The 46469-nt window shown below is 31.1% G+C and carries 45 protein-coding genes and 1 pseudogene; 38 read left to right on the top strand and 8 right to left on the bottom strand.

Annotated elements, in window-relative coordinates; translation table 11 throughout:
* The first annotated feature begins 80 nt into the window (after positions 1 to 80).
* Entirely contained in the window at positions 81 to 737 is a 657-nt protein-coding gene (locus ACFCYN_RS19835; protein WP_375951230.1) for a reverse transcriptase-like protein, read from the top strand.
* A gap of 14 nt (positions 738 to 751) precedes the next feature.
* A complete protein-coding gene (locus ACFCYN_RS19830; RefSeq protein WP_172444211.1) occupies positions 752 to 940 on the top strand; it encodes a zinc-finger domain-containing protein in 189 nt (62 codons plus the stop codon).
* A 326-nt stretch (positions 941 to 1266) separates the two neighbouring features.
* Here ACFCYN_RS19830 and ACFCYN_RS19825 read toward each other — a convergent pair whose 3' ends face one another.
* Positions 1267 to 1512 carry a DUF2564 family protein gene (locus ACFCYN_RS19825; RefSeq protein ID WP_172444212.1) on the bottom strand — a complete coding sequence of 82 codons (246 nt, stop codon included), beginning with the start codon at positions 1510 to 1512 and terminating at the stop codon, positions 1267 to 1269.
* 166 nt (positions 1513 to 1678) lie between these two features.
* Positions 1679 to 1876: a cold-shock protein CspD gene (gene cspD, locus ACFCYN_RS19820; protein ID WP_098121101.1), complete on the bottom strand. Its 198-nt coding sequence runs from the start codon at positions 1874 to 1876 to the stop codon at positions 1679 to 1681.
* Positions 1877 to 2179: 303 nt separating this feature from the next.
* Here cspD and ACFCYN_RS19815 point away from each other — a divergent pair, with 303 nt between their 5' ends.
* The 4 genes from ACFCYN_RS19815 to ACFCYN_RS19800 all read left to right on the top strand — a co-directional run bounded on the left by ACFCYN_RS19815 (position 2180) and on the right by ACFCYN_RS19800 (position 5852).
* Positions 2180 to 2404, top strand: a complete 225-nt coding sequence (locus ACFCYN_RS19815; protein WP_098121102.1) for a hypothetical protein — start codon at positions 2180 to 2182, stop codon at positions 2402 to 2404.
* Between the two features lie 331 nt (positions 2405 to 2735).
* Positions 2736 to 4901 carry a DNA topoisomerase III gene (locus tag ACFCYN_RS19810; RefSeq protein ID WP_172444213.1) on the top strand — a complete coding sequence of 722 codons (2166 nt, stop codon included), beginning with the start codon at positions 2736 to 2738 and terminating at the stop codon, positions 4899 to 4901.
* 81 nt (positions 4902 to 4982) lie between these two features.
* Positions 4983 to 5360, top strand: a complete 378-nt coding sequence (locus tag ACFCYN_RS19805; RefSeq protein WP_172444214.1) for a hypothetical protein — start codon at positions 4983 to 4985, stop codon at positions 5358 to 5360.
* A 123-nt stretch (positions 5361 to 5483) separates the two neighbouring features.
* A complete protein-coding gene (locus ACFCYN_RS19800; RefSeq protein ID WP_172444215.1) occupies positions 5484 to 5852 on the top strand; it encodes a DUF3979 family protein in 369 nt (122 codons plus the stop codon).
* Here ACFCYN_RS19800 and ACFCYN_RS19795 read toward each other — a convergent pair.
* Positions 5849 to 6898 carry a YkvI family membrane protein gene (locus tag ACFCYN_RS19795; protein WP_172444216.1) on the bottom strand — a complete coding sequence of 350 codons (1050 nt, stop codon included), beginning with the start codon at positions 6896 to 6898 and terminating at the stop codon, positions 5849 to 5851. The two genes, ACFCYN_RS19800 and ACFCYN_RS19795, sit on opposite strands and share 4 nt — an antisense overlap.
* A gap of 201 nt (positions 6899 to 7099) precedes the next feature.
* Between ACFCYN_RS19795 and ACFCYN_RS19790 the strand changes: the two genes are divergently transcribed.
* Positions 7100 to 8383, top strand: a complete 1284-nt coding sequence (locus ACFCYN_RS19790) for an MDR family MFS transporter (RefSeq protein ID WP_172444217.1) — start codon at positions 7100 to 7102, stop codon at positions 8381 to 8383.
* Positions 8384 to 8417: 34 nt separating this feature from the next.
* Here the strand turns inward: ACFCYN_RS19790 and ACFCYN_RS19785 are convergent, their stop codons facing one another.
* Positions 8418 to 9353: a metal ABC transporter substrate-binding protein gene (locus ACFCYN_RS19785; RefSeq protein ID WP_375951226.1), complete on the bottom strand. Its 936-nt coding sequence runs from the start codon at positions 9351 to 9353 to the stop codon at positions 8418 to 8420.
* Positions 9354 to 9666: 313 nt separating this feature from the next.
* Complete coding sequence (gene pssA, locus ACFCYN_RS19780; RefSeq protein WP_172444219.1) at positions 9667 to 10401, bottom strand: CDP-diacylglycerol--serine O-phosphatidyltransferase; 735 nt, start codon at positions 10399 to 10401, stop codon at positions 9667 to 9669.
* 374 nt (positions 10402 to 10775) lie between these two features.
* On the opposite strand from pssA, the gene ACFCYN_RS19775 reads away from it, so the two are divergent.
* From ACFCYN_RS19775 to ACFCYN_RS19720, 12 genes are all read left to right on the top strand, one after another.
* Positions 10776 to 12407, top strand: a complete 1632-nt coding sequence (locus ACFCYN_RS19775; RefSeq protein WP_375951223.1) for a peptide ABC transporter substrate-binding protein — start codon at positions 10776 to 10778, stop codon at positions 12405 to 12407.
* Between the two features lie 1303 nt (positions 12408 to 13710).
* A complete protein-coding gene (locus ACFCYN_RS19770) occupies positions 13711 to 15345 on the top strand; it encodes a peptide ABC transporter substrate-binding protein (protein WP_375951221.1) in 1635 nt (544 codons plus the stop codon).
* 261 nt (positions 15346 to 15606) lie between these two features.
* Positions 15607 to 16203: an undecaprenyl phosphate transporter UptA gene (uptA, locus tag ACFCYN_RS19765; RefSeq protein WP_216854235.1), complete on the top strand. Its 597-nt coding sequence runs from the start codon at positions 15607 to 15609 to the stop codon at positions 16201 to 16203.
* 77 nt (positions 16204 to 16280) lie between these two features.
* Positions 16281 to 16466 (top strand): hypothetical protein, encoded by a 186-nt coding sequence (locus tag ACFCYN_RS19760; protein ID WP_098121659.1) that lies wholly within the window; start codon positions 16281 to 16283, stop codon positions 16464 to 16466.
* Between the two features lie 186 nt (positions 16467 to 16652).
* Entirely contained in the window at positions 16653 to 17594 is a 942-nt protein-coding gene (locus ACFCYN_RS19755; RefSeq protein WP_172444222.1) for a magnesium transporter CorA family protein, read from the top strand.
* Positions 17595 to 17676: 82 nt separating this feature from the next.
* A complete protein-coding gene (locus ACFCYN_RS19750) occupies positions 17677 to 18552 on the top strand; it encodes a permease (RefSeq protein ID WP_098121667.1) in 876 nt (291 codons plus the stop codon).
* A gap of 13 nt (positions 18553 to 18565) precedes the next feature.
* Positions 18566 to 19456, top strand: a complete 891-nt coding sequence (locus ACFCYN_RS19745; protein WP_375951218.1) for a TIGR03943 family putative permease subunit — start codon at positions 18566 to 18568, stop codon at positions 19454 to 19456.
* 206 nt (positions 19457 to 19662) lie between these two features.
* Positions 19663 to 19953, top strand: a complete 291-nt coding sequence (locus tag ACFCYN_RS19740) for a hypothetical protein (RefSeq protein WP_172444224.1) — start codon at positions 19663 to 19665, stop codon at positions 19951 to 19953.
* Positions 19954 to 20148: 195 nt separating this feature from the next.
* The gene (spoIIP, locus tag ACFCYN_RS19735) at positions 20149 to 21276 is read left to right on the top strand and encodes a stage II sporulation protein P (protein WP_172444225.1); all 1128 of its coding nucleotides are present in this window, start codon (positions 20149 to 20151) and stop codon (positions 21274 to 21276) included.
* A gap of 79 nt (positions 21277 to 21355) precedes the next feature.
* Positions 21356 to 21511, top strand: a complete 156-nt coding sequence (locus tag ACFCYN_RS19730; protein WP_375951216.1) for a hypothetical protein — start codon at positions 21356 to 21358, stop codon at positions 21509 to 21511.
* 356 nt (positions 21512 to 21867) lie between these two features.
* On the top strand, positions 21868 to 22251 hold the full coding sequence (locus ACFCYN_RS19725; RefSeq protein WP_172444227.1) for a DUF3888 domain-containing protein: 384 nt from the start codon (positions 21868 to 21870) through the stop codon (positions 22249 to 22251).
* 144 nt (positions 22252 to 22395) lie between these two features.
* Positions 22396 to 23166: a hypothetical protein gene (locus ACFCYN_RS19720; protein WP_216854091.1), complete on the top strand. Its 771-nt coding sequence runs from the start codon at positions 22396 to 22398 to the stop codon at positions 23164 to 23166.
* Positions 23167 to 23342: 176 nt separating this feature from the next.
* Here the strand turns inward: ACFCYN_RS19720 and ACFCYN_RS19715 are convergent, their stop codons facing one another.
* Positions 23343 to 23705, bottom strand: coding sequence for a permease (locus ACFCYN_RS19715; protein WP_172444228.1), 363 nt, complete (start codon positions 23703 to 23705; stop codon positions 23343 to 23345).
* Between the two features lie 183 nt (positions 23706 to 23888).
* Between ACFCYN_RS19715 and ACFCYN_RS19710 the strand changes: the two genes are divergently transcribed.
* From ACFCYN_RS19710 to ACFCYN_RS19690, 5 genes are all read left to right on the top strand, one after another.
* Entirely contained in the window at positions 23889 to 25568 is a 1680-nt protein-coding gene (locus ACFCYN_RS19710) for a formate--tetrahydrofolate ligase (RefSeq protein WP_375951213.1), read from the top strand.
* Positions 25569 to 25696: 128 nt separating this feature from the next.
* A complete protein-coding gene (locus ACFCYN_RS19705; protein ID WP_375951211.1) occupies positions 25697 to 27931 on the top strand; it encodes an ABC transporter ATP-binding protein in 2235 nt (744 codons plus the stop codon).
* The gene (locus ACFCYN_RS19700; RefSeq protein WP_375951209.1) at positions 27928 to 29799 is read left to right on the top strand and encodes an ABC transporter ATP-binding protein; all 1872 of its coding nucleotides are present in this window, start codon (positions 27928 to 27930) and stop codon (positions 29797 to 29799) included. The genes ACFCYN_RS19705 and ACFCYN_RS19700 overlap by 4 nt, the downstream gene beginning before the upstream one ends.
* An 86-nt stretch (positions 29800 to 29885) precedes the next feature.
* Positions 29886 to 30413 carry a hypothetical protein gene (locus ACFCYN_RS19695; RefSeq protein ID WP_375951207.1) on the top strand — a complete coding sequence of 176 codons (528 nt, stop codon included), beginning with the start codon at positions 29886 to 29888 and terminating at the stop codon, positions 30411 to 30413.
* Positions 30414 to 31631: a DEAD/DEAH box helicase gene (locus ACFCYN_RS19690; RefSeq protein ID WP_375951205.1), complete on the top strand. Its 1218-nt coding sequence runs from the start codon at positions 30414 to 30416 to the stop codon at positions 31629 to 31631. It begins immediately after the preceding gene.
* Positions 31632 to 32161: 530 nt separating this feature from the next.
* Here ACFCYN_RS19690 and ACFCYN_RS19685 read toward each other — a convergent pair.
* Positions 32162 to 33109, bottom strand: coding sequence for an MBL fold metallo-hydrolase (locus ACFCYN_RS19685; protein WP_375951203.1), 948 nt, complete (start codon positions 33107 to 33109; stop codon positions 32162 to 32164).
* A 171-nt stretch (positions 33110 to 33280) separates the two neighbouring features.
* Between ACFCYN_RS19685 and ACFCYN_RS19680 the strand changes: the two genes are divergently transcribed.
* From ACFCYN_RS19680 to ACFCYN_RS19625, 12 genes and pseudogenes are all read left to right on the top strand, one after another.
* Complete coding sequence (locus tag ACFCYN_RS19680) at positions 33281 to 33763, top strand: glutathione peroxidase (RefSeq protein ID WP_375951201.1); 483 nt, start codon at positions 33281 to 33283, stop codon at positions 33761 to 33763.
* 391 nt (positions 33764 to 34154) lie between these two features.
* The gene (locus tag ACFCYN_RS19675; RefSeq protein ID WP_375951199.1) at positions 34155 to 34799 is read left to right on the top strand and encodes an HD domain-containing protein; all 645 of its coding nucleotides are present in this window, start codon (positions 34155 to 34157) and stop codon (positions 34797 to 34799) included.
* Positions 34796 to 36685 carry an ABC-F family ATP-binding cassette domain-containing protein gene (locus ACFCYN_RS19670; protein ID WP_172444237.1) on the top strand — a complete coding sequence of 630 codons (1890 nt, stop codon included), beginning with the start codon at positions 34796 to 34798 and terminating at the stop codon, positions 36683 to 36685. Before ACFCYN_RS19675 ends, ACFCYN_RS19670 begins: the two co-directional genes overlap by 4 nt.
* Before the next feature lie 165 nt (positions 36686 to 36850).
* Entirely contained in the window at positions 36851 to 37240 is a 390-nt protein-coding gene (locus ACFCYN_RS19665) for a single-stranded DNA-binding protein (RefSeq protein WP_172444238.1), read from the top strand.
* Between the two features lie 55 nt (positions 37241 to 37295).
* Positions 37296 to 38453, top strand: a complete 1158-nt coding sequence (locus ACFCYN_RS19660; RefSeq protein WP_375951197.1) for a conserved virulence factor C family protein — start codon at positions 37296 to 37298, stop codon at positions 38451 to 38453.
* Complete coding sequence (locus tag ACFCYN_RS19655) at positions 38450 to 38878, top strand: BrxA/BrxB family bacilliredoxin (RefSeq protein ID WP_375951195.1); 429 nt, start codon at positions 38450 to 38452, stop codon at positions 38876 to 38878. The genes ACFCYN_RS19660 and ACFCYN_RS19655 overlap by 4 nt, the downstream gene beginning before the upstream one ends.
* Positions 38879 to 38919: 41 nt before the next feature.
* The gene (locus ACFCYN_RS19650; RefSeq protein WP_375951193.1) at positions 38920 to 39708 is read left to right on the top strand and encodes a class I SAM-dependent methyltransferase; all 789 of its coding nucleotides are present in this window, start codon (positions 38920 to 38922) and stop codon (positions 39706 to 39708) included.
* A 24-nt stretch (positions 39709 to 39732) separates the two neighbouring features.
* A pseudogene (gene thyA, locus ACFCYN_RS19645) lies at positions 39733 to 40230 on the top strand (thymidylate synthase); the annotation flags it as partial.
* A gap of 278 nt (positions 40231 to 40508) precedes the next feature.
* Positions 40509 to 40808 carry a thymidylate synthase gene (gene thyA, locus ACFCYN_RS19640; RefSeq protein ID WP_373604998.1) on the top strand — a complete coding sequence of 100 codons (300 nt, stop codon included), beginning with the start codon at positions 40509 to 40511 and terminating at the stop codon, positions 40806 to 40808.
* Positions 40805 to 41287: a dihydrofolate reductase gene (locus ACFCYN_RS19635; protein WP_375951191.1), complete on the top strand. Its 483-nt coding sequence runs from the start codon at positions 40805 to 40807 to the stop codon at positions 41285 to 41287. The genes thyA (ACFCYN_RS19640) and ACFCYN_RS19635 overlap by 4 nt, the downstream gene beginning before the upstream one ends.
* Positions 41288 to 41397: 110 nt before the next feature.
* Positions 41398 to 42054, top strand: a complete 657-nt coding sequence (locus ACFCYN_RS19630) for an FMN-dependent NADH-azoreductase (RefSeq protein WP_375951189.1) — start codon at positions 41398 to 41400, stop codon at positions 42052 to 42054.
* 373 nt (positions 42055 to 42427) lie between these two features.
* The gene (locus ACFCYN_RS19625; RefSeq protein ID WP_375951188.1) at positions 42428 to 43132 is read left to right on the top strand and encodes a lysophospholipid acyltransferase family protein; all 705 of its coding nucleotides are present in this window, start codon (positions 42428 to 42430) and stop codon (positions 43130 to 43132) included.
* Between the two features lie 63 nt (positions 43133 to 43195).
* Here the strand turns inward: ACFCYN_RS19625 and trhA are convergent, their stop codons facing one another.
* The gene (gene trhA, locus ACFCYN_RS19620; RefSeq protein WP_375951186.1) at positions 43196 to 43822 is read right to left on the bottom strand and encodes a PAQR family membrane homeostasis protein TrhA; all 627 of its coding nucleotides are present in this window, start codon (positions 43820 to 43822) and stop codon (positions 43196 to 43198) included.
* 208 nt (positions 43823 to 44030) lie between these two features.
* Between trhA and iadA the strand changes: the two genes are divergently transcribed.
* Both iadA and ACFCYN_RS19610 read left to right on the top strand, forming a co-directional pair.
* Positions 44031 to 45197, top strand: coding sequence for a beta-aspartyl-peptidase (gene iadA / locus ACFCYN_RS19615; RefSeq protein ID WP_375951184.1), 1167 nt, complete (start codon positions 44031 to 44033; stop codon positions 45195 to 45197).
* Positions 45198 to 45391: 194 nt separating this feature from the next.
* Positions 45392 to 46438: a BMP family lipoprotein gene (locus ACFCYN_RS19610; RefSeq protein ID WP_375951182.1), complete on the top strand. Its 1047-nt coding sequence runs from the start codon at positions 45392 to 45394 to the stop codon at positions 46436 to 46438.
* The last annotated feature ends 31 nt before the right edge of the window (positions 46439 to 46469 follow it).

Genomic DNA, 46469 nt, shown 5'->3' with positions numbered 1-46469 from the left:
TTAAAATATTGAATTATTTTATAAACTATAAATTAGAAGTTGACAACCTTTTATAAATAAAAATGGAAAAGGTGTGACGTATGAAGCTAAAAATAATATGGAAGTATCAAACTAAAAAGAAATACCAAATTACACTTGATACAGATTGGCTAGAGATAAAAGAAGCTTTACTTTTAGCGGAAGACTTTGAAAGTACTGGTCGGACAAAAGAAATCATTTTTCTAGATCAATTTGATTCTAGTTGGACAAAAAAACAAGTAATAAAATATTTAAAAGAACTTGAAGAAGAGCCACACAATATAACTGTATTTTTTGATGGTGGATTTGATCAGTCTACAAATCGTTCTGGAATAGGCGTGTGTATATACTTTAGTCAAAACGGTAAAGAATATCGAAAACGATTTAATGAAAAATTAGATGGACTTTTAACAAATAATGAGGCAGAATTTGCAGCATTAGAAAATGCAATCTTACTATTAGAAGAAATGAATATTAGCGGACAAACAATTATAATAAAAGGTGATTCACAAGTAGTTTTAAATCAAATAAGTGGAGACTGGCCATGTTTTGAAGAGCAACATGAAAGATTTATTAATCGAATTGAAACAAAATGTAAAAACTTAAAAATAACCTTACAATTAGATCTAATTAAACGAAATGATAATAAAGAAGCTCATAGTCTAGCAACGCAAGCACTTAAAGGGAATAAGATAATGAGTACGATTGAAGTTACATGAAGAGGTGAAAACAGATGGAACGCAAAGAAATTTTAGAAGAAATAGATACATTATTAAAAACTTATTGCGATGGTTGTTTTGTTTATAAGCATTTTAGAAAAGACCATAGTCAGAAATTCGCTCAATCTTTTTGTATAAACAAATGTACGATTGGAGAAAAAATTAAAACGATTGGTCAGCAATTACATCAGACTGCTGAATAACAGAGGAGGTACTAATTATGTACCTTTTTTTGTTGAGAAATAACTTGTCAATTAATCAGCAATCTTTTCAATGTAAAGGAAGCATTATGATGTTGATTTCCACTATAGGATTCTCGCTTTCCATGAGGCGAGACCTGAGCCTCCTCGGCGCGCCTGCGGGGTCTTTAGCCTTCCCGCTATTCCCATAGGAGTCGAGTATCCTTCCGTTCCAATCATCTTCTTTAAATTAAAAAAGTATGCAATAAAAAAACTTATTAATCTCATAAAGGAAGTAGACAAAATAAAAAGGCCGTCGATTGTTCCGACAGCCTGAGGTAGGTAATTAATTATATTTGAGCTTCTCGTAATTGTTGCTCAACTTGCATTAAATCTTCTTCTTGTTTCACTAAAAACTCTTCATCCAAATCAGTAGCAAGGCCTTTCATTTTTTCTAGCTGTTCTCTTGCTTGAGTGATTGCAGTTGTTGCATCAGTTAATTGTTGCTCGTCCATGCTCATTGTTGCATAACCTACAAGCTTTTGTGCAGCTTGAACTTTCATTTCTACATCTTCAAAATTATTAAAGTTTGACATATTCACCCTCCTTATTTCACTTCGTAGTATTCCCAAATAAATAGGAAAAATGAAGAAGAGCTGTTTTTTTATTAAGTTTTTTTGAAATTTTTTCATAGTAAGAAAATAAAAAAGGGTAAAATAAAAAGGACTGAATAAGTCAGTCCTCTATGTAGTCAAGTATTATTTATATCTTTACTACGTTAGCAGCTTGAGGTCCACGGTTACCTTCAACAATGTCAAAAGAAACTTCTGCACCTTCTTCTAATGATTTGAATCCTTCAGTTTGAATAGCTGAGAAATGTACGAATACGTCTTCTCCGCCTTCAACTTCGATGAATCCGAAACCTTTTTCATTGTTGAACCATTTTACTTTTCCTTGCATATTTCTTTTCCTCCTAAAACATTGCACATAAAGCGCGAAAGAATTTCCATTTATTAATACTAAAATAATAAATGTTGAAATTAATATACAACTATTAGGATTATAAGTCAAGTAAGCGCTTAATCACGAAATATACAATCAATTGACATAAATAATTCATAAATAAAAAAAAGCTTAAAATAAATTTGTGAAATAAATCACAAACATAAAAACTCATGCTATACTTCAACTGTAGTAAGCAATACAAAATAATTTTAAAGCTAAAAACATGTTTTCACTTTATAAAGAGATGGAGAGATGGAAATGATACATTGCGAATGGATTGAATTTCAAATTGAACATGATTTAATAACAGAAGAAAAATTTGAAGAAATGATGAATGATACATTTCAGGCTATGATGGTCGATGAAAATAACTTTCCTCAATATATATGGACAGCAAATTATGTTGTAATCGTAACAAAGCGAATTAGAATTTTAGAAGAAGTAGAGTTTATACAAATTCCTCGTAACCCCGCGTGTGAGTAGTAGCTAAATGAAGAAACGGTAAAAGGGGCTGTCTCATATTGAACTGACATATGGGACCCTCTTTTTAACTTGCTTATTGAATCTAGAATGGACAGTTTCTTCAAGTATAAAGTTGATCAATCTATTTTGCGATTTTAATTCAATTTGCAAAATATTGAAACTTCCCCTACCCAAATCACCATTAGAATTACCTATTATTAAATAATCCTTCTTAATACCCTAAGTCGAGCATTTCCTTCCTTTAAATCTTTTCCTGTTTTTACATTAGTTATATAATAACTGTATGTACTTAAAGAGTTATATAAAAATCAGTTAAATTGTGAGGAATAAAATGAAATTAATAATTGCTGAGAAGCCTGATCAAGGGTTGAAGCTTGCTGCTCCTTTTAATTTTCAGAAGAAAAAGGGGTTTTTAATCATTCAACCAAATGAGTTTTTTCCAAAAGGCGCTTATTTAACTTGGGCTATTGGGCATTTATGTGAGTTGTTATCACCTGAAGAATATGATGAGAAGTGGAAAAAATGGTCTTTAAATACTTTACCTATTGTACCTGAGCGTTTTAAGCATAAAGTATCAAAGGGAAAATGGGATCAATTTTCGATTATAAAGAATTTAGTCCATTTAGATGAAGTGAATGAAATTATACTCGCAGGAGACTGTGAGAGAGAAGGAGAACATATTGTTCGCCTTATATTAAATTTAGCTGGAAATCGAAAACCGATGAAAAGGCTTTGGATTTCTTCTTTAACTGAAAATGCGGTTAGAAAAGGGTTTAGCCAATTATTGGATGAAAATGAAACAAAAAGCTTATTTTTTGAGGCGTATAGTAGAGCTTGTGCCGATTGGTTAGTAGGGATGAATGCATCGAGAGTGTATTCACTACATTTACAAAAAAAGGGAATTCAAGATGTATTTTCTTTAGGGAGAGTTCAAACACCTACTCTCGCACTTATAGTGAAAAGAGAGCTTGAAATTGAAAAGTTTAAATCTGAACCTTACTGGGAGGTATATGCTACATTTCAGTTTGATAAGAAAAAGTTTTTTGGAAAGTGGCATAAAGAATCAGATTCTAAAATCTCATCTAGTGAATTAGCTACTAAAATTGCTAGTTTTTGTGAAAATAAAATGGCAAAGATTACTGATATTGAACAAGAAAGAAAGGAATATCAGCCTCCTTTTCTTTATAATTTATCAACGCTACAAGCTGATGCAAATGCTAAATATAAGTTTTCTCCACAAAAAACTTTAGAAATTGCTCAAAAGCTTTATGTTAAAGGGAATATATCATATCCGCGTTCCGATTCAAGCTTTATTACAAAGGAAGAGGCGATGATGATCCCCGAGATATTAAAAAAACTCGAAAACATTGAGCAATTTTCACAATTTTTCCCTCTTCCAAACGAGTCTATTTTAAATAATAGTCGTTTTGTTAACGAGAAAAAGGTTACCGATCACTATGCAATTATTCCAACTGAACAAGTGCCAGCTATTCATAAATTGAATGATGAAGAATTGAAAATATATGAATTAATTGTAAATAGATTAATAAGTGCACATTATCCTAGTTCAATTTTTGACTATACAACAATTCATACGATAGTAGACGATCGAGCGACTTTTATTTCAAAAGGGAAAATAATGGTTCAAGAAGGCTGGCGTAAAGTTATTTTTGAAAAAGCAAAAGAAAAAAATAATGAAGAACAAAATTTGCCAATTGTTGAAATTGGACAAGAAGGAATCGTTAAAAAGGCTGAAGTAAAAGAAAAGAAAACACAAGCTCCTAAAAGATATACAGAGGGACAATTAATAACATTAATGAAATCAGCTGGGAAACATATCGATAATCCTGAATTAACGAAAATCTTAAATAAAACTGAAGGACTTGGTACAGAAGCAACTAGGGCTGGAATTATCGGTACGTTAAAAAATAGAAAATATATTGAAGTTAAGAAAAATCAGGTTTTCGCAACTGATAAAGGAAAACTTATTATTTATGCTCTTGGAGAAAATATTTTAACTTCACCTGAAATGACAGCTAAATGGGAGCAACGATTAAGTGAAATTGGGGACGGGAAAGCAAGTAGTCTTGATTTTATGGAGCAAACAAAAAAATTAACAGAGAAAATAATATTGGATGCATATGAAAATGAGAAAATATGGAATTTTTCAGAGTTTCGAATTGAAGATATGCAGAATACAAAGTTTGGTCCAAAGAAAAAATCAGCTAGTATTGGAAAATGTTTTAAATGTGAAGGGAAAATGGTTGATAAAGGGTCTTTTTATGGCTGTGATCAATTCCAAAAGACAAAATGTGATGTGACGATTTCAAAAAAAATATTAGGAAAGTCAATTACAAAATCAGCCATGAAACAATTGCTTAGTGGAGAAACTACTGAAACTATAAAAGGTTTTTCAAAAGATGGTAAAGAATTTGAGGCATCATTAAAATTTAATGAAGCAGGTAAAATCATGTTTATTCAAAATTCTATAAAATAAAATGAACGATAATATAAATTAACTAGTCAATTCTATTTTATATTGCATATACTTATATACAATATAAATAGGAGGATTAGAGTGAAGGAATTCTATAGCAATGAACAAGTTTTTTTAACTGGTGGAATTGTTCCTTCCGTTTATTCGTTATGCATAGATTGTAATCGGAAAATTGTACATGTCCTTGATTTAGATCGAGTAGGCACAAGACCGGTATTTGTATCGTTTTCCGACAGTTTTGCCAAAAAAATTTTTGAGCAAATAAGCTTATCGTCACTTGGAAGTTACTTAGAATACCAATATTTGATTTATACAACTGAAGGTATAGTAACGAAATGGAAAAATAACGAACTTGTTGCTTTAACTAATTTAGACGATTGTAAACCAGAATTTCTTAGCTTGATGAAAGAAAGAAGGACTGCATGGTCTAAATACAAAGCTTTATATAATCGAAAATAAAAGAAGGATTACTCTTGAATAAAATCAAAGAGTAATCCTTTTTCTATTGCCTCTGCATATTCCTGTCTTTTCATGTTTTAATTTGTTAAACTATCATCATATCTTAAAATAGAAGGTGACAAAATGATTTGCTTTTTAGAAAATACCTTTCAAATAAAATTAGAAAAAAATGAAAAAGGTGATTTTCCAATTATTGTGACGGACGATGGCATTTTTAGTGAAATTAATCTTAAGGAGAAACCAAGTACATACGTTAAGTTTATCATTAATGAGTATGATGAATTAACGATTGATTGGTATGTTGAAAATGAAAATCGATTCTCCGTAAAGAGTTTACAAGTTCATCAAATGATTTTAATTAATGATCATGAGGAAAATTCAATTCAATTTGTTTTAGAACGTTGGCAATCAAGAATGTTTAAGATTCAATGGAAACCTAAGTTGCACATCGAATTTGGATTGTATTATGAAGTATGTGATGATTGTGATTAAGATGATTTTTTTGGTTTAAGTAAAGTAAGAATGACAAGAAAGCTAATCCATCCGATTAATGGATAAAGAAATGTTAAAAGTGGGCCATAACCAATTATGCTAATAAATAGACAGCATATTAATAATAAAATAACGAGTACATTTGCATTTATTGGGATGTATGAATTAATTTGTCTAGACATCCCATATATATTACCAACTAAAGTAGTGAAAATTTCAGCTAATATAACCATTAAGAAAAAATAATAGAAAATTGGATGGATTTTTTTGATTACTTCAACCATAGGTATTTCATATTGTTGAAAATTAGGCACTCCAGAAACGTTAAGGTGAATTAGTAATAAAATTGCGCCTAATATAAGCCCTCCTAAAATCCCACCGTGTATAATAGAAGATTTTTCTTTACACTCTGATCCGATTGGAACTAAGACTGCTTGTGCTAGAGCCATATTTAAACAAACATAAGTGATTGGTTTCGTAAATACTGAAATATTAAGCGTATTGATGGAAGGTAATAGATTATCTAAATTAATTTCGCGCATTGTAAATGGTAAGTGTGAATTAATGAAAACTGCAGCAATAAAAGCACACATAATTGGGACTACCGTATTATTTAAGCTGAATAAACCACTTGTCCCTTTTCTTAAAACGATAAAAGTTAAGATAATAAAAATAAACGAACCGATCAATGAATTAAAATGTAAGTAATTTTTAAATACAGCACCAGCACCTGACAGCATAACACTTGTAACGCCAATTAGTACAAAGAAAAGAAGCGCATTAATGATATTTCCTCCGAGTTCTCCAAATAAAAGTACATTAAATTCTTGTGCTGACTTCAATTTATATGTATGTGCAATGGTCATAATTTTACTTCCAAACCAACAAAATAAAATGGTCGCAAATAAAATCCCCAAAGCACCATATACTCCGTTTATAGAGAAGAACTCTACGATTTCCTTACCCGTGGCGAATCCTGCCCCAATTACAGTTCCAACATATGTAAATGCTATATTTCGAACTTCTTTACTAAAGTTTAATTTCATAGGAAGTCCTCCTAAATGTAGTACTAAATTGTATGATACATTTTAGGAAATTAGACATGCTCTAAAGGAAAAGTTTATAAACATTTCAATTGAAAAAATTTTATTGGTCGAAAATTTTAAAAGAAAGAAGGATAAATTAAAATTTAAATTTACGCTCATTTTTAATTATGTTACAGTGAGTAGGTTAGGGAGGCGGACAACATGAATATACTTAAGTGGAATTTTAATATGAAAGTAAGGCTTGTAGCTGAGTTTTTCTTCGGCTTATTTTTTTGGATGTATTTACCTTTTCTAGCGATTTACTTTGCTGAAGAATTAGGTAAAGTTACTTCGGGGATTTTACTAATGTGCTCACAGGCTGTTGGGGTATTTGCAAATTTAATCGGCGGATATTTAGCTGATACGTATGGTCGAAAGAAAATGATGGTCATTTCGGCTTTTATTCAAGCTGGTGGTATGATCTTATTAACGATTGCAAATTCACCAATTTTAACTTCTCCTTGGTTAACTTTTGTAGGATTTGCGATTATTAGTGTTACTGGAATGCTTTATAATCCAGCTAGTTCTGCAATGGTAGCAGATACAGTTGAGGACAAAGATGAGCGAAACTTGGTATTTGCAGTATTCTATACGATGATAAATATAAATGTAGTAATTGGACCAATAATTGGAGGAATCTTATTTTTTAAAGCAAGGTTTTTATTATTTGCAACATCTTCAATTATATTTTTAATAGTTTCAATTATGATTGCTTTATTAATTAAGGAGTCCTTGCCAGATTCAATAAAGCAAGAAAAAGAAGCTTCAATTTCTAAAGTCTTTATTCAACAAGTGAAGAATTATCGCATTATATTTACTGATAAAGTATTTTTCTTATTTGTTGCTGCCGGAATATTAATCTCTCAAACTTTTACTCAATTAGATTTATTGTTAGCAGTATTTATAAAAGAGAAAATACCTGTTCAAACATTAATTAGCTTCGGCGATTTTACTTTAAAAACAAAGAGTGAAACATTATTTAGCTGGACAATTGCAGAAAACGGTTTAATAGTAGCTTTATTAACTGTTTTAATCACGAAGTTCGCGAATAAATTTAATGAAAGATTTTTATTTTTTGCATCTTCCGTTTGTTATGCTTTCTCTATGTTACTGTTCGGATTTACACTTTCAGCCTACGTAATTTTTATTGCTATGGCAATTTTTACTTTAGGAGAAATATTAGTTGTAGGGAATCAGAACTCATTTATTGCAAAAATCGCTCCAGAAAGTCAACGAGGGCAGTATTTCGCTGCTTCAGGTTTAAGATGGTCATTAGGACGAACAATCGCACCATTAACCATTCCACTCGCAGGTATAATTGGATATAAATGGACTTTTATTTTAATCGCATTATTAGCATTATGTGGAGCGTATTTATATGAAATTATGTTTAAAGAGATGAAGAAAAAATCAATAGAAATACGTAATGACATGAAAGTAGTATAATGATATAAAAAAAGGACCCTTTTGGGGTCCTTTTTTAGCGGTTATTTAAAGCTTTATCGAGTGTGTCGACATTTTCTTGCATTAAATCAAAATAATCCTTATGCTTTTTTACATCATCTTCGGAAATAGTGGCTAAGTGATTAAGTCTCAAAATTTCAGCATGAGTTTCATCTTTTACGACTGAAGCAACTTTAGGTGTTGCAAACGTTTCAAATAAAATATATTTAACATTATGTTTATTCACAAAGTCTACAACATTTTTTAATTCCTTTTGAGAAGGTTCTTGAGAAGGAGATAGCCCTGTAATTGGAATTTGTTTAATTCCATAATGTTGTTCTAAATAACCATAAGCTGCATGAGAAACAACGATATCTTTGCGCTTGGAATGTAAAACTAAATTTCGTAACTCACTATCAAGTTCATCAAATTGACCGTCGATTTTATCATAATTCGCTTCGAAGTATTCTTTATTTTTTGGCATTAATTTGATTAATTCATCTTTAATATTTTCTGCCTCAATTTTTGCTCTAGAAGGATCTAACCAAACATGTGGATCAACATCATGTTGATCTTCTTCGTGAACTTCTTCTTCATTGGATTTAATCAATTCAATATTTTTTGAAGCTTCTAATGATGCAACATTATTGTTTTTTAGTGCATCCTTAATTTTATCAGCAAAAGGTTCCATACCTGCACCATTATAAACAAATAAATCAGAGTTTGCGATTTTAACAATTTGTTTGGATGTCGGCTCAAAATCGTGAGTATCGACTCCAGTAGGGTAAATCGAATGTACATCAACATATTTACCGCCAATTTTTTCAGCAAAATCTTGTAATGGATAGATTGTAGTATAGATCGTAAGCTTATTTTTATCTTTTGTACTTTGTTGCTTCGTATCCTTATTACAAGCTGATAGAATTGTTCCTGCTAATAGCAAAGTTGTGATTGCTAATTTTCTAAATTTCATATTCATGCTCTCCCTATCATTTTAATCGTCTTAGTATTTTGTATTGAGGCTATTAATAAACGAAAATGATTAAATTTTTTAATTAATTCGTAATCATTCCTTTTTATATTTTAAAAAAAATGTAAGATAAATTTTTTATCATACAAAAGGTAAACTTAAATAAAAGCCTCAAAATCGTACTTATTACGATTTAACACTTAGTCATTATAAATCAGTAATTTTTATTGTGCAAGAAAAATGATAACTAAAAGGAATTAATATGCAAAAAAAGTATGTTTTGATGTAGAGCTAATCGATCAAAACATACTTTTTATTAAGATTTTCGCTTTAAGCGGAATTTCCGAGGTTTTTGACTTTCATTATTACTTTGTTTCTTTTTACTTTTGAAAAATTGAAAGAAAATAAAGAAGATGTATAGTGGGATCGCAATATAAATAAAAAATGGCCACTGTTCTTTTTTGGCATGCCATACAAGGTATAAAGCGTATCCTAAAAAGATCGTAATAATCGTTGCATATTTAGGAATCGGAATATCTTTAAAGCTTGGAATTTTTATTCTACTTACCATTAAAAAAGCTAATGCAACGAATACAGTGATAATGACTATTTGTGGTATGCGACTACCGAATAAAGTTAAAAAGGCGACGAAACCACCTGCAGCGGTAATTGGTACACCAGTAAAATATTTTAATGATGTCGAAATGGGTGTTACATTAAATCGAGCTAATCTGTAAGCCCCAAATAAAGGGAATAAACCAGCGATTCCTAAACCCAAGATACCTTCAGTTGAGAATTGTGTACAAAATACTAAATAAGAAGGTGCTACTCCAAATGTGACGATATCAGCTAATGAGTCTAATTCCTTTCCTAATTGAGATTGTACTCCTAAAACTCGGGCAACACGACCGTCCATACTATCTAGCATCATTCCTATTAAAATAAGAATTGCTGCATTTCTGAATTCGCCTTTAGCAGCGAAGCCAATCGATAGAAATCCACAATATAAGTTACCTAGAGTAAATAGGTTTGGGATACTTCTTCTTATCATACATTCACTTCCTAATATTGATATAAAAATATATATATGTTCAAATTCATAAGATATATTATAACCCAAAAATTAGCAAGAATGGAAATTAATAATGAAGTTCGAGAAATGTTTGAAGATTCGACATATATTCATAGAAATTTGTCTTATTTTGCGCCGAAAAACTATGTGAATAGGATTACAATTGTATAAAACTTATAGAAAAATATGAAATTCGAACTAAATTTTAAAGAAATTTTAATAAAAAATAAATTAAATATTAAAAAAATACTTTTTTTTCTGAAAAATATGTAGTATATTGAAAAAGTAATAAGTGATTTTTCAGAAAAATAAGTAAATTAACTGATGAATCACTAATATCCGGAGGTGCTCTTATGAAGCGTAGATTAGCAACAACAGTTTCAAGTTTATTAGTACTTAGTACGGTACTAGCGGCTTGTGGCAAAGACACAGAAACGACGGCAACTAATACACAGAAAGATAAAAAGCAAACGTTAAGATTAACTACCACCACTGAGATTCCTTCTATGGATTCAGCAAAAACTACTGATTCAATGTCATTCGAAGTTTTAGACAATGTAAATGAAGGTTTACTTCGTTTAGGACAAGGTGACGAAGTAGTAGATGGCGTTGCTAAGAAAGACTCAATCGAAGTTAGTAAAGATGGACTTACTTATACTTTCCATTTACGTGATACAAAATGGTCTAATGGTGAGCCAGTAACAGCTAAAGACTTCGTTTACGGTTGGCAACGTGCTGTAGATCCTAAAACTGCATCTGAATATTCATTCATTTTATACTATGTGAAAAATGCTGAGGCTATTTTCAATGGTAAAATGCCATTAGATCAATTAGGTGTTAAAGCAATTGACGATAAAACTTTACAGGTAACTTTAGAACAACCTACACCGTATTTCTTACAATTAACAACTTTTGGAACATACTTACCTGAAAACCAAAAGTGGGTTGAGTCTAAAGGAGATAAATATGGTTTAGAAGCAAATACTCAATTATATAATGGTCCGTTTGTTTTAAGCGACTGGAAACATGAGCAAAGTTTTACATTAGAGAAAAACGAAAAGTATTGGGACAAAGACGCTGTTAAGTTAGATGAAATTAAATACAATGTAGTTAAAGATACTTCATCAGCTGTTAACTTATATCAAAACGGTGATCTTGACAAAGTAATGTTAGATTCTGAGTTCGTTGATAAATATAAAAACGATCCAGATTACAAAACTCAATTAGATGCTCGTTTAGTATTCTTCCGTTTCAATGAAAAACTACCACTTTTCAAAAATGCTAAGGTTCGTCAAGCGTTTGACTTAGCTTATGATAAAGAAGCTATTACTTCTTCTATTTTAAATGACGGTTCAAAACCTGCATATTGGTTAGTACCATCTGAGTGGGTAAAAGGTCCAGATCAAAAAGACTTCCGTGATCATAATGGAGACTTCAATAAATATAATGTGAAGGAAGCTCAAAAATTATGGTCTGAAGCTAAGAAAGAACTAGGCAAAAATAAAATTGAGTTAAAAATGCTTTCATATGATGACACAACTCGTAAAAAAGCAGCTGAGTATGTCGCTGGTGAGCTTATGAAGAACTTACCTGGCTTAACAATTACAGTAGCTCCACAACCTTTTGAAATCAAACTTGATTCAGAGAAAAAATTAGACTATGACTTCTCATTCTCAGGTTGGGGACCAGATTATCCAGATCCAATGACATTCATTGATATGTTCTTATCAAACAGCCCATTCAATGAGATGGCATACAATAATCCAAAATATGATGAATTAGTAAATGCTGCGAAAAAAGAAGCAGATCCACAAAAACGTTGGGACGATATGGTACAAGCTGAGAAAGTTATCATGGATGAAGCTGGTATTTCTCCAATTTACCAACGCGGACGCGCTTATTTAGAAAAGAAATCAGTTAAAGGTATTATTGCGCACAAATTTGGAGGAGATTTCTCTTACAAATGGGCGTCTAACGAAAAATAATATTATTGGGGCCAGCCTAAAAGTCAGTGTAGCTGACGCTTAGGCGGCCCTTATTTAATTTTTCCATGTGTCTAGAAGAAAAATGGGGGATCTAAATGACGTTTTTCAATATATATAGGAAGAATAAAAATAATGAACTCCACAAAATAACAAATTAAATCAATTTCTTAAACAAAGGTTGTCTAAAAAGACAACCTTTGTTTTTTCGTTAAAAACTAAAATTTTAATTTAATAGAGTAAGAACATCATAATTATTTAGTCCTAAAAATGGCTGGAATTATCTAATTCATAAACGCTCGATAAGTAACAAAAAAGGCAATTGGGGGGTATTTATTTAACTCATAACGGGTTCATGAGTAAGAAAAAAGTGAAAAAAGGTGATTTTTTTAACTCATAAAAGGTTCATGAGTAACTAAAAATGGAAAATAGAGAATTTATCTAACTCATGAAAGATTCATGTGTAACAAAAAAGGTGAACTCTTAGTAGTTAAGCCTGTAATTAAAATTATGTTATCTTCTATTCAAATATACATTTGACGGATTCTCCATGTACTAAACAATTGAAAAATGGAAGTATATTTGCTGGTTTTTATGCTAGTGCTTATTGATTAATTACCTCATTTTTCCGATTTATTTGAGTAAATTACTTTCGAATTACGAAAAAAAATTAATTGGCTCAAAGACGTTCCATAGATTTCCAAACATATTAAAGCGAGGGAGAATAATTAGAAAAACGAAAAAAGTCGTTCAAAAAAAATTGGTTTTATCGGTAACAACTTCAAAAGAAATGAATCAGGATCACGTGAAAATCTTAATATTTTCTCATTTTTTTTAGAATTATTTTCTCCAATTTAATATTAAATTTAGGTAATTTGTGTATAACAAATTACCCAAAAGTGAATGTTAAAGTGGTGTCCAGTTGGTAACTGTTTTTAAAAAGATGGACTAGATCATGATATTTTCTGCAGTTCTCAAATATAAATAGTCTATTTTTAGACTTTTTAAAAAAAATATACATATTTGTCCCACTTAAAACATTTATTGAAATTGGGGCAATTATTAAAAGTTTTCGTTGAATCTGCAAAAATTAATACAAAAATGTAATGTTAATTACAAAAAAGTGAACTTTTATTCAGATTTATTAATATTTTTTGAAAAAAATGTCGAATTAGTGTTGATATTTTCTAAAAAGTATGTAAAATGAAAGTAAGTTAAATATTATTAACTGTTCGAACAGTGAAAATTGTTTGAATATTTTAATAGTTTTTAAGTCTAATTGTTTAATTTTGGGGAGGCAATTCTAATGAAAAAGAAGGTATCGTATTTTCTATCTTTATCAGTTGCTGTGAGCATGCTTTTATCTGCATGTAACTCAGACAACTCAAATGATGGTAAAAAAGAAACAGCAAAAGCAAAACCACAAGTATTGAACTTACTAGGCGGAGCTGAATTACCAGGTCTTGATTCTAGTACTTCTACTGATGCAGAATCTTTCAACGTATTAGGTAACATTATGGAAGGATTAAATGTATTAGGTGAAGGTGACGTAGTAAAACCTGGTATCGCAGAAACTACTGATAAGTCAGCTGATGGTTTAACTTATACATTCCACTTACGTGATGCTAAATGGTCTAATGGTGACGCTGTAACTGCAGCAGACTTCGTTTACGCTTGGAAACGCGCTGCAGATCCAAAAGTTGCTTCTGAGTATGCATTCATGATGAATGTATTACAAAACGGTGAAGATGTTACTACTGGTAAAAAACCAGTTGACCAATTAGGAGTTAAAGCAATCGATGATAAAACTTTAGAAGTTAAATTAGCGAAAGCTATTCCATATTTCGATTCTTTAGTAACATTCCCAACATTCTTACCATTAAATCAAAAGTATGTTGAATCTCAAGGTAAAAATTATGCTTTAGAAGCTGGAAACATGATCTTTGACGGTCCTTTCCAAATGAAAGAATGGAAGCATGATGAAAGCTATAAATTAGTTAAAAACCCTGAGTACTATGATGCTACTAGCGTAAAATTAAAAGAAGTAAACTTTAAAATTGTAAAAGACCCAGGAACTGGTGTTAACCTTTATGAAACAGGTGCAGTTGACCGTGCAGGTTTAACAGCAGAGTATGTTGATAAATATAAAAACAACCCTGATTACGGAACTACTAAAGAGCCAACAGTATTCTTCTTACGTGTAAACGAAGATAAAAATCCAGCTCTTAAAAATGTAAACATCCGTAAAGCATTAAACGAAGCATTTAACCGTGAAGATATTACTGGAACTATTTTAAATAATGGTTCAGTACCATTATATGGTTTAGCTCCAAGTAACTTCTTAGATGCAAACGGTAAAGATTTCCGTGAAGCTTCTGGCGATTTAGTTAAATACGATCCAACTGATGCTAAAACATTATGGGAACAAGGCTTAAAAGAAATTGGTAAGAAAGATGTAACAATCGAATTATTAGGATCAGATACTGATACTAACAAAAAAATTAGTGAATACCTACAAGGTGAATTAACTAAAAACTTACCAGGATTAAAAATTAACATTAAATCAGTTCCATTTGCACAACAATTAGATTTAAACTCAAAGAAAGATTATGAAGTATCATTCGGCGGATGGGGTCCAGACTATAAAGATCCAATGACATTCTTCGATATGTGGACTTCTAAGAGCCCATTCAACCAAATGGGATTCTCAAATGCTGAGTATGATAACTTAATCACTCAAGCTGGTGGAGCATTATTATTAGATCCAGCTAAACGTACTGACGCATTCTTAAAAGCAGAAAAAATCTTAGTACAAGACAATGCTGCAATTCTTCCGATTTACCAACGTGCTCTTGCATACGTTATGAAACCAAAAGTACATGGCTTAATTGAGCATTCATTTGGTTCAGACTTCACTTACAAATACGTTGAAATTAAATAATTAAGAAATGATAAAAGGCTGCTCCATTGTCAGGTCACTGACTTGGACAGCCTTTTTTTTATGAATGAGTATAGAGCCTTCTACACGGCTCGTAGCTTCAGCAAAATCAAATACGTAAAATAAGAAGGAACATCAAAATTATAGATGATTATTGGAATTTGGCACTGTAAAATCAAATAAATCCAAAATTACTTAATTTTGACATATTTTAACTTCCTTTGTATTATCATTGTAGTACAAGTTGTTTTTTTAGGGAGGAGGATCCTATTGACAAATATCATACATCAGATATTAGATTTTTTTGCATCATTAGGATATTTAGGGGTTGCATTAGGATTAATGATTGAAGTTATTCCGAGTGAAATCGTTTTAGCCTATGCTGGCTATCTTGTAGCTGGAGGGCATATAAATTTTGTTGGAGCAGTGGTAGCAGGAGTAATAGGGGGAACTATTGCACAATTATTTTTATATTGGTTAGGTTATTTTGGTGGTCGACCAATTATTGAAAAATATGGTAAATATATTTTAATTAATAAGCATCACCTTGATTTAGCTGAAAAATGGTTTTCAAAATATGGTGTAGGAGTCGTATTTACGGCACGTTTTATTCCGATTGTAAGACATGCTATATCGATTCCAGCAGGACTTGCAAAGATGCCAATAGGTAAATTTAGTCTTTATACAGTAATTGCGATCATTCCATGGTCAATCCTTTTTGTATTAATAGGTGAGAAACTAGGTAAAAACTGGGAAACTGCTAAGGAAGTATTGACTCCATATACTCCAATGATTGCAGTAATAGCAGCTGCGTTATTAGTTGTGTACTTTTTAATAAAAAAGTTAGTTTCGAAAAAATAGAAATTTAAAATAAAAATGATTTGTTTTGCGTGATATTACATATAATATGTTAAATTTCAATTGGAAGGATGATTTTTATGTATTCTATGTCGTATGATGTATTAAAATCTGATATTTTAAATACTCTTACAAATGTTCAAAATCAATTAAATTCGGAAGATTATTCTGTACATACAAAAGAACAGCTTCAGAGCCAATTGGAAGTTTATCAATATGTTGATGAATTAAGTGATATGCATTATTTTTATAAAAGTGGATATTAAAAACTGGGTCACTATAAGTGGCCTTTTTCTTTATTTATGAATAGTATAAATGCTTACTAAAATAGTAGCTTAAAGCGCTTGTTTATTAGAATTTAGACTTTCTTTTTAATAAAGGTTGAAACATATAAAAATGTTTCGTATGCTATTATTGTGTAGGTTTTGTTTTAGAATTAGAGGTGAATTAAAATGCTAAATTTTTATGTTTCAGATGCACAAGGGAAACTAAATCAAGTCGACGTAATCGAAAAAGGTTGCTGGATTAATGCAATCAATCCAACAGAGCAAGAAATTCAATATCTAGTTCAAAAGCTTGACTTAGATTTAGATTTTATTAAAGACCCACTTGATGATGAAGAGCGTTCAAGGATAGAGGTCGAAGGGGAGCACACTCTAATTATTGTTGATATTCCAATTGTAGCTCATGATGATAATGGGCATACGATTTTTGACACAATACCGATCGGGATGATTATTTCGTCTAATACGTTTGTTACAATCTGTTTAAGTGAAAATCCAATTTTTGAAAGATTTATTTACCAAAAAGTAAAAGGCTTTTTTACTTTTAAAAAGACGAGATTTGCACTTCAACTGTTGCATACAACTTCAACCTATTATTTACGTTATCTTAAACAAATTAATCGCAAAACTAATGAAATTGAAGCTGAATTACATCAATCAACACGAAATCAAGAATTATTCACGATGCTGAACCTTGAAAAAAGTTTAGTTTATTTTACTACTTCACTGAAATCGAATAAAATCGTCATGCAAAAGATTCTTAAAGGCAATATTTTAAAAATGTATGAAGATGATGAAGATTTATTAGAAGATGTTATTATTGAAAATAAACAGGCAATAGAAATGGCAGAGGTTTATAGTAATATCCTAAGTGGGATGATGAACACATTTGCTTCAGTTATTTCAAATAATTTAAATATTGTAATGAAATTTTTAACTTCTATTACAATTATTTTATCCATTCCAACAATGGTTTCAAGTTTTTATGGAATGAACGTTGATAACATACCATTAGCAAAAATACCACATGCATTTCCAATCGTAATTGGTATTTCAGCGATATTGTCAACAACAATTGCATTAATATTTTGGAAAAAAAGGTACTTTTAACTCACAAAGCCGCCGGTCATTCGGAGGTTTTGTGAGTTTTCATTTTTAAAAGTACAATGGGAGAGAGAATATGATTACAAACATGAATTTTTACCATTCATTCTTACAAATGAATACTATATTTATTTCGATTGTAGTCGAAGCACTACCATTCATTTTAATCGGAGTATTTATTTCTGGGATTATTCAAATTTTTATTACTGAAGAAATGTTATATAAAATAATACCGAAGAATAGATATTTAGCAGTTTTAGTTGCTATTTTACTAGGATTTATTTTCCCAGGTTGTGAGTGTGGAATCGTACCAATCGTAAGTAGATTAATTAAAAAAGGCGTACCTCACTATGTAGCCGTAGCATTTATGTTAACAGGTCCGATTATTAATCCAATTGTACTTTTTGCTACATTTATTGCTTTTGGTAATAGTATTCAAATGGTTATTTATCGCGCTGGGGCTGCAATGATTGTTGCTTATATTATTGGGATCGTATTATCATATTTGAAAATTGATAATCCATTAAAAAATAATTTAGTGACAATTCCTGTAGACAATTCAGTACCGGTTAAAAAGAAATTATGGAGCGTTTGTGTACATGCTATTGAAGAATTTTTCTCGATGGGTAAATTCTTAATTTTAGGTGCTTTTATTGCCGCTTTTGTACAAACATTTATACCTACTGCTACTTTAATGCATATTGGTAATGGACAAGTAGCTAGTATTCTAGTAATGATGGCATTAGCGTTTATCTTATCACTATGCTCTGAAGCTGATGCATTTGTTGCATCTTCATTTCTAAGTACGTTTTCGTTAAACTCCATCGTCGCATTTATGGTTGTTGGTCCAATGATCGATATAAAAAATACATTAATGTTATTCCAACATTTCAAAAGTCGTTATGTATTAATTATTATTGGATTAGTAATTTCTTTAACATTTATCACTACACTATTAATTTAAAGGGAGAATCGATATGGCAAGAGCATATGTACTTTTAGGATTTACCTTCTTTTTAATGCAATTGCATATTAAGGGTACGATCTCAAAATATATTAATATGAAATACTCTTATTTATCTCTGACAGCTGGGATATTATTTGCTTTTTTAACGATAATACAAGTTATTCATGTTTTAAGGACTAGTCGTGATGAAGGTGAAAACCATGACCACGACCACGCTCATAGCCACTCTCATGATCATCAATGTGATCATACTTGTGTGCATGGGCATGTTCATAAAGAAGCAAAAGGCTTTAAAAAGATGTTAAATGGATTAGTCTTTATTTTCCCATTATTTACAGGTATTTTCTTACCTGTTGCCACTTTAGATTCTACAATTGTTCATGCAAAAGGCTTCCATTTTCCTGTTTCTGAACCAGGAAATAATGATCCATTTATGGAAAGACAATATTTAAAACCTGATTTAAGTATTTATTATGGACAAGAAGGCTATCAACAATTAATTAAACAAGAATCAAAAGAATATATTAATAAACAAAGTATCGTTTTGAATGATTATGACTTTCTTAAAGGAATGGAAGTTTTATATGATGAGCCTGGAAAGTATTTAGGAAAACAACTAACTTATAAAGGTTTTATTTATCATGAAAAAAGCTTAAATAAAAATCAAGTTTTCTTATTCAGGTTTGGAATCATTCACTGTGTCGCTGATTCAGGTGTATATGGATTGCTTATTAACTTACCTGATAATCAAAAGTTTAAAAATGATCAGTGGATTGAGGTTACAGGTAATATACAACAAATGTACTATCAACCATTTAAAGTTAATATTCCTTATGTAGAAGCGACCAAAATTAAGGAGATTCAACCACCAAAAGATGAATATGTTTATCGTAATAAATAAAATGAGCCCAAGTGGCTCATTTTTTTTACATTTTTGGTTAAATAACTAAACAATTCATTCAAAAACAAAGATTTTAAAAATTTCACTTACCGGAATTAGAAAAATAATTAAAAAAACTTGTTTATATCTAGACATGTACACATTCAATATCTAAATTTTTACGTATGTTATAAATGTACAATAAATAATTATAGAGGTGTTTTTAAATGTGGGGATTTTGTGGTTGCAATCGTAGAGAAGAGAGAGAAGAAGTATCTCCAGCAAGAGATATGAGAGAGTTTGTTGAAGTTCGTAGACCATGTTGTGAATGCAAAGAAGAACGAGTTATGGCTGAAAACACGGAAAACAATCGACGCAGAGGATGCGGATGCAAAAGAAACAGAAGAAACAATATGGTTTCACCTGCTGAAAGCTCATTCTGCCAAACACAATTAGAAGCTGCAAGAAACGGATGCGTAGTTAATCCGTTAACTAACTTCAGCCGTTGCAATATGTAATTTAAAACTTAGAAAACAATATACGAACAATGATTTAGGAGGTGCTATTTTGGCATCTCTTTTTTTATTTTTCATTTAAAATGGATCGTCTAGAAAATAATTTTTTAAAGAGTTTAGTCGAATATTAAAATGAATTAATAAATTTTCAATTCTATTTCATAGAGCTTGTACATACGTTTTATTAGAGGTGATTCAATGAGACAATCAATTTATATTAAATCTATAAATCTTAAACGTGTGACGGCAAGTGTCTTCGTAGGCATTGTCTTATTATTTTTGTTGGCAAGTTTATTTGTAACATCAATGAAAAATACAAAATCATACTATATTCATCAATGGTTCGAAAAAATGAGTTATGAAGGATTTATTAAAGCATTTGAGTACGAAAACGGTCACTTTAAGTTAGGTAACGAATCGAAAAAAGATGGACAACCTATCACGAATATACTTTTTTCGTTTATTACAAATATTAGACTGTATGACCCAAAAAGTTTATTAGTTCATGAAATATCTAGCATGACAAAATTTGAAAATAATATTTTAGTTGCCGGTGAAGGGATTGATTTTACAAATCTACCAATCGAATCGAGTTTAACATTGGCAGAAATTAACCAAAATCCAAATGTTAAAGATCCAGTAAATGAGCCAATTAAAAATCCAGCTAATCCACCATCAAAAACGACAAATGGAAAAGATGTATTTTTTATTTACCACACGCATAGTTGGGAATCTTTTCTACCTTTAATTCCTGGTGCAAAGGAACCTAATCAAGCATCATCTCCGAAAGTAAATGTAAGTTTATTAGGTGAACGGTTGAAAAATAATTTAGAAGCAAATGGAATTGGTGCAATTGATGATAAAACGAATATTGGAGCTGAATTAACGAAAAGACATTGGGATTGGGGAAAATCATATAAAATGTCTAGACTGGTTGTACAAAATGCCCTTTCACAAGATAAGGATTTAAATTATCTAATTGACATTCATCGTGATGATCAAAGGGGTAAAGTGACAACTACCGAGATAAATGGTCAAAAATATGCAAAACTATACTTTATTGTTGGTGTAGAAAACAAAAATTATCAAAAGAATTTAGCTTTAGCAAAAGATTTAAATAGTGAAATAATGAAATTTAACAAAGGATTAACACGCGGAATTTATAGTAAAAACTATAAACAAGGGAATGGAGTATACAACCAAGACTTATCTCCTAACTCGATTTTAATAGAAGTCGGTGGGGTTGATAATACATTACCTGAACTATACCGAACAATTGACTTGCTTTCAGATATTTTAAGCAAATACTATTGGGATCATCAGTAAAAATAAGGGAACGACTAATAGAGGGTGTCCTAAGGGGCATCCTCATTTTTCTATTTAAAGAGTAGTTACAAAAATCGAAGTGCAAATAAGAAGTCTTGGCTATGCAAATAAAACAGTGAAATATGCAAATAAAGATTTAAGTACAATTAAAAATAGTGAAACTGCAATTAAAATTAACGAAGCTTCAAATAAAAGGAGAAAAACTGCAATTAATTTCCCAGAAAACCCAAATTAAATCGGCTAATACCTATACTGGTTATGGTAACTCGCAATTAATAATAGCTATATTAAAATGGAAAATTCATAAGTTTGCTCTAAATCTTTCTAAACTCTCTAAAAAAGTGTTGGAATCTACCGAAAAACAAGAAATAGATATCATAAAATCAATCATCCTTGAAAAACACCACTAAAATCCCATCCAATTTAAGCTCAACAATGTTTCTTGAATTCAAATTGGGGGCGACTACTTGTCAGTTACGTTGACTGTTAGTTACCTCACTTTTTTTATCTTATCCCATCGCTAACATATCCTTCATTAAATTGTAAAGAATAGATAGTAAATAGATTTTAATCGTAGATGGAGGGGTCAATATGAAGAGAGGGTTTATTGTCATTTTATTAACGTGTTTAATTGTAGCCTCGAAACCGGCTAGTTCGTTTGCAGTTCAGAATGAAGTGTTAGAGGATGCGGTATTATCAATCTTATTTCCTAGTATAAATAGTCGTTTATATAAAATTTTTGGTCCAGGTGAACAATATAATTGTGCGGCAATCACGAATATAAAAAAGAAATATAATGGTACATACGTATTTGAAGCAACTATTCAACTTGTAGCATATAAACAAAATCAACAGCCACCTTACACTCTAGTTAAATTTAATTTTACAAATGATAATGGTGAGTGGAATATTCGTTCTGTTACGCAAGAACCAATTCAAACAAAAACAACTTCTACATGTAGACCACCTGTTTAACGAATTTAAAAGGATGAAAAAGTGATATTTTGGTAAAAAATGTAAAACTATATAGGTAAAAAAAAATGAAATTTATCATTTTAGATGATAAAATTAGTATAAAATATGATATGATAAAGAAAAAATTTAAAGGTGGCAATATCGTTGGCGGGAATTGATTCAATAAAGGAGATTATCTATATATATGGTGATAAGCATAATCATTGCTTTATAACATCTGGAATAAATTATAAAGAGTTTGTTCAAGGACTTCCTTTTCCACTTCAAAACATTCTTTTGCTAAAACACGATATTCAATGGTCTGATTTTAATTTAAATTCCTCTTTTTATTATGTAGAAAGAGAGGATATTAATAAATTTATAATGGAACATGACGAGCATGAAGATCTTTGTTGGATTGATTTTGAAGAATTAGCAGATTTGGACGAATTAGAGCCTAAAGAAATAGCAGAATTACTTTATCTTGCTCACAAAAAAGAACCATTACAAAAACCATTTATACCTAGACTAAATAATTCTTTTGCATACATGAATATAAGTGACGGAATGTACCAAAAGGTCTATTATAAACGAATTAATGATTTTATCTTTATGCTTTGTAATGTTATTTCTTATAAAATTACTCAACTTCAGAGACGAAGTATAAATATATTTAATCGTTCAAAACAAGTTAATCCAATCAATATTAAATTAATGTTGACTTTATATCCGTTAATGGAAGATGGATTAATTATTGATTTGAGTGAGCGTGTTGAAAATAGAAAAGTGATAGAAATCCCAATTTTCCGTGTGGATTTTTATTCTGGTGTAGATGAAGTTTTAGAAAATGTAGAAGATTATCGTGAACTGACAAATCATATAGCAAATTTAAGTTATTCGAAGAAAGATGATGAATGGACAGTAGTTGAAGTTTAAAGGATTTTATTCTGTAAACAATGTTGATAATCGTGGGATTGTAAAAACGAAAATCATTCATTTATCGCAAGAATTCTTTAAGGGGAATTCTTTAAGGCCCTTTCAATTTACTCTTGAAATTCCAAAAGTTTGAAAGGACCTTAAAGGTCTTTTTTTTTGCTTTTTTAAATCTATTGTTAAAGAATCGCACTTAAGACGATTAATAAATTATAAAAAATAGTGACGATTACCGAAAATAATCCAAAACCAATTGCTGTATAACCTAAAGTGGAGTGACCTTTTGTTACACTGTAAATACCAATAGCAATTCCAATGATCCCAAACAGTACAGGCATTAAAAATAACGAAAATAGTGAAAAAAATAAAGCTACGTATCCAATTACAATTCCAGTTGCATGAGATTTATCTGAAGTCGTGTCTGTATAAAAAACATCCCTCGTCGGATAAAACTCTGCACTATATTCTTCGTTGTGATCATTGTTATCATTTGGTAAATTGTGATTATGTTTTTGTTCATTATGCTTTCTATGACGATACATAAATTAACACTCCTTTCTTTTAATGCCTTACCTCTAGTATGTGACTAAGAATTACGATGATAAGTAGTAAGTATTAGTAATTTTTGAAAGAAATGAATAAAGAATTTCGAATATTAGAAAATGAATTTAAAGTAAAATTATGCTATAATTTTTGTTATAAAGAATGTAATTGGAGATGAGTGAATGAGTGAAGTGAAGTCAGATTTAGAAATTGCTTTTGAATCAAAAATGAAAAAAATTACAGAAATCGCAGATGATTTGAACTTATTTGAAGAAGATATAGAAAATTATGGTCATTATAAAGCAAAATTATCATTATCAGTACTTGACCGATTAAATAAAAGTGAAGATGGAAAATTAATTTTAGTCACTTCAATAAATCCTACTCCTGCTGGTGAAGGGAAATCTACAGTGACTGTTGGACTTGCTCAAGCGTTTCACCAAATTGGCAAAAATGCAATTGTTGCATTGCGCGAACCTTCTTTAGGTCCAACAATGGGAGTTAAAGGTGGAGCAACTGGAGGAGGCTATTCTCAAGTATTACCTATGGATGATATTAATTTGCATTTTAACGGTGATATCCATGCGATTACAACTGCCAATAATGCATTAGCAGCATTTATTGATAATCATATCCATCAAGGAAATGATTTGGAAATTGATGTGCGCAGAATCACATGGAAGCGTGTAGTTGATTTAAATGATCGTGCTTTAAGAAATGTCATTGTAGGTTTAGGTGGACCTTCTGGTGGTGTACCTCGAGAAGATGGATTTGATATTACAGTTGCTTCAGAAATCATGGCAGTACTTTGTCTAGCGTCATCAATTCAAGATTTAAAAGAAAGACTTAAACGAATTGTAGTGGCCTATTCTATACATAAAACACCGGTAACTGTAGGAGACTTAAAAGTAGAAGGTGCTCTTACATTATTGCTTAAAGATGCAATTAAGCCGAATCTTGTTCAAACGATTGAACACACTCCAGCAATTATACATGGTGGACCATTTGCAAATATTGCTCATGGATGCAACAGTGTAATCGCCACTAAAATGGCGATGAAATTAGGAGATTTTGTTGTAACAGAAGCTGGTTTTGGTGCAGATTTAGGTGCAGAAAAGTTCTTAAATATTAAAACTAGGGCATTAGGAGTTACACCAGATGCGGTTGTTATTGTTGCTACAATTAGAGCATTAAAAATGCACGGTGGAGTAAATAAAAATGAATTAGCGAATGAAAATTCATTAGCCGTTAAGGATGGTATTAAAAACCTTGAGAAGCATGTAGAAACAGTTTCTAAATTTAACGTACCTGTTGTAGTTGCAATTAATAAATTTATTACCGATTCTGAAGACGAAATAAGTGTATTAAAACAATGGGGACAAGATAATGGTATTAGAATCGTCTTAACTGAAGTTTGGGAACATGGGGGTAAAGGTGGCGTAGAGCTAGCTGAATCTCTTGTTAATATATTAAAAAATCCTAAAGCAAAGTTTAACTATTTATATGAATTAACAGACAGCATTGAAAATAAAATAGAAAAAATTGCAAAAGAAGTTTATGGTGCTGATGGAGTGAATTTTTCACCTAAAGCAAAAAAACAGATTATAGAATTTAATGAAAATGGTTGGGATCAACTACCAATTTGTATGGCTAAAACTCAATATTCCCTATCAGACCAACCAAGTTTAGTAGGTCGTCCTACTGGATTCAAAGTAGAAATTAGAGAGCTTAAAGCATCAATCGGTGCTGGATTTATTGTTGCGCTTACAGGAAACGTAATGACAATGCCTGGGCTACCTAAAAAACCAGCAGCATTAAATATGGATGTAGATCAACAAGGGCGTCCAAAAGGTTTATTCTAATAATTATTTTTTGAAAAATATACTCGCATTCAATGCGAGTTTTTTCAGTATGAGTGAGATAAAATATAGTATTAAATTATAACAATGAGTAATTTTGTAAAGTAAATAATTGGGGGGGAGATGCTAAATTGATAAAATTAGCTAAATATTTAAAATCATTTAGTACAAGTTTAATATTAGCCATTTTATTTTTATTTGGTCAGGCTATGTGTGATTTGAACTTACCTAACTATATGTCTGATATCGTAAACAATGGAATACAGCAAAATGGAATATTACATGTTGCTCCAGATGCAATAAGTCAAAAAGGTTTAAAACTAATGACAACCTTTATGACAGTAAATGAAAAAGAAATGGTATATAAAAATTATAGTTTGAAATCTGCAACAGATAAAAACTCCGATGGTAAAACCTATAAAAGTATTTACAAAAATGCAGAAAAAAACTTATATATCAAAAACGAAACGAATGAAAACATTGATAAAAAACTCGATCGTACATTTGGAGCATCTACGTGGACACTTTTTAATATCATACAAGAAGGATCGAGTGGGAAAGTCAAACATACAAAAAACAGTTCATCTGGGAAAACAACTAAAATTGACTTGACGAAACTATATCAATTACAGCCAATGTTTGATAAGTTAAATCAAAATACAATAATAAATGCTCATAATAAGGCGGTATCATCTGATAAAAGCTTACTAACCCAAAGTGGAATCATGTTGACAAAAGCATTTTATACTGAACTAGGTGTGAATTTACATAAAATTGGAAGCTTATACATAATTAAAATTGGTTTGATCATGATTGCAATTGCTTTACTTGGTGGATTAGCTACAGTTTTAGTAAGCTTTCTATCTTCTCGAATTGCATCAGGCGTTGCAAGAAACTTACGTAAAGACGTTTTTAAAAAAATTGAGAGCTTTTCAAACAAAGAGTTTGATAAATTCTCAACTGCATCACTAATTACAAGGTGCACAAATGATGTGATGCAAATACAAACTTTACTAATGATGGGTATTCGAATGATTTGTTATGCACCAATTATGGGAATCGGCGGAATTATTATGGCAATAAATAAGTCTGCTTCAATGAGTTGGATTATTGCCCTAGCTGTTATTGTCCTACTATGTTTAATAATGATTATAATGACAGTCGCAATTCCTAGATTTAAATTAATTCAAAAATTGATTGATAAATTAAATCTGGTTTCAAGAGAAAACTTAACTGGCTTAATGGTAATAAGAGCGTTTGGGAATTCCTTGCATGAAAAAAAGCGATTCCAAGGAGTAAACACTGATTTAACGAAAACGAACTTGTTTGTAAATAGAGTTATGTCATTAATGATGCCTTCAATGATGTTGATTATGAATGGTTCATCTTTATTAATTATTTGGGTTGGAGCTCATCAAATTGCAAAATCTGATATGCAAGTTGGTGACATGATGGCATTTATGCAATATTCAATGCAAATTATTACAGCATTTTTAATGATTTCAATCATGTTTATTCTTGTACCTAGAGCAGCTGTTTCTGCTAGTAGAATATCAGAGGTGCTTTCTACAGAAGTATCCATAATCGACCCGGAAAACGAAAAGGATTTTGATTCTAACAAGCATGGATATATTGAGTTTAAAAATGTTGATTTTCGTTATGAAGGCGCAGAAAATGATGTGCTAAGTGATATTTCTTTTATCGCAAAACCAGGTCAAACAACTGCGATTATTGGACCAACTGGATCAGGCAAAACAACGATCGCAAATTTAATATTACGCTTTTATGATGTAACGAAAGGAAAAATCTTAATTGATGGTGTTGATGTTCGGGAAGTTAAGCAAGAAAATTTACGATCTAAACTTGGTTATGTACCTCAAAAGGGGCTATTACTAACTGGGACAATTGCTACGAATTTGAAATATGGTAATAAAAATATTACAGATGAAGAAATGGAAAGAGTTGCTCAAATTGCTCAAGCTAGCGAGTTTATTTCTAAAAAAGAAGGTCAATTTAATGGCGAGATTTCTCAAGGCGGAGACAATGTTTCAGGTGGTCAAAAGCAAAGAATTTCAATCGCTCGAGCTTTAGCAAAAAAACCTGAAATTCTAATTTTTGATGATAGTTTCTCAGCACTTGATTTTAAAACCGATTTAGCCTTAAGAAAGGCACTAAATGAAAATATAAGTAATAGTACAATGATTGTCATTGCTCAACGAGTTAGTACAATTATGAATGCCGAACACATTATTGTTGTAGATAGTGGCAAAATCGTCGGCAAAGGTACACATAAAGAACTACTAAAAAGTTGCCCTGAATACTTAGAAATTGCTTCATCGCAGTTGTCCAAGGAGGAATTAGCATGAGCAATTCTAATAAAAATACTCTTCAAAACCAGAGCGGTGGACGTGGGCCTGGACAAATGTTTGGAAGAAATATTCCTATGGCTGGTCAAAAAGCTAAAGACTTTAAAGGTTCAATGGCTAAATTGATGAGTTATATTGGGGTCTATAAAAGTAAAATCTTTTTCATATTTATTTTGGCGATTCTTTCAACTATTTTTACAATTTTAGGTCCAAAAATACTTGGGAAAGCAACTGATCAAATTTTTACTGGCGTAATGAAACAAATCAGTGGTACTGGCCATGTTGACTTTGGGAAAATTAGTGTCATTGGTTTGTGGTTAATCGGATTATATGTATTAAGCTCTATTTTTGCATACTTACAAGGCTATGTGATGAGCGGTGTTACAGCAAAAGTAACTTTTAAGCTAAGAAGTGATATAAATGACAAAGTTCATAAATTGCCTTTAAGTTATTTTGATAAGACTAATCATGGTGAAGTTCTTTCAAGAATTACAAATGATGTCGATACAATTAATCAAACATTAAACCAAAGTTTAACACAAATTATTACATCGATTACTTCTATAATTGGGATCTCAATTATGATGATTTCAATTAGTTGGGAACTTACAATTGTCGCGTTATGTATCTTACCACTTTCAATGGTCTTTGTTATGATGATCGTTAAAAAATCACAAAAGCATTTTATTAACCAGCAAAGATTTTTAGGAAAAGTTAATGGTCATGTAGAAGAGATGTTAGGAAATCATGTTCTAGTTAAAGCGTTTAGTGGTGAAGAGGAATCGACAAAAACATTTGGTCAGTATAATGATGAACTATATAAATCAGCATGGAGAGCTAATTTTTTATCTGGTCTGATGATTCCAATTACAGCTTTTATTGGAAATATCGGTTATGTTGCTATTTGTATATTAGGTGGTTATTTTACAGCGAACGGTTCAATGACAGTAGGTGGTATTCAAGCTTTTATTCAATATGTAAGATCATTTACACAGCCAATCTCACAAATCGCAAATATTTCAAACATTCTTCAGCAAACTGCAGCGGCAGCAGAAAGAGTATTTGAATTTTTACAAGAAGTAGAAGAAGTACCTGAAGAGACGAATGCGATTTCAATTAAGGAAAATGAAGTCAACAGTCAAGTTCGATTTAATCATGTTGCTTTTGGTTATACACCAGATAAAACGATAATTCATGATTTTAATTTAGTTGTCGAACCTGGGCAGAAAGTTGCCATTGTTGGACCAACTGGAGCAGGAAAATCAACAATTGTTAATTTATTAATGCGTTTTTATGATGTTAATAGTGGAGAAATCTCGATTGGTGGTCATGACATAAAGAACTACAAACGAGACGAACTAAGGTCATTATTTGGAATGGTTCTTCAAGATACATGGCTATTTAATGGTACTATTTCAGAAAATATCCGATTTGGAAAACTTGAAGCAAGTGATGAAGATGTCAAAAATGCATCGATTTCTGCTCAAGCTGATCATTTTATTCGTGCTTTACCGGACGGCTATAATATGAAGCTTAACGAAGAAGCAAATAATATTTCACAAGGTCAAAAGCAATTATTAACAATTGCTCGAGCAATTTTGGCAGACCCTGAAATATTAATTTTAGATGAAGCAACGAGTAGTGTTGATACTAGAACTGAAGCTTTAATACAAAAGGCAATGGATAATCTGATGAAGGGAAGAACAAGTTTTGTAATTGCCCATCGATTATCGACGATTCGAAATGCAGATTTAATCCTTTGTATGAAGGATGGAGATATTGTTGAACAAGGTACTCATGACGAGTTAATGGAAAAAGAAGGTTTCTATGCAAATCTTTATAATAGTCAATTTGAAATAATAAGTTAAAAAATATGTCCGATAAAATTGAAACTGGTTGATTTTATCGGATTATTTTTTGTTTTTAAGATTTAATACTAAAGGAGAAAGTTTTTATGTTTGATCCAACTGCTTTTGATAATATGAAGGTTATATTAGAAGGGCTTATTTATGATAAAGATTTAGATGGAGAATATGAAATAATTGATCGAAATGATTATGTTAATCTTTCAAAAATGGATCGACTGTTCTCAATCCAATATAAAAAATTAAGTAAGCAGTCCTATACAACAAGTTGTAAAATTACAATGAGTACTACGGCAAGTGATTTATTTAATGAATTAATCAATGGAAATACTGATGTAGGCTGTTTTATAGAATTTGAATTTTTCCTACCTAAAACAATGGAAATTGAAATTATTCAAAGAAGTCTCCTTTTATTTCAAAATAAAACAAATGAACAATATACGCCGTTTTATAACATTAAACAATCCATTTTAGACAAAAATAAGATTGAATCATCTGTAAACATAAAATTTAATGCAAAAATGACTGAAGATGACTTTGATAAAATAGAAGAATTGGTACATATAGCAGAAATAATGTTACAATGGTACGATGAGCAAACATTAAAGGAGATTTAAATGGAACATTTTCAATTACTAGAACAAACAATGCTAAAAATAAAAGCAAATAATATTACGAAATGGACAGCAGTTCAAGAGGAAGCAATCCCGGCTATTCTAGAGGGTAATGATGTAATAGCACAATCTCCGACTGGTACTGGTAAGACGCTTGCGTATGTTTTACCGTTGATTAATAAAATCGATGAAAAAGAAGAAAACCCACAAGTTGTAATAATGGCCCCGACTCGTGAGCTTGTTATGCAAATTTTTCAAGTTGTACAAGACTATACACAAAATACAAATATTAAGACGGCTTCTATAGTTGGAGGAGCAGACGTTAAACGTCAAATCGAAAAATTAAAACAAAAACCAAAAATTATTGTTGGTTCACCTGGACGAATCTCCCAATTAATCAAACAAAAAAAATTAAAAATGCATTGTGTTAAAACAATCGTATTTGATGAAGTAGATGAATTAATTAAAACGGATGATCAAAAAGACTTACCACAAATCGTCAAAGCTACAATGAAAGATCGCCAGCTGTTATTTTTATCTGCAACAATCACTCCTGGGGCAATGAAATTTGCAAAGGAAACAAGTTCAAATTTAAAAGAAATATCGATTGAACAAAGCTTAGAGGGTAATATCATCCATGGTTATATTCCATGTGAAGAAAGAGAAAAATTAGAGTTACTTAGAAGAATTGGTTCTGTTCAAAATATGAAAGCACTTGTATTTAGTAATGAGCCATTTAAACTTGAAGGTTACGCATCTAAATTAAACTTTAGAGGAGTTAAAACAGCGGTTCTTCATTCGAAACTAGGGAAAATGGAAAGAAGCCGAGTTTTAAAAGACCTTCAAACTGGTAAAATCACTTTACTATTTTCAACAGATGTAGCAGCGCGTGGTATTGATTTACAAGATTTACCATACGTCATTACACTTGATGTGCCAGAAAAAGTTGAACAGTATACTCATCGAAGTGGTCGTGTCGGAAGAATGGGTAAACAAGGTACTGTTATTAACTTAACAACACCTCGTGAGAAAAAGCATTTATTTACCCTTAGAGGAACTCAAAAATTGTATTTTGAACAACTAATGGTATCGCATGGTGAAGTACAAAAATACGTAATGAAAGAGAACTCAACTGACGAAAAAAGAACGAAACCTACTTCAAATCCAACTAAAAAAGCTGATTCAAGTAAAAAGAAACCAGTGAAAAAATTTAAAAAATAAATTAAAAACTTCAGCTAAACGGCTGAAGTTTTTTAGTGTATTGAAATATAAAATAGACAATAGATAATATGTTACTAAGCGATCTATTTGATATTAAATTTCTTTTAAAGTGACGTTATTTAATTGTTTTAATCGGTTTTTATTTTGTGCAATGCAAACATGCTTTAGTAATGGATATTATCTAGAATGTAGAATGTTGAGATGTTAATCGTTTGAAGAAGAACTTCAACTATTGGTCTTTATGTAAACGATTTATCAATATTAGAAAAATAACCGAGTATTAGTTTCTACTTTTCTCTAAGTGAAAAGGATTGTTAAGTTGCTTTATTGTATGCTTCTTTTTTTAAAGTAGTTGATTGGAACGGAGGGGTTCTCGACTCCTATGGGAGATGCGGGAAGGCTGAGACCCCGGAGGCAAAGCCGAGGAGGCTCAGGTCTCCCCTATGGAAAGCGAGAATCCTGTAGTGGAAATCAGCCACATACCTCTTTCTTTACATAGGAAAAATTATTGGTTGACAAGTTTTTTTCATTTATGCATTTCCATCCATTGCTAGTACTAATCCCATAGCTGAAACTTCTAAATCCAATTTAATAATCTGGAAAACAGGATGACTCTCATTTATATTTTTATTTTGAAGATCTTGTTTTACTTCTTTAAATAATGAATCTGATAAAATCCTACTTTTCACATAAAAAGGCTTCTCTTTATTTTCTGCAATCGTAGATGTAGTTAGGTCTATAAAACGATCTAAATATACTTTTAAAGACTCATAAACGAATTTTGTATCTCTAGTTAATCCATAATGACCGAAGCAAAGAGCTTCCGGCTTAAATGCTTGAATTTTTCTAGATGAATCAAGTGTTGCCTCGTATGAAAACTGATTAGGAGATGTTGACGGTAAAATAAAAGTACCTATTTCCTGTTGAAGCTGTGGATAATAGATCCCTAATGTGTCACCTGTATACATAAATTTACTAGTAGAATCAAAAATTGAAATATGGTGATTAGCATGACCAGGAGTAAATAAAAATGTTAGTTTACGGTTATTACCAATAACAAGCTCCTCGCCATCGGCTACTTGATAAATTTGAGAAGACTTAATTGGAAGAATTGGATTAAATAATCGATCAAAATCTTCTCCATATACTTGTTTTGCACTTGCAATTAATTTTGTTGGATCTTCCAAATGTCTTGAGCCTTTAGGATGTACATAAAGCGTTGCATTAGGGCATTTTTCCATTAATACACCAGCGCCACCTGAGTGATCCAAATGAATATGTGTTACGATTACATTTTTTATCTTGTCAAATGAAATTTGTAACTCTTTTAACCCTGCCACTAAATGCTCATGAGAAGGAGTTGCACTAGTTTCAATGATTGTAATATCTTCATCTAAAATAACATAGCAACCTGTTCGTTCTGGAAATGATAAATCATATAAATCAATTAAATATGTATTAAAGCCTAAATCTTGCATACTCTTACCTCCGTTCTTTTCTAAAAAGGTGAAGAAATAAATTGGTTTAATTTAACGATCATTTTAATTTTAATACGATTGAAGAATTTTTTCAAAATATAGTATTTAAGATTAGACTTTTTGATGGAAAATACTTACTATAAAATTATATGGAAGCAGGAGGAATGTAAAATGGGTATTTATGATTTTCAAGTAAAAGATAGCAAAGGCGAAACAGTTTCACTTTCTGATTATAAAGATCAAGTCATTATTGTTGTAAATACTGCAAGTGCTTGTGGATATACTCCTCAATATAAAGATTTACAAGCATTATATGAAGAATATAAAGAACAAGGTCTAGTTATTCTAGGTTTTCCATGCAATCAATTTATGAATCAAGAACCAGGTTCAAACGAAGAAATTCAAAGTTTTTGTGAATTAAATTATGGTGTGTCATTCCCTGTTTTTGGTAAAATTGACGTAAATGGAGATAAAGCAGATCCATTATTTAAATATTTAAGTTCAGAAGCTCCGGGCATTATGGGATTAAAATCAATTAAATGGAATTTTACAAAATTTATTATTGATAAAAACGGTGAAGTAATCGAACGCTTTGCACCACAAACAAATCCTCAAGAGCTAAGACCGACACTCGAGAAATTATTGAAAGCTTAAACTTGTGAAAAGATTTAAGGAGATTATATTGGATTTTGCCAATACAAAAAAACCTTCATTTGAAATGAAGGTTTTTTTTACATAGTAAGTAAGAAAAAATAAATTGTTAAATGTGATTGGACATCGCTTGGTCTGCTCAGTCAATGCCTTCTTTCGCACTTCTCTTCTGATAGTTGATTTTTAAGAAGTCATTTTGAATTCTGTTGGTAAATCGTGTTTGATCGTAACGCATGACAGATTTGAATAAGAGTCCTAAAGGTTGTCTAAATCGGCAACCTTTTTAAAGTTCAAAAACAAGCTGACCCTATTTTTTAATCTAAACGTACTCTATTAATGTTTTACCGACAAAAAATGATATAATATCACTAGTCAATCTTTGGAGGTAAGTAGTATGAAACAGCAAGAAATTATTATACAAATAGAAAACTATGTCCGAAGTCTTCATCAAGGTGATAGTAGTGGGCATGATTGGTATCATATTGACCGAGTTAGAAACTTAGCTGTCCATATTGCGCGAAAAGAAAATGCAAATCAATTTATTGTAGAGTGTGCTGCATTAGTACATGATGTGATTGATGATAAATTACATGACAATCTTGAAGCACAAAAAGCCCAGTTAGAATCTTTTCTAAATGAACGATTAAATAGTAAAGATATAAATGAAATAATGTACATAGTTGAAAATATTTCGTATAAAGGTGGAAATGGAGTTATTCCTACATCAATTGAAGGTAAAATTGTCCAAGATGCAGATCGTTTGGATGCAATTGGTGCAATAGGGGTAGCTAGAACTTTTGCGTACGGTGGGAAAAAAAGCAGAAGTATGTTCAACCCTGAATTTAAAATAAGGGAGAACATGACAATCGAAGAATATAGAAGTGATCAAAGTTCATCAATGCATCATTTCTATGAAAAAATACTGAAACTTAAAGATTTAATGAATACAGAGGCAGCGTTAGAGTTAGCCGAAGAAAGACATCAATTTGTAGAAAAATTCATTGACGAATTTATGAAAGAGTGGAATTTTAAAATATGAAGATTTTAAGTGTAGAAAATTTAATTAAAACGTATGGAGAAAAGAGTTTATTTAATGAAATTTCATTCACCGTAAGTGAAGGGCAAAAAATTGGATTATTAGGTATAAACGGAACAGGTAAATCAAGCTTATTAAAGATCATAGCTGGTGAAGAAGCTGCAGATGATGGCAAAATCACTACTCCAAAGGATTATGTAATCAGTTATTTGCCACAGCATGAAGATTTTGATAAAAAACAAACGATTCTTGAAGCAGTTTTTGAGAGCGAAGACAAAGTAATGGTTTTAGTAAAATCTTATGAGAAAACATTACAAGCTCTTCAAGTAGATCCAGCAAACCAAGGATTACAAAATGAGTTATTAAAATTACAAGCTGATATGGATTCATTAAATGGGTGGGATCTTGAAGCTAATGCTAAAACCATTTTAACTAAGTTAGGTTTATCAAATTTAAACTTAGATGTAACTCTACTTTCTGGTGGTCAGAAAAAAAGGGTAGCTTTAGCAAAAGCATTAATACATCCGTGTGATTTATTAATTTTAGATGAGCCTACGAACCATTTGGACTATGAATGTATAGTATTTTTACAAGAGTACATAAAAAGACTTCAAAATGCAGTACTATTCGTAACACATGATCGTTATTTCTTAGATGAAGTTACTACTGCATTATTAGAACTATCAAATGGGAATATTTATCGATACGAAGGTAACTATCAGTATTATATTGAACAAAGAGCTTCTCGAGAAGAGCAAGAAGCAGCTACAAATGAAAAAAGAAACAACTTATTTAGACGAGAATTAGCTTGGATGCGTAGAGGTGCTAAAGCCCGAACGACAAAGCAAAAAGCTCGTATTCAGCGCTTTGAAGATCTTTCGGGTAAATTGAATAACCAAGAAAAAGTTGAAATGGAAATGAATTTTCAACAAACTCGTTTAGGAAAAAAAGTTGTTGAGTTTAAAGATGTAAGTAAAGCATTTAATGAAAAGAAAATTTTAGATAATTTTAATTTACTTTTACTTCAAACTGATCGAATTGGCATAATTGGTGAAAACGGAGCTGGTAAGACAACTTTGTTAAAAATGCTAGTTGGAGATGAACAAGTTGATTCAGGCGAAATTGAAGTTGGGCAAACAGTTAAAGTAGCGTACTATACACAAATACAAGAAATAATGAATCCAACTATGAGAATGATTGATTATATTAAGGAAGAAGCAGAAATCATCCATACACCAGACGGAAAAACAATTTCAGCTTCTCAAATGCTTGAAACATTCTTATTCCCAACTCAATCACATGGAGTTCAATTAGGTAAACTTTCAGGCGGTGAGAAAAGAAGACTCTACTTATTAAAGCTATTAATGACTGCTCCAAACCTACTATTACTAGATGAGCCAACAAATGATTTAGATATTGATACTTTAACGGTTTTAGAGGATTATATCGAGAATTTTAGTGGTGTAGTCGTGACTGTATCACATGATCGTTATTTCTTAGATAAAGTTACAAATAAATTATTAATCTTTGAAGGTGAAGGAAAAGTATCATCTACTTTAGAAAGTTATACAGAATATTTAGAACGTCAATCAGTCGAAAAGCGTGAAGTCGAGTTAGAAAAAGTAGCGGTTGAAAAACCTGTATATCAAAAAGAGCAAAAGAAAAAACGATTAACTTATCAAGAACAAAAAGAATGGGAAAGTATTGAGTCAGATATCGAGAAGCTAGAGAATGAAATTGAAAAACTAAATGAAGACTTACAAGCAGTCGGCTCTGATTTTGATGAAGCTTTTAAGCTTTCTAAACAGATTGAAGACAAAGAAGGATTATTAGAGGAAAAAATGGAACGTTGGTCAGTTTTAAGTGACCTTGTTGAAAGTTTAAAGTAAAGTATTAATTTTGAGTATTTAGCAATAAATCCGGCCAAATATTAAATATCTATTTAGCATATATTGAATTCTTTAACTGAAAAGGGTATTGAAAATACTATTTTCCTTTTTTTACGAACGTACAAATATTTTGTATTGTAGAAAAAAATAAAGGAGATGGTAATAATGATCAATAATGTTGTATTAGTAGGTAGATTAACGAAAGAACCGGTTTTACAAACAACAGCGAATGGTAGAAAAACAACTTTTATTAATATTGCTACAAATGTTTATTCAGACTATCTGAAAAAAACAAGAACGAATTATGTATCAGTAAAATTATGGGGTCCTATTGCCGAATATGCTACTAAAAAAGCAAAAAAAGGTATGGAAGTCTCAATTGAAGGAATTATTAAAACGTCAAGTTATGTAAAGGAATCTGAAAGACCTATTTATGTGACTGAAATCATAGTTGAGAAATTTCACCTTTTTACTCGTCAATCTGAAGAGTTAACTCACAATGTAGCGGAATCAAATGCAAATGATTTTGAGCAATTCGTGAAAGCATTACAATAGTGAGTTTCTCCTCTTTTTGATAAAATGAATTAAATAACAAGAAGAGGAGTTAAAAATGAAGATTAAATCGATTGAACCAACACCAAGTCCTAATACAATGAAAGTACTATTAGATGAAGAATTGCCATCTGGCAGTAGAAATCACTATTCTATTGATAATATAGAGAAAGCACCTGAAATTATTAAACAAATATTAGGGATAGACGGAATTAAAAGTGTATACCATGTTGCTGATTTTATTGCAATTGATCGTAAGTCAAATGCAAATTGGCAAAGTATTTTACTACAAGTACGCAATGTATTTGGAGAAGATGTAAATGATGTAGCAACTGATGAACCTGTTATTGATAATCATTTTGGTGAAGTTCAAGTATTTGTTCAAATGTATCATAACATCCCAATGCAGTTAAAATTAATTGTTAATGGTGAAGAACAAAGAGCGGCTTTACCGCCGTACTATAAAGAAGCAATTATGAAGCTAACAACGGCTGCATCCAACGTAGTATTTGAAAGACAGTGGATTGATTATGGAATTCGCTACGGTGAATTGTCTACCATCGAGAAAGAAATTATCGATGAATTAACTGCTACTCATTCTGAAAATGATATCAAAAATATTGTAAACGAAGTTATGACAAACAATGCTACAATTTCTGAGAAAAAAGATGCTCCTAAATTTGAACCATTTACTGCAGATATTTTTGAAGAAAAAGATTGGAAAAAAAGATATGCTAGATTTGTAAAGATCGATCCGACAATTGAAGATTTGCCTTTACTAAAAATAGCATTAAAAGATGAGCATGTTTCAATAAGAAGATTAGCAACAGCTTATTTAGGTATGTTAAAATCTAAATTAGTGTTACCTTATTTATATGAGGCATTAAAGGATAAAGCAGTAGGTGTAAGAAGAATTGCTGGAGATTGTTTATCTGACATCGGTTATGAAGAAGCCATGCCTGCTATGATTGAAGCATTAAATGACTCAAGTAAATTAGTCAGATGGCGTGCGGCAATGTTTCTTTTTGAATTAGGTGATGAAAGTGCAATTCCAGCATTAAGAGCTGCATTAGACGACCCAGAATTCGAAGTGAAGTTACAAGTTCAACTAGCATTACATCGAATTGAAAATGGTGAGGAAGCATTAGGTTCAGTTTGGAAACAAATGACTGAACGTATGAAATCAGAAAATGAAAAAGGAGAAACAAAACAATGAATGCATACGATGAGTACATGAAAGGTATTGTAAAACCAATGAGAGAAGAATTAACTTCAAATGGTTTTACAGAATTAACAACAGGGGAAGAAGTAGAATCATTTATGAATGAATTAAATGATACTGCATTTTTTGTAATTAATTCAGTTTGTGGTTGTGCTGCTGGTCTTGCTAGACCATCTGCAGTTCAAGCAGTAATCAATTCAGAAAAGAAACCAGCAAATGTTATGACAGTGTTTGCAGGACAAGATAAAGAAGCAACAGCTACTTTAAGAGAATATTTAGCTGATTTCCCACCTTCTTCACCTTCAATGGCAGTATTTAAAGGTAAAGAGGTAGTTGGTTTTATACCTCGTGAACAAATCGAAGGTTCAACACCAGAAGATATTAAAGCTAGAATTCAATCAATATTCGAACAAATGTAAAAAGAGGAGTATTCCTCTTTTTTTCTTAATTAAGGAGACCCATGATTATTACAACTTGCTTAAGACCGGATATTAATTTAGAAAAAAAAGCTGAAAAAATTGCCTCAGATTTAAATGGACAGGCAATAATTCGAAATGAACTTAGCTTAGAAGAAATTTATCATAAATTTAATAAACCTATATTAGTTTTAGGTAAAAATAGATTAGAATGGTATGAGGATGATCAAGCAATTCCATATTTTTTTCACCCTAACTCATCAGTTTTTAGAATTAGAAGATTGATGAAAGGTGAACATGATCCTTTTTGTGATGCTTGTTTACTAACAAAAGGTGATTCACTTCTAGATTGTACACTTGGAATGGCATCAGATAGTATAGTTGCAAGTTATGTTGTAGGTGACCATGGGAAAGTTTTAGGCTTAGAGAAAAATCAAATCATTTCTTACTTAACTTCAAAAGGCTTAAAAACAAATAAGCAGAACATTAATGATTGGTCGAATATCATCAACAAAATTGAAGTGAAAAATATTGATTATAAAAATTATTTGAAGTCTCTTCCTGATCAATCTTTTGATATCGTTTATTTTGATCCGATGTTTGAAAAAAATATTGAAGCCTCTTCTGGTATTGCAGCGTTGAAAAATTTAGCATCATATGATGACCTCAATTATGAAGTGATTAACGAAGCTAGACGCGTTGCTAAAAAAAGAGTAGTTTTGAAAGATCATTTTAGAAGTGAAAGATTTAAAAAATATGGTTTTAATCAGTTAATTCGTAAGTCTTCAGAATTTCACTTTGGCTTTATTGAGGTTCGTAAAGAGGAGAATTAAGAATACATAATTAGGGGGCCAAGTATGAAGCAATACTTAGATTTATGTAAACACGTATTAGACAATGGCATGACAAAAACAGATCGTACTGGAACAGGAACTATCAGTACATTCGGTTATCAAATGCGATTTAATCTTCAAGATGGCTTTCCTTTAGTAACGACTAAGAAAGTTCATCTAAAATCAATCATTCATGAATTACTATGGTTTTTAAAAGGCGATACGAATATTGCATATTTAAAAGAAAATGGTGTTCGTATTTGGAATGAGTGGGCAGATGAAAATGGTAATCTAGGTCCTGTTTATGGTGAACAATGGAGATCATGGAAAGCTGCTGATGGTTCTACAATTGATCAAATTTCCGAAGTTATTAATCAAATAAAAACAAATCCAGATTCACGAAGAATGATTGTCTCAGCTTGGAATGTTGGAGAACTTGATAAGATGGCATTAGCACCATGTCATTGTTTCTTCCAATTTTATGTGAATGATGGAAAGTTATCTTGTCAGCTTTATCAGCGTTAAATTTGAGCGCCTTTACAGAGTGATCTGTACCGAAAACCTTGCTAAACGGGGAAACTCTTTAATTAAAGACAATCCCGTGCTAAATTTATTCTTTGTTAATTAACAAAGAATAATAAATGCCTAACGACTATCCAAATATGGAGTAGGGTGCAAGTTATTGGCACTCGAAATGCAAGGGGCCTCGTCTATGAGGCCGTGATATAGTCTCATCTGCATGGTGACATGTAGCAGTTCTCTTAAGAACGGGCCAGGCGTAACGAACTTGGTTGAAGATCTTGTCAGCTGACATTTTCCTAGGAGTACCATTTAACATCGCATCTTATGCACTTTTAACTATGATGATTGCTCAAGTATGTGATTTAGAATTAGGTGATTTTGTACACACATTTGGAGATGCTCATATTTATACTAATCATCTTGAACAAATTAATTTACAACTATCAAGAGAGCCACATAAATTACCGAAAATGAAGTTAAATGCTGAGATTAAAAACATTTTTGATTTTAAATTTGAAGATTTTACATTAGAAGATTATGAATTCCATCCTGCAATTAAAGGGGTAGTAAGTGTATGATCGCTGCATTAGTTGCTATGTCAGAAAACAATGTGATTGGTTTAAATAATGAAATGCCTTGGCATCTTCCGCAAGAGCTGGCTTATTTTAAAAAAGTGACTACTGGACATACAATTATTATGGGAAGAAAAACCTTTGATTCGATTGGTAGACCACTTCCTAAACGTGAGAATGTCATTGTAACAAGACAAAAGGATTTTCATCCTGAAGGTGTTACGGTTATAAATGATGTGATCAGTTATCTTGAAGAACATAAAAACGAGGATTTATTTATTATAGGTGGAGCTGAAATATTTAATTTAACCTTCCCATACTTAGATACCCTTTATATTACTGAAATTGAACATAATTTTGATGGAGATACATTCTTCCCAAACTTTTTAATGGAAGATTGGAATGTTAAATCCGTATCTGAAGTGCAGATTGATGAAAAATCCAAAATAAAATTTCGCTATTTTATATATGAAAAAAAGTGTTGACATCTTGAATTAAAGATATTATTATGAGGTTAAGGGATTTGGTTATCCCTTAATTTTTTAAAATAAAATCTCGAATTAAAGATAAACAAAACTGAGAGGAAGTTGTTAAAATGACAAAATTACTTTATATTACTGCAAACCCAAATGCGATTGAAAATTCATTTGGTCTTTCTGTAGGGGAAGCATTTATTACTGAATACAAGAAAGCAAATCCTGAAAATGAAGTTGTTCATTTCGATTTATTTAAAGAAAATGTTCCTATGTTAGATGGAACTGTATTTGATGCATGGGGTAAATTAGCAAGCGGTACTGCTTTTGAAGAATTAAGTGCAGATCAACAAACTACTTTAGCTGCTATGAATCATAATTTAGAAGTTTTCACTCAGGCTGATGAGTATGTTTTCGTTACTCCATTCTGGAACTTTAGTTTCCCATCTGTAGTTAAAAACTTTATTGATAATATTTCAATTGCTGGAAAAACATTTAAATATACTGAAAATGGTCCAGTTGGTTTACTTGAAAATAAAAAAGCATTACACATCCAAGCAAGCGGTGGCGTATATTCAGAAGGTCCTGCTACTGGAATTAACTTCTCTAGCCCATACTTAACTAGTATCTTAAACTTCGTTGGTGTTACTGATGTAACTACATTATTCGTAGAAGGTATGGCTGCAATGCCAGATAAAGCACAAGAAATTAAAGCTAACGCAATTGAAAAAGCTAAAGTTCTTGCTGCAGAATTCAGCAGTGCAAAAGTTTCGAACTAAAGATTCACAATATCGAAGAATCGGCAAATACTTGTCGATTCTTTTTTGCACATAAAGAAAGTATAAATTGGCAACTGTGAAGAAAAGTCGGCGTAGATGCCAATTTTAGGTAGAAGTATAAGTGCAACTACGCCTCTGTCTTCGCCTGACGGCTGGCTAATCGGCGAGTTTTCTTTACATATTAAGTATATAATTTTGCAATTGTGAAGACAAATTTTTCGAGGTGGCAATACTAGAATTTTAAATTTGAGTAGATCCTAATGAAGCTTCTGTCTTTAATTTACCTTACATTTATAAACAAAATGAATAATACTTTTCAAGTGGTTGGGCATTTTGTATAATAATTAACATACTCAATTATCGGAGGAATAGTATGTTTCGCACAATATATGCTGCAACACGCATTGTAATTGGTGTAATTGAAGCTAAGCTAAAATTATCATCAGTAAAAAAATTACCAAAAGATTTACCTGTAAGTGAAAGAGACCGTAGAACGCATGAATTTCCTGACTATTTTGGTCAAATGATGATTGGTTGTACTGGTAGTAAAGTAACAGTTGAAGGATTAGAAAATATTCCAAAAGACCAAGGTGTATTATTTGTTAGTAATCATCAAAGTAATTTTGATATTCCCCTACTATTAGGATATTTAAAGAAACCAATTGGATTTATTGCAAAAATCGAATTAAAAAAACTACCAATCGTACCAGATTGGATGGAACAAATGCATAGTGTATTTATGGACAGAAGTGATCGAAGACAATCACTTAAAGCTATAATTGATGGTGTTGATAAACTTAAAAATGGTCATTCACTAGTTATCTTTCCAGAAGGTACTCGTAGTAAGAGTAGTAAAATGGGTGAATTTAAATCAGGGAGTTTTCATTTAGCAACTAAATCGGGAGTTCCAGTTATTCCTGTAAGAATTGAAGGTACATATAATATTTTAGAGGCTAATGGAAATCGAATTAAACCAGCAAATGTAACGCTTAAAGTATTTCCACCAGTATATCCTGAACAAATCGGCCTTACTGACGCTAAAGAATTAACTAAATATATAAAAGAGATTATCGAATAAATGTCAAAAGCGCTCAATTTATAATTTGAGCGCTTTTTTGTGCTTAAATCATCAGTCTGTTTTTTAAACAACGAATTTAAAAATACAAAAATACATCGAGGCACTTCCTAGCAAAACAAATAAATGCCATATTGCATGACTATAAGGCCAACGCTTTACGAGAAAAAAAATCGTGCCAATAGAGTAAAATAATCCACCTAATAACAAGTAGAAAAATCCAATTCCAGATAGTCCAACATAAATAGGTTTAATTGCAAACATCATTAGCCAACCCATTATTAAATAAACAATTGTAGAAAATAATTCGAACCGATTGACATATATAAATTTAAAGATTACACCAGAAACGGCTAACCCCCAAACAATGGTTAATAACGACCAACCAATTTTCCCTCTTAATGTTATGAGTAAAAATGGAGTATATGTTCCAGCTATTAATAAATAGATAGCTGAGTGATCTAGAATGGTAAATATTTTAATAAGCTTCGGGTCTCTTACACTATGAAGTAAAGTTGAACAAATATAAAGGAGCAACATGGAAGACCCAAAGATTGTAAAAGAAAATAAATGCCAAGGCGTTCCATTATTAAGCGCTTTACTAATTAAATAATACAGTGCTGGAATACTCAGGATTGCGCCGACTCCGTGAGTAATTGCATTTGCTAATTCTTCTTTCATTGCTCTACTCATAAAAATGCCTCCTATATTAATTGAATCATTTTTATCCATGAGAGTATTATGAACAAATGTAGAGATTTAATGTTTTCAACATTTGTTAGTAGTATGTAATTATTGTGGGAAGACAGCTTTTATTTAGCTATTAAAAGCAACAAAGATTCCTAAAACAACCATTTATGTTAATCTGAAATTAAACCGATTTAGATCATTGGAGGTATATATGTTACTCATAAAAAATGGAGAAATTTTCACACCCAAATCAATAGGTAAAAACGATATTTTAATTTCGAATGAAAAAATTGAGTATGTTCATGAGGAAATAAACTTTACTTCAGCTAATCTGCCTATACAAATATTGGATGCAACTGACTACTATATTGTGCCTGGCTTCATTGATGCACATGTTCATCTTATTGGAGGTGGTGGAGAGGGTGGGTTTAAAACTAGAACACCTGAATTATTGTTCTCTGACTGTATTAAAGGTGGAATCACTACTGTAGTAGGGGTGCTTGGTACAGATGGAACAACAAGAACTATGACAAGCTTACTTGCGAAATGTAGGGCTTTAGAGGAAGAAGGAATAACTTCGTTTGTATACACAGGCTCATACCAAACACCTGTTAAAACACTATTTCCTAAAATTGAAGAAGACATCATCCTTATTGATAAAGTTATTGGTGTAGGGGAAATTGCAATTTCAGACCATCGATCTTCTCAACCGACAAAGGATGAATTTGCTAGAATAGCTGCACAAGCTCGAAATGGAGGGTTACTTTCTGGAAAAGCTGGTGTTGTGAATGTACATATAGGGGATAGTAAAAAAATGCTATCAATGATTGAGGAGATTGTAGATGAAACTGAATTACCAATCACTCAATTCTATCCCACGCATATTAACCGAAATAGTTACTTATTTGAAGCAGGGATTAAATTTGCAAAAAATGGTGGATTTGTAGACTTTACGACAAGTTCCATTCCACACTTTTTAAATAATGGTGAAGTCAAATGTAGTGTAGGTTTAAAAAGAATGATCGACTCTGGAGTTAATATTGAACAAATTACATTTACATCTGATGGACAAGGAAGTCTCCCTGATTTTGATGAAAATGGAAAATTAAGAGGAATGAAAGTTGGAAGAGTAAGTAGTTTATTTAGCGAAGTGAAGGATGCCATTTTAATCGAAGGTATTTCGATTGAAGATGCAATTAGTGTCATCACAATCAATCCAGCTAACATCTTAAAATTACAAAAGGGCCAAATCAAAAATGGTTTCGATGCTGATTTAGTATTTTTAAATAAAACTACTTTAGAAATTGAAAGCGTTATATCAAAAGGTAAAATCATGATGCGAAATAATGAGTTATTAGTCAAAGGAACATTTGAATAGTTTTGGGATTAATGCGTTAAGAGCGGTCCAATGAAAGGATTTTACTATTTTAAATACTCGTTTCAATCCCTATTTGATAAAATTTTCTTTTGACTTAAAAACCTTTAATTTCCTAATACCTGCATTTAGAGACGAATAAAAGAATTAACCGAAATTCATACTAGAAATAATTGTATTTGAATGAGGTGAATGATTTGTATAAAAAAAAGACTGCATTAATCTTCACTATGATAATTGCAGTCGTTATTTCGGCTTGCAGTGTTAAACAAGATTCTGGTGATTCTTTTAAAATTGGGATCGTATCAAACTCTAATGGTAAAAATGATAGTTATTTAAACTCAATTGCAAAGAAAGGGATTACTAAATTTGCAAAAGAGGAGAAGCTAAACAAAGATAAAGATTATAAATACATTGAAACAACAAGTACTAAAAAATTTGAAAAGAAAATAAGCAAAATGGCAGATTCAAATTATGATTTAATTATTGGAATCGGAAGTAATTTAACTAATTCCATGAATACAGTTGCCGCGCAATATAAAAATATAAATTTTGGTTTAATTGATTCAAGGGTTGATTTACCTAATGTGATTAGTATAAATTTTTCTGAACAAGACGGAGGCTTTTTAGCAGGCGTAATTGCAGCTATGAAAACAAAAACAAAAAAATTAGGGTTTATCGGCGGTGTCGACAATGAAATAATAAACCGTTATAAATATGGTTTTATTTCTGGCGTTAAATCTATTAATAAAGACATCGAAGTTTTTACGGCTTATTCTGATACTTTTAGTGATCCAAAAGAAGGTTCTAAAATAGCCACCGATTTTTTTAATCAAAATGTAGATATTATTTTTCCAGTTGCAGGTTTAACAAGTAAGGGTGTTTTTAATACTGCCAAAAAAATTAAGAAATCAAATAAAGGAGAATTGTGGGTTATAGGAGTAAACAAAAACGAATATAAACAAGGTTTACCTGAAAATGTGACTCTTTTCTCAATTGTAAAAAAAATTGATCAAGCTGTATATGATTTAGCTAAGCAAGCAAAAACAAATGAATTCCATGGTGGTAAAACATTAATTTATGGGCTTAATGAAGGTGGCATAAGGTTAATATGGGCTAAAAATAATGTAGAGGACCCCATTTTATTAAAGGTTGGAGAATATAAAGATAAAATAGAATCAGGTAGTATTGTTGTACCAAGTAATGAAAATGAATACTTGAAGTTCAAAGAAAATTTAACTTAAATAAATGTTAATAAAATGGAAATAATATTAT

Source organism: Gottfriedia sp. NPDC056225 (assembly GCF_042267765.1).
Taxonomy (GTDB): domain Bacteria; phylum Bacillota; class Bacilli; order Bacillales; family Bacillaceae_G; genus Gottfriedia.
The sequence above is the reverse complement of the archived record's forward strand: the minus strand, read 5'-3'. Positions and strand labels throughout refer to the sequence as shown.

What these genes read in the sequence shown, in the direction of transcription:
- ACFCYN_RS19835 (WP_375951230.1), top strand. Translation starts at nt 81, where the DNA reads ATGAAGCTAAAAATAATATGGAAGTATCAAACTAAAAAGAAATACCAA.
- ACFCYN_RS19830 (WP_172444211.1), top strand. Translation starts at nt 752, where the DNA reads ATGGAACGCAAAGAAATTTTAGAAGAAATAGATACATTATTAAAAACT.
- ACFCYN_RS19825 (WP_172444212.1), bottom strand. Translation starts at nt 1,512, where the DNA reads ATGTCAAACTTTAATAATTTTGAAGATGTAGAAATGAAAGTTCAAGCT.
- cspD (WP_098121101.1), bottom strand. Translation starts at nt 1,876, where the DNA reads ATGCAAGGAAAAGTAAAATGGTTCAACAATGAAAAAGGTTTCGGATTC.
- ACFCYN_RS19815 (WP_098121102.1), top strand. Translation starts at nt 2,180, where the DNA reads ATGATACATTGCGAATGGATTGAATTTCAAATTGAACATGATTTAATA.
- ACFCYN_RS19810 (WP_172444213.1), top strand. Translation starts at nt 2,736, where the DNA reads ATGAAATTAATAATTGCTGAGAAGCCTGATCAAGGGTTGAAGCTTGCT.
- ACFCYN_RS19800 (WP_172444215.1), top strand. Translation starts at nt 5,484, where the DNA reads ATGATTTGCTTTTTAGAAAATACCTTTCAAATAAAATTAGAAAAAAAT.
- ACFCYN_RS19795 (WP_172444216.1), bottom strand. Translation starts at nt 6,898, where the DNA reads ATGAAATTAAACTTTAGTAAAGAAGTTCGAAATATAGCATTTACATAT.
- ACFCYN_RS19790 (WP_172444217.1), top strand. Translation starts at nt 7,100, where the DNA reads ATGAATATACTTAAGTGGAATTTTAATATGAAAGTAAGGCTTGTAGCT.
- ACFCYN_RS19785 (WP_375951226.1), bottom strand. Translation starts at nt 9,353, where the DNA reads ATGAAATTTAGAAAATTAGCAATCACAACTTTGCTATTAGCAGGAACA.
- pssA (WP_172444219.1), bottom strand. Translation starts at nt 10,401, where the DNA reads ATGATAAGAAGAAGTATCCCAAACCTATTTACTCTAGGTAACTTATAT.
- ACFCYN_RS19775 (WP_375951223.1), top strand. Translation starts at nt 10,776, where the DNA reads ATGAAGCGTAGATTAGCAACAACAGTTTCAAGTTTATTAGTACTTAGT.
- ACFCYN_RS19770 (WP_375951221.1), top strand. Translation starts at nt 13,711, where the DNA reads ATGAAAAAGAAGGTATCGTATTTTCTATCTTTATCAGTTGCTGTGAGC.
- ACFCYN_RS19760 (WP_098121659.1), top strand. Translation starts at nt 16,281, where the DNA reads ATGTATTCTATGTCGTATGATGTATTAAAATCTGATATTTTAAATACT.
- ACFCYN_RS19755 (WP_172444222.1), top strand. Translation starts at nt 16,653, where the DNA reads ATGCTAAATTTTTATGTTTCAGATGCACAAGGGAAACTAAATCAAGTC.
- ACFCYN_RS19750 (WP_098121667.1), top strand. Translation starts at nt 17,677, where the DNA reads ATGAATTTTTACCATTCATTCTTACAAATGAATACTATATTTATTTCG.
- ACFCYN_RS19745 (WP_375951218.1), top strand. Translation starts at nt 18,566, where the DNA reads ATGGCAAGAGCATATGTACTTTTAGGATTTACCTTCTTTTTAATGCAA.
- ACFCYN_RS19740 (WP_172444224.1), top strand. Translation starts at nt 19,663, where the DNA reads ATGTGGGGATTTTGTGGTTGCAATCGTAGAGAAGAGAGAGAAGAAGTA.
- spoIIP (WP_172444225.1), top strand. Translation starts at nt 20,149, where the DNA reads ATGAGACAATCAATTTATATTAAATCTATAAATCTTAAACGTGTGACG.
- ACFCYN_RS19725 (WP_172444227.1), top strand. Translation starts at nt 21,868, where the DNA reads ATGAAGAGAGGGTTTATTGTCATTTTATTAACGTGTTTAATTGTAGCC.
- ACFCYN_RS19715 (WP_172444228.1), bottom strand. Translation starts at nt 23,705, where the DNA reads ATGTATCGTCATAGAAAGCATAATGAACAAAAACATAATCACAATTTA.
- ACFCYN_RS19710 (WP_375951213.1), top strand. Translation starts at nt 23,889, where the DNA reads ATGAGTGAAGTGAAGTCAGATTTAGAAATTGCTTTTGAATCAAAAATG.
- ACFCYN_RS19700 (WP_375951209.1), top strand. Translation starts at nt 27,928, where the DNA reads ATGAGCAATTCTAATAAAAATACTCTTCAAAACCAGAGCGGTGGACGT.
- ACFCYN_RS19695 (WP_375951207.1), top strand. Translation starts at nt 29,886, where the DNA reads ATGTTTGATCCAACTGCTTTTGATAATATGAAGGTTATATTAGAAGGG.
- ACFCYN_RS19690 (WP_375951205.1), top strand. Translation starts at nt 30,414, where the DNA reads ATGGAACATTTTCAATTACTAGAACAAACAATGCTAAAAATAAAAGCA.
- ACFCYN_RS19685 (WP_375951203.1), bottom strand. Translation starts at nt 33,109, where the DNA reads ATGCAAGATTTAGGCTTTAATACATATTTAATTGATTTATATGATTTA.
- ACFCYN_RS19680 (WP_375951201.1), top strand. Translation starts at nt 33,281, where the DNA reads ATGGGTATTTATGATTTTCAAGTAAAAGATAGCAAAGGCGAAACAGTT.
- ACFCYN_RS19675 (WP_375951199.1), top strand. Translation starts at nt 34,155, where the DNA reads ATGAAACAGCAAGAAATTATTATACAAATAGAAAACTATGTCCGAAGT.
- ACFCYN_RS19670 (WP_172444237.1), top strand. Translation starts at nt 34,796, where the DNA reads ATGAAGATTTTAAGTGTAGAAAATTTAATTAAAACGTATGGAGAAAAG.
- ACFCYN_RS19665 (WP_172444238.1), top strand. Translation starts at nt 36,851, where the DNA reads ATGATCAATAATGTTGTATTAGTAGGTAGATTAACGAAAGAACCGGTT.
- ACFCYN_RS19660 (WP_375951197.1), top strand. Translation starts at nt 37,296, where the DNA reads ATGAAGATTAAATCGATTGAACCAACACCAAGTCCTAATACAATGAAA.
- ACFCYN_RS19655 (WP_375951195.1), top strand. Translation starts at nt 38,450, where the DNA reads ATGAATGCATACGATGAGTACATGAAAGGTATTGTAAAACCAATGAGA.
- ACFCYN_RS19650 (WP_375951193.1), top strand. Translation starts at nt 38,920, where the DNA reads ATGATTATTACAACTTGCTTAAGACCGGATATTAATTTAGAAAAAAAA.
- ACFCYN_RS19635 (WP_375951191.1), top strand. Translation starts at nt 40,805, where the DNA reads ATGATCGCTGCATTAGTTGCTATGTCAGAAAACAATGTGATTGGTTTA.
- ACFCYN_RS19630 (WP_375951189.1), top strand. Translation starts at nt 41,398, where the DNA reads ATGACAAAATTACTTTATATTACTGCAAACCCAAATGCGATTGAAAAT.
- ACFCYN_RS19625 (WP_375951188.1), top strand. Translation starts at nt 42,428, where the DNA reads ATGTTTCGCACAATATATGCTGCAACACGCATTGTAATTGGTGTAATT.
- trhA (WP_375951186.1), bottom strand. Translation starts at nt 43,822, where the DNA reads ATGAGTAGAGCAATGAAAGAAGAATTAGCAAATGCAATTACTCACGGA.
- iadA (WP_375951184.1), top strand. Translation starts at nt 44,031, where the DNA reads ATGTTACTCATAAAAAATGGAGAAATTTTCACACCCAAATCAATAGGT.